62 protein-coding genes and 1 riboswitch (2 of these 63 cut by a window edge) are annotated in these 56,604 nt (G+C 48.1%); of the genes, 49 read left to right on the top strand and 13 right to left on the bottom strand.

Annotation, left to right across the window (positions count from 1 at the left end; all coding sequences use genetic code 11):
- From NSS94_RS23300 to NSS94_RS23250, 11 genes are all read left to right on the top strand, one after another.
- Window positions 1-1,438, top strand: partial view of a spore germination protein gene (locus NSS94_RS23300; RefSeq protein ID WP_029518609.1) — the 3' portion only. It extends 197 nt beyond the left edge of the window; only the last 1,438 of its 1,635 coding nucleotides appear in the window; its start codon lies beyond the left edge, outside the window; its stop codon occupies window positions 1,436-1,438.
- Window positions 1,439-1,481: 43 nt separating this feature from the next.
- A complete protein-coding gene (locus NSS94_RS23295) occupies window positions 1,482-2,657 on the top strand; it encodes a Ger(x)C family spore germination protein (protein ID WP_245248899.1) in 1,176 nt (391 codons plus the stop codon).
- 26 nt (window positions 2,658-2,683) lie between these two features.
- The gene (locus NSS94_RS23290; RefSeq protein ID WP_340957227.1) at window positions 2,684-3,796 is read left to right on the top strand and encodes a GerAB/ArcD/ProY family transporter; all 1,113 of its coding nucleotides are present in this window, start codon (window positions 2,684-2,686) and stop codon (window positions 3,794-3,796) included.
- Window positions 3,793-4,002: a hypothetical protein gene (locus tag NSS94_RS23285; RefSeq protein ID WP_340933538.1), complete on the top strand. Its 210-nt coding sequence runs from the start codon at window positions 3,793-3,795 to the stop codon at window positions 4,000-4,002. Before NSS94_RS23290 ends, NSS94_RS23285 begins: the two co-directional genes overlap by 4 nt.
- A gap of 468 nt (window positions 4,003-4,470) precedes the next feature.
- Complete coding sequence (locus NSS94_RS23280) at window positions 4,471-4,866, top strand: Fur family transcriptional regulator (protein WP_023990809.1); 396 nt, start codon at window positions 4,471-4,473, stop codon at window positions 4,864-4,866.
- The gene (locus NSS94_RS23275; protein ID WP_341040229.1) at window positions 4,842-5,681 is read left to right on the top strand and encodes a response regulator transcription factor; all 840 of its coding nucleotides are present in this window, start codon (window positions 4,842-4,844) and stop codon (window positions 5,679-5,681) included. The genes NSS94_RS23280 and NSS94_RS23275 overlap by 25 nt, the downstream gene beginning before the upstream one ends.
- 10 nt (window positions 5,682-5,691) lie before the next feature.
- Window positions 5,692-5,817: a hypothetical protein gene (locus tag NSS94_RS23270; protein WP_275041150.1), complete on the top strand. Its 126-nt coding sequence runs from the start codon at window positions 5,692-5,694 to the stop codon at window positions 5,815-5,817.
- A 10-nt stretch (window positions 5,818-5,827) separates the two neighbouring features.
- Window positions 5,828-6,241 (top strand): BlaI/MecI/CopY family transcriptional regulator, encoded by a 414-nt coding sequence (locus NSS94_RS23265; RefSeq protein WP_013312429.1) that lies wholly within the window; start codon window positions 5,828-5,830, stop codon window positions 6,239-6,241.
- Between the two features lie 2 nt (window positions 6,242-6,243).
- Window positions 6,244-7,104, top strand: coding sequence for a M56 family metallopeptidase (locus NSS94_RS23260; protein WP_029518605.1), 861 nt, complete (start codon window positions 6,244-6,246; stop codon window positions 7,102-7,104).
- Between the two features lie 118 nt (window positions 7,105-7,222).
- The gene (locus tag NSS94_RS23255; protein WP_341040227.1) at window positions 7,223-7,630 is read left to right on the top strand and encodes a DoxX family protein; all 408 of its coding nucleotides are present in this window, start codon (window positions 7,223-7,225) and stop codon (window positions 7,628-7,630) included.
- Window positions 7,631-7,783: 153 nt separating this feature from the next.
- Window positions 7,784-9,772, top strand: coding sequence for a methyl-accepting chemotaxis protein (locus NSS94_RS23250; RefSeq protein WP_341040226.1), 1,989 nt, complete (start codon window positions 7,784-7,786; stop codon window positions 9,770-9,772).
- Window positions 9,773-9,868: 96 nt separating this feature from the next.
- Here the strand turns inward: NSS94_RS23250 and NSS94_RS23245 are convergent, their stop codons facing one another.
- Window positions 9,869-10,846: a DMT family transporter gene (locus NSS94_RS23245; protein WP_318627967.1), complete on the bottom strand. Its 978-nt coding sequence runs from the start codon at window positions 10,844-10,846 to the stop codon at window positions 9,869-9,871.
- Window positions 10,847-11,028: 182 nt separating this feature from the next.
- On the opposite strand from NSS94_RS23245, the gene NSS94_RS23240 reads away from it, so the two are divergent.
- The 19 genes from NSS94_RS23240 (at window position 11,029) to NSS94_RS23150 (ending at window position 30,818) form a co-directional block, all read left to right on the top strand.
- Window positions 11,029-11,886, top strand: coding sequence for a LysR family transcriptional regulator (locus NSS94_RS23240; RefSeq protein ID WP_039271679.1), 858 nt, complete (start codon window positions 11,029-11,031; stop codon window positions 11,884-11,886).
- Between the two features lie 69 nt (window positions 11,887-11,955).
- The gene (locus NSS94_RS23235) at window positions 11,956-12,669 is read left to right on the top strand and encodes a pirin family protein (RefSeq protein ID WP_069012100.1); all 714 of its coding nucleotides are present in this window, start codon (window positions 11,956-11,958) and stop codon (window positions 12,667-12,669) included.
- A gap of 14 nt (window positions 12,670-12,683) precedes the next feature.
- Window positions 12,684-13,022, top strand: coding sequence for a hypothetical protein (locus NSS94_RS23230; RefSeq protein ID WP_069012102.1), 339 nt, complete (start codon window positions 12,684-12,686; stop codon window positions 13,020-13,022).
- A gap of 180 nt (window positions 13,023-13,202) precedes the next feature.
- Window positions 13,203-14,828 carry a spore germination protein gene (locus tag NSS94_RS23225; protein WP_069012104.1) on the top strand — a complete coding sequence of 542 codons (1,626 nt, stop codon included), beginning with the start codon at window positions 13,203-13,205 and terminating at the stop codon, window positions 14,826-14,828.
- Window positions 14,828-16,045, top strand: a complete 1,218-nt coding sequence (locus NSS94_RS23220) for a Ger(x)C family spore germination protein (RefSeq protein WP_341040225.1) — start codon at window positions 14,828-14,830, stop codon at window positions 16,043-16,045. Before NSS94_RS23225 ends, NSS94_RS23220 begins: the two co-directional genes overlap by 1 nt.
- On the top strand, window positions 16,038-16,262 hold the full coding sequence (locus NSS94_RS23215) for a hypothetical protein (protein ID WP_341040223.1): 225 nt from the start codon (window positions 16,038-16,040) through the stop codon (window positions 16,260-16,262). The genes NSS94_RS23220 and NSS94_RS23215 overlap by 8 nt, the downstream gene beginning before the upstream one ends.
- A 42-nt stretch (window positions 16,263-16,304) precedes the next feature.
- A complete protein-coding gene (locus NSS94_RS23210) occupies window positions 16,305-17,459 on the top strand; it encodes a GerAB/ArcD/ProY family transporter (RefSeq protein WP_069012109.1) in 1,155 nt (384 codons plus the stop codon).
- A gap of 101 nt (window positions 17,460-17,560) precedes the next feature.
- A complete protein-coding gene (locus tag NSS94_RS23205; protein WP_029518594.1) occupies window positions 17,561-18,412 on the top strand; it encodes a uroporphyrinogen-III synthase in 852 nt (283 codons plus the stop codon).
- A 203-nt stretch (window positions 18,413-18,615) separates the two neighbouring features.
- Window positions 18,616-19,170, top strand: a complete 555-nt coding sequence (locus tag NSS94_RS23200) for an LOG family protein (protein ID WP_341040222.1) — start codon at window positions 18,616-18,618, stop codon at window positions 19,168-19,170.
- A gap of 57 nt (window positions 19,171-19,227) precedes the next feature.
- A riboswitch (cobalamin riboswitch) is annotated at window positions 19,228-19,413 on the top strand.
- Window positions 19,414-19,724: 311 nt separating this feature from the next.
- Complete coding sequence (cobJ, locus tag NSS94_RS23195; protein ID WP_341040220.1) at window positions 19,725-21,521, top strand: precorrin-3B C(17)-methyltransferase; 1,797 nt, start codon at window positions 19,725-19,727, stop codon at window positions 21,519-21,521.
- Between the two features lie 92 nt (window positions 21,522-21,613).
- Window positions 21,614-22,690 (top strand): sirohydrochlorin chelatase, encoded by a 1,077-nt coding sequence (locus tag NSS94_RS23190; protein WP_318627986.1) that lies wholly within the window; start codon window positions 21,614-21,616, stop codon window positions 22,688-22,690.
- Window positions 22,687-23,466: a precorrin-6A reductase gene (gene cobK / locus NSS94_RS23185; RefSeq protein WP_069012858.1), complete on the top strand. Its 780-nt coding sequence runs from the start codon at window positions 22,687-22,689 to the stop codon at window positions 23,464-23,466. Before NSS94_RS23190 ends, cobK begins: the two co-directional genes overlap by 4 nt.
- A 168-nt stretch (window positions 23,467-23,634) precedes the next feature.
- Complete coding sequence (locus tag NSS94_RS23180; protein ID WP_069012857.1) at window positions 23,635-24,279, top strand: precorrin-8X methylmutase; 645 nt, start codon at window positions 23,635-23,637, stop codon at window positions 24,277-24,279.
- A 74-nt stretch (window positions 24,280-24,353) separates the two neighbouring features.
- Entirely contained in the window at window positions 24,354-25,499 is a 1,146-nt protein-coding gene (locus NSS94_RS23175; protein ID WP_322251544.1) for a cobalt-precorrin-5B (C(1))-methyltransferase, read from the top strand.
- Complete coding sequence (cbiE, locus tag NSS94_RS23170) at window positions 25,492-26,748, top strand: precorrin-6y C5,15-methyltransferase (decarboxylating) subunit CbiE (RefSeq protein ID WP_341040219.1); 1,257 nt, start codon at window positions 25,492-25,494, stop codon at window positions 26,746-26,748. Before NSS94_RS23175 ends, cbiE begins: the two co-directional genes overlap by 8 nt.
- Before the next feature lie 31 nt (window positions 26,749-26,779).
- Window positions 26,780-27,496: a precorrin-2 C(20)-methyltransferase gene (gene cobI / locus NSS94_RS23165; protein WP_340933514.1), complete on the top strand. Its 717-nt coding sequence runs from the start codon at window positions 26,780-26,782 to the stop codon at window positions 27,494-27,496.
- Window positions 27,493-28,287 carry a precorrin-4 C(11)-methyltransferase gene (gene cobM, locus NSS94_RS23160; RefSeq protein WP_160788663.1) on the top strand — a complete coding sequence of 265 codons (795 nt, stop codon included), beginning with the start codon at window positions 27,493-27,495 and terminating at the stop codon, window positions 28,285-28,287. The genes cobI and cobM overlap by 4 nt, the downstream gene beginning before the upstream one ends.
- A complete protein-coding gene (locus tag NSS94_RS23155; protein ID WP_341040217.1) occupies window positions 28,280-29,368 on the top strand; it encodes a cobalt-precorrin 5A hydrolase in 1,089 nt (362 codons plus the stop codon). The genes cobM and NSS94_RS23155 overlap by 8 nt, the downstream gene beginning before the upstream one ends.
- Window positions 29,361-30,818, top strand: a complete 1,458-nt coding sequence (locus tag NSS94_RS23150) for a cobyrinate a,c-diamide synthase (protein WP_341040215.1) — start codon at window positions 29,361-29,363, stop codon at window positions 30,816-30,818. Before NSS94_RS23155 ends, NSS94_RS23150 begins: the two co-directional genes overlap by 8 nt.
- A gap of 135 nt (window positions 30,819-30,953) precedes the next feature.
- Here NSS94_RS23150 and NSS94_RS23145 read toward each other — a convergent pair whose 3' ends face one another.
- Window positions 30,954-31,403, bottom strand: a complete 450-nt coding sequence (locus NSS94_RS23145; protein WP_025721620.1) for an AbrB/MazE/SpoVT family DNA-binding domain-containing protein — start codon at window positions 31,401-31,403, stop codon at window positions 30,954-30,956.
- A gap of 439 nt (window positions 31,404-31,842) precedes the next feature.
- On the opposite strand from NSS94_RS23145, the gene NSS94_RS23140 reads away from it, so the two are divergent.
- The 11 genes from NSS94_RS23140 (at window position 31,843) to NSS94_RS23090 (ending at window position 40,987) form a co-directional block, all read left to right on the top strand.
- Window positions 31,843-32,481 (top strand): ThuA domain-containing protein, encoded by a 639-nt coding sequence (locus tag NSS94_RS23140; RefSeq protein WP_165146049.1) that lies wholly within the window; start codon window positions 31,843-31,845, stop codon window positions 32,479-32,481.
- A 103-nt stretch (window positions 32,482-32,584) separates the two neighbouring features.
- Window positions 32,585-32,944 carry a phasin family protein gene (locus NSS94_RS23135; protein WP_013312404.1) on the top strand — a complete coding sequence of 120 codons (360 nt, stop codon included), beginning with the start codon at window positions 32,585-32,587 and terminating at the stop codon, window positions 32,942-32,944.
- Between the two features lies 1 nt (window position 32,945).
- Window positions 32,946-34,616: an ABC1 kinase family protein gene (locus NSS94_RS23130; RefSeq protein ID WP_069010059.1), complete on the top strand. Its 1,671-nt coding sequence runs from the start codon at window positions 32,946-32,948 to the stop codon at window positions 34,614-34,616.
- A gap of 22 nt (window positions 34,617-34,638) precedes the next feature.
- Window positions 34,639-35,211 (top strand): hypothetical protein, encoded by a 573-nt coding sequence (locus NSS94_RS23125; protein ID WP_029518579.1) that lies wholly within the window; start codon window positions 34,639-34,641, stop codon window positions 35,209-35,211.
- 64 nt (window positions 35,212-35,275) lie between these two features.
- Window positions 35,276-35,515 (top strand): hypothetical protein, encoded by a 240-nt coding sequence (locus NSS94_RS23120; RefSeq protein WP_016822811.1) that lies wholly within the window; start codon window positions 35,276-35,278, stop codon window positions 35,513-35,515.
- A complete protein-coding gene (locus NSS94_RS23115; protein WP_340957183.1) occupies window positions 35,516-35,920 on the top strand; it encodes a PIN domain-containing protein in 405 nt (134 codons plus the stop codon).
- 288 nt (window positions 35,921-36,208) lie between these two features.
- A complete protein-coding gene (locus NSS94_RS23110; protein WP_341040214.1) occupies window positions 36,209-37,657 on the top strand; it encodes a SulP family inorganic anion transporter in 1,449 nt (482 codons plus the stop codon).
- 219 nt (window positions 37,658-37,876) lie between these two features.
- A complete protein-coding gene (locus NSS94_RS23105; RefSeq protein ID WP_341040213.1) occupies window positions 37,877-38,542 on the top strand; it encodes an amino acid ABC transporter permease in 666 nt (221 codons plus the stop codon).
- Window positions 38,523-39,200 carry an amino acid ABC transporter permease gene (locus NSS94_RS23100; RefSeq protein WP_029518575.1) on the top strand — a complete coding sequence of 226 codons (678 nt, stop codon included), beginning with the start codon at window positions 38,523-38,525 and terminating at the stop codon, window positions 39,198-39,200. The genes NSS94_RS23105 and NSS94_RS23100 overlap by 20 nt, the downstream gene beginning before the upstream one ends.
- 18 nt (window positions 39,201-39,218) lie before the next feature.
- Entirely contained in the window at window positions 39,219-39,974 is a 756-nt protein-coding gene (locus NSS94_RS23095) for an amino acid ABC transporter ATP-binding protein (protein ID WP_029518574.1), read from the top strand.
- Between the two features lie 137 nt (window positions 39,975-40,111).
- A complete protein-coding gene (locus tag NSS94_RS23090) occupies window positions 40,112-40,987 on the top strand; it encodes a cysteine ABC transporter substrate-binding protein (protein ID WP_341040212.1) in 876 nt (291 codons plus the stop codon).
- A gap of 94 nt (window positions 40,988-41,081) precedes the next feature.
- Here the strand turns inward: NSS94_RS23090 and NSS94_RS23085 are convergent, their stop codons facing one another.
- A complete protein-coding gene (locus tag NSS94_RS23085) occupies window positions 41,082-41,303 on the bottom strand; it encodes a hypothetical protein (RefSeq protein ID WP_341040431.1) in 222 nt (73 codons plus the stop codon).
- Window positions 41,304-41,554: 251 nt separating this feature from the next.
- Window positions 41,555-41,797 (bottom strand): helix-turn-helix domain-containing protein, encoded by a 243-nt coding sequence (locus NSS94_RS23080; RefSeq protein WP_341040210.1) that lies wholly within the window; start codon window positions 41,795-41,797, stop codon window positions 41,555-41,557.
- A 166-nt stretch (window positions 41,798-41,963) separates the two neighbouring features.
- Here NSS94_RS23080 and NSS94_RS23075 point away from each other — a divergent pair, with 166 nt between their 5' ends.
- The gene (locus NSS94_RS23075) at window positions 41,964-42,323 is read left to right on the top strand and encodes a hypothetical protein (protein WP_318627954.1); all 360 of its coding nucleotides are present in this window, start codon (window positions 41,964-41,966) and stop codon (window positions 42,321-42,323) included.
- Between the two features lie 434 nt (window positions 42,324-42,757).
- On the opposite strand, the gene NSS94_RS23070 is transcribed toward NSS94_RS23075, so the two are convergent.
- Window positions 42,758-43,720 (bottom strand): helix-turn-helix transcriptional regulator, encoded by a 963-nt coding sequence (locus tag NSS94_RS23070; RefSeq protein WP_340933505.1) that lies wholly within the window; start codon window positions 43,718-43,720, stop codon window positions 42,758-42,760.
- Window positions 43,721-43,990: 270 nt separating this feature from the next.
- On the opposite strand from NSS94_RS23070, the gene modA reads away from it, so the two are divergent.
- On the top strand, window positions 43,991-44,851 hold the full coding sequence (gene modA / locus NSS94_RS23065; protein ID WP_069010053.1) for a molybdate ABC transporter substrate-binding protein: 861 nt from the start codon (window positions 43,991-43,993) through the stop codon (window positions 44,849-44,851).
- Between the two features lie 3 nt (window positions 44,852-44,854).
- A complete protein-coding gene (gene modB / locus NSS94_RS23060; protein WP_341040208.1) occupies window positions 44,855-45,520 on the top strand; it encodes a molybdate ABC transporter permease subunit in 666 nt (221 codons plus the stop codon).
- A gap of 296 nt (window positions 45,521-45,816) precedes the next feature.
- Here the strand turns inward: modB and NSS94_RS23055 are convergent, their stop codons facing one another.
- Window positions 45,817-47,052 carry a PHB depolymerase family esterase gene (locus NSS94_RS23055; protein WP_341040207.1) on the bottom strand — a complete coding sequence of 412 codons (1,236 nt, stop codon included), beginning with the start codon at window positions 47,050-47,052 and terminating at the stop codon, window positions 45,817-45,819.
- A gap of 317 nt (window positions 47,053-47,369) precedes the next feature.
- Between NSS94_RS23055 and NSS94_RS23050 the strand changes: the two genes are divergently transcribed.
- Complete coding sequence (locus NSS94_RS23050) at window positions 47,370-48,854, top strand: phytoene desaturase family protein (RefSeq protein WP_069010051.1); 1,485 nt, start codon at window positions 47,370-47,372, stop codon at window positions 48,852-48,854.
- Window positions 48,855-48,879: 25 nt separating this feature from the next.
- Window positions 48,880-49,494, top strand: coding sequence for a TetR/AcrR family transcriptional regulator (locus NSS94_RS23045; protein WP_029518565.1), 615 nt, complete (start codon window positions 48,880-48,882; stop codon window positions 49,492-49,494).
- A 68-nt stretch (window positions 49,495-49,562) separates the two neighbouring features.
- Here the strand turns inward: NSS94_RS23045 and NSS94_RS23040 are convergent, their stop codons facing one another.
- Together NSS94_RS23040 and NSS94_RS23035 are read right to left on the bottom strand one after the other, a co-directional pair.
- Complete coding sequence (locus tag NSS94_RS23040) at window positions 49,563-50,984, bottom strand: SMI1/KNR4 family protein (protein ID WP_341040203.1); 1,422 nt, start codon at window positions 50,982-50,984, stop codon at window positions 49,563-49,565.
- A 17-nt stretch (window positions 50,985-51,001) separates the two neighbouring features.
- On the bottom strand, window positions 51,002-51,778 hold the full coding sequence (locus tag NSS94_RS23035) for an SMI1/KNR4 family protein (RefSeq protein WP_341040200.1): 777 nt from the start codon (window positions 51,776-51,778) through the stop codon (window positions 51,002-51,004).
- Between the two features lie 157 nt (window positions 51,779-51,935).
- On the opposite strand from NSS94_RS23035, the gene NSS94_RS23030 reads away from it, so the two are divergent.
- Window positions 51,936-53,570, top strand: coding sequence for a DUF6138 family protein (locus NSS94_RS23030; protein ID WP_341040199.1), 1,635 nt, complete (start codon window positions 51,936-51,938; stop codon window positions 53,568-53,570).
- On the opposite strand, the gene NSS94_RS23025 is transcribed toward NSS94_RS23030, so the two are convergent.
- Window positions 53,560-53,919 carry a DUF7716 domain-containing protein gene (locus NSS94_RS23025; protein WP_176715670.1) on the bottom strand — a complete coding sequence of 120 codons (360 nt, stop codon included), beginning with the start codon at window positions 53,917-53,919 and terminating at the stop codon, window positions 53,560-53,562. The genes NSS94_RS23030 and NSS94_RS23025 overlap by 11 nt on opposite strands.
- On the bottom strand, window positions 53,900-54,559 hold the full coding sequence (locus NSS94_RS23020) for a hypothetical protein (protein WP_341040198.1): 660 nt from the start codon (window positions 54,557-54,559) through the stop codon (window positions 53,900-53,902). The genes NSS94_RS23025 and NSS94_RS23020 overlap by 20 nt, the downstream gene beginning before the upstream one ends.
- Window positions 54,560-54,668: 109 nt before the next feature.
- On the opposite strand from NSS94_RS23020, the gene NSS94_RS26290 reads away from it, so the two are divergent.
- A complete protein-coding gene (locus NSS94_RS26290) occupies window positions 54,669-54,770 on the top strand; it encodes a putative holin-like toxin (protein WP_219728090.1) in 102 nt (33 codons plus the stop codon).
- Window positions 54,771-54,983: 213 nt separating this feature from the next.
- Window positions 54,984-55,526, top strand: a complete 543-nt coding sequence (locus NSS94_RS23015; RefSeq protein WP_341040197.1) for a hypothetical protein — start codon at window positions 54,984-54,986, stop codon at window positions 55,524-55,526.
- A gap of 61 nt (window positions 55,527-55,587) precedes the next feature.
- On the opposite strand, the gene NSS94_RS23010 is transcribed toward NSS94_RS23015, so the two are convergent.
- The 3 genes in view from NSS94_RS23010 to NSS94_RS23000 are tightly spaced (at most 2 nt apart) and all read right to left on the bottom strand, a layout consistent with a single transcriptional unit that may run on beyond the window.
- Window positions 55,588-56,031, bottom strand: coding sequence for an immunity 26/phosphotriesterase HocA family protein (locus NSS94_RS23010; RefSeq protein ID WP_341040196.1), 444 nt, complete (start codon window positions 56,029-56,031; stop codon window positions 55,588-55,590).
- Window positions 56,032-56,033: 2 nt separating this feature from the next.
- Window positions 56,034-56,594 (bottom strand): hypothetical protein, encoded by a 561-nt coding sequence (locus tag NSS94_RS23005; protein ID WP_341040195.1) that lies wholly within the window; start codon window positions 56,592-56,594, stop codon window positions 56,034-56,036.
- Window positions 56,578-56,604, bottom strand: the final stretch of a protein-coding gene (locus tag NSS94_RS23000; RefSeq protein WP_341040194.1) for an SMI1/KNR4 family protein. It continues 501 nt past the right edge of the window; the window shows 27 of its 528 coding nt (coding positions 502-528); its start codon lies off the right edge, out of view; it ends in the stop codon at window positions 56,578-56,580. The genes NSS94_RS23005 and NSS94_RS23000 overlap by 17 nt, the downstream gene beginning before the upstream one ends.

The following is a 56,604-nucleotide window of genomic DNA, read 5'->3' as shown; positions in this document are numbered from 1 at the left end:
TGTGTTTCTAGATAGTATGGCTAAAACGGATACGGTGAATGAACTCATCATGAGATCCATGCTTAGCCGCCCATCTGCTGAAGTGGCTGCTGAGGCGGAGAATGCAGAAGCGCTGTACGTAAGAATACAGAGTCATGCGCTTGCACTGGGAGAAGTGAAGGACTGCGATGATTGGAGTTCCATGATGGAACAACTGTTAATGGGGGACACGATCATCTTATTGGAAGGCTGCGAAAAAGCGATTGCGTGCGGCACGCGTGGGGGAGAGACACGCGCAGTCAGCGAGCCAACAACACAGACAGTCGTCAGAGGACCGAAAGAGGGATTTGTAGAATCCCTATTCACGAATATTTCTCTGGTCCGGCGACGGATTAAAAGCTCCGATCTTACACTGGAGATGTTCCAAGTGGGAAGCACGTCTCTCACGAATGTGGCCATGCTGTACATGAAGAACATTGCAAATCCAGGCGTCGTAGATGAGGTTCGTAAACGGATAGAAAACATCAATATTGACGCTATATTTGAGTCCGGCATGGTTGAGGAGATGATACAAGAAAATCATTTCACACCATTCCCAACGATTTTTAACACGGAAAGACCCGACACCATCAGCAGCAATATTATGGAGGGCCGAGTGGCGCTCATCGTAGACGGGACTCCGTTTGTACTGGTGATGCCTACAGTATTTGCCCAATTTTTTCAGAGTTCTTCGGATTATGAAGAGCGTTACGATATGGCGACTGTTGTTCGGCTCATTAGATATATCAGCTTCATTATTCTTATTCTAGGGCCTTCTCTCTACATTGCCTTAACAACATACCATTATGAAATGATACCGACTCCACTACTGATCAGCATATTGGCTCAGCGGGAATCCGTTCCTTTTCCGGCATTTCTAGAGGCGTTTATTTTGGAGATTACCTTTGAGATTTTGCGTGAGGCGGGTATTCGAATGCCGCGTGCGGGTGGTCAAACGGTTTCCGTTATAGGAGCGCTTGTGTTGGGTCAAGCGGCCGTGGAAGCCGGAGTCGTCACCCCGCTGCTCACAATTGTAGTAGCCCTGACGGGAATAGCCAGTTTCGCAATCCCAGCCTATAACATGGCAGTGGCCGGGAGATTGTGCCGGTTTATTTTCATGATACTGTCAGCGTTTATGGGGCTATACGGCATTACATTGGGGTTGATTGCGCTGATTGCTCATATGAACAGTCTGAGTTCTTTCGGGGTGCCCTACATGGCGCCTTTCAGCCCTTTTGTGCTGGAGAGTCAAAAGGATGCCGTATTGCGACTCCCGTTCTGGATGATGAGGAAGCGTCCTAAAAGCATTACATCTAAGAACCAGAAAAGAATGAAGGATGGAAGCGGGATTTCCTCTTCTGATAAAACCACACCGATGCAGGAGGGGGGCAATCAGGGTGTATCAGCGGAAGAGGAATGAACAAAGTGCAGTAACTTTTAAGAGGAGAATAGGGGGGCTGTGTTTGGTTTTACTACTGTTCGCTCCCTTGTTATCCGGTTGCTGGGATTCTGTGGAGTTAAACCAGAGAGCAGTAGTAGCTGGGATAGGAATTGATTTGGTTGGGGAGTCGGATTATGAGGTTTCCCTACAGGTGATCGTAGCAGATGAAATCGCCGGAGCCAAAGCGAGAGGAGATACTCCAGTCGTTTTGTATCGGGAAAAGGGAAAAAATCTGTTTCAAGCGCTCCGCAGAGCCTCACAAAGGGTTCCGCGGATCATTTCTTTGGCGCATACCAAACTGATCGTTATTGGTGAAAAGCTGGCACGGGCTGGAATCGGCGATATGATGGATTCTCTGGAAAGGTCTACAGAAATCCGGCTGCCGGTGAAAATGCTGGTGGCACGCGGTAATACTGGGAAGGATGTACTGGCAATCATGACCGCAATCGGTCGTATTCCCGCCAATGATATTTCAGGAAAGCTGGAAACATCGGAGCGTTTGTATGCCGGGGATTACGCGGTGACTATCGACGATGTGATTCGCAGCATGTCTCATAAGGGTGGCGGTCCTGTGCTGACGGGCATAGGGGTCAATGGGAATTTAGAGCAGGCCTCAAGCAAGAACAATGTGGACAATATTTTACCGAAAGCTATTGTTCATATTAAGGGAATGGGGGTGTTCAAAAAGGATCGGCTTGTCCGCTGGTTGGATGATGATCAGGCCATTGGACTGTCTATGATCAACAACAAGGTGAAAGGTGCCCAAACAACACTGAGCTGCGGTAAGGATAGGGAAACCATTGGCATCGAAACCTTGTTCTCTTCAACCAATATACACACACGGATGGAGCAAGGGGAGCCTGTTTTTGTGATTAACCTAAAACAGACCGGGGCGGTACAGGAAGCCGAGTGCTCGATTAACTTACAAAGTCCGGAGGCGATGAAAAGACTGCAGGAGAAATGGACAGAGGAGACGAAAAAAGTGATCACTTCAACAGTCAGAGAGGTTCAGCGTACCCGTAGCGATGTAATAGGCTTTGGCCTTGCGCTGGAGAGGAGCTATCCCAAACAATGGAAAAGACTCTCTTCCGAATGGAGCCGTAATTTTGCGGAAAGCACCGTCCGTATTCAAGTGACTTCTGTACTGAAACACACTCAGTCGCGGACTAACCCATACTCCAAGGGGGAATCAGACTAGTGAAAATAGAGCAAGGAGGGAAGGCCATGAAAAAAAAGACACGGATAGGTGCAAAAGAGATGATCTCTCTTATGGTGTTGTTTGAGATGGGCACATCCATGATGTCTATTCCCGGAAGGAATGCGGGCAAGGATGCGTGGATCGCCATCCTCATTTCCACGGTTTTGGGGGCAATGCTTTTTGTATGCTATGGCAGCCTTCACCGACGTTTTCCCGACTTGCTCATGACACAGTACTGCAGAGCCCTTTTGGGCAAGAAAGCAGGGAGTGCGCTTGCTTTTATATATATCGTGTTTTTTCTTTACGGCGGAGCACGGGATCTTCGGGATACGGGGATCCTGATTGCCGACCGGACACTTCAGCATACGCCGTTGACAGTCATTTGTGCCTTAATGATTGGACTTGTCATGTATGTGGTGTATTTGGGAATCGAGGTTGCAGGCCGGACGGCCATCATCATGTTGATTTTGCTGCTACTGCTGGGCCTGGCTACGAATATATTAGTTTTGTTGGCAGGCATTGTAGATGTGGGCAATATACTGCCCATAGCCGAGCATGGCTGGCAGCCGATATGGCAAGTTGTTTATTCGCAAGCTGTGATGCTACCGTACGGCGAGATGGTTACGTTTGCGATGATTCTCCCCACATTAAAAAAAGGCTATCGTGCCAATGGGGTAGGGGTCTCTGCTATATTGCTGGGGGGGCTGCTCCTGTCTATGGTTACACTGTCCAATGTGCTTGCACTGGGAGAGGATGTGTTCAAACGGGCGACTTACCCGCTACTCTCGATGATCAGCAAGGTCGAAATATCTGATTTTATCGACAGAGTCGATGTCATCGGCGTTATGAGCGTTATTATCTTTGATTTTTTTAAAATTTTCATCTTCTATTATGCCGCGGTTAAAGCCGCAGAGGATGTATTGAGAGTGTCTTACCATAAACTGATCCTGCCATTTGGGATTATCATGTTAGTCTCTTGTGTATTGATGGCACTGAGCTATCAAGATCACCTTCAAACAGGCGAGTTAGTGCTGAAATGGCTGTTTCCGATATTTGCCGTGTTTTTTCCTATCTTGCTGCTAATCGTGTCATGGCTGAGAAAGACCCGGAATAAAAAAGGAGAGGAAAATGTCTCATGAGTCATCGTCTTGCCGACAAAACATACATCAGTACGGGTCAAATGCTCATTCTGATGTTCCATTTTATTCTGGGAAATGCGGTCATTATTAATATGGATAATGAATATGAACGGAATACACGGATTGCCACTTTGAATTTGGATGACTGTCCCTCATCTGTATTCATTCATTATTTGTTTACGTTTTTCCTTGTTTGTTCTTTCTGATGACTCTCTTGCGGAGAGGCAGAGGAGGAAGTAGGAACTTTGAGGAAACGTGACCATTGTGAGAACAGGAAGCGAAATGCGTTTCCTCTTGGCTTTTTGCCCACATTTATAAAGAACACTATAAGCATTCCTGCCAGGACGACATATTCTGATGGTCGCATAGTGAAAAAAGCCAATGAAATAGGCTCCCAAGGATGATGAACACCAGAAAGCCATTTTATCGATATACTTGTTCCGAGCATTAGCAGCATAAAGAGCGTGAATATCCACACTATCTTCATAAAATATCCCTCCGATTATAAATAAGCTAAGCATGTACTCCTGTATACATTGTGTTGCAAAGCCGTTCAATTTATCCGATACCATTGACTTGAAATAAATTAAGATTTATACTTATTCTAAATTGATCTTTAATATGATTGTAAGTTTGTAATTAATATAATCTGCGTTGGTTAAGGGAGATGCGGTATGAGAACTTTAAATTTAACTTCGCAGCGCCAAGCGGTATATGATGTGGTTCGTGAAGCTCACGATCATCCTACTGCGGCCGATGTTATGAATCGGTTGATGGAGCGCGGATATAATCTGGCCTATGGAACGGTATATAATTCACTGCGTTATTTGACGGATAAGGAATTAATCCGTGAATTGAAGCTGGGGGAAGCTGCGAGTCGCTATGACGGGCGGATGGACGATCATCAGCATATTATTTGTCAGGTATGCGGCCGAGTAGATGAAGTGATGAGTGAAGTCCCACATGATTGGATTGACACGGTTGCGCATGAAACGGGGTATAATATTGCCCATGCCCATGTCGTATTCGGAGGAGTGTGTAAGGAATGTCAAAGCAAGCGAATCAGATAACAAATCGTTTCAAAGTGGCTGACATGCCTAGACGGGTGAAGGGCAGTTGGACATCGATGTTAGCTGCTCCCTCTGCACCTACGGTGCAGACCGTTCCTTCCAATGAGCCTTTGTATTGTCCAACTACACGTCGTATCATTCTGATCAGTTCGGTACCGGGTGTAGTTCACGGGTTGGTGCGTACGCTGTCAGATGCGTGTTTTGATGTGATGGTTTTCCATCGCTGGGAACCTGAAGTGCAGCGTCATCTGGGAAGCGATCTCTTGATTTACGATTTGACCGCTACCGAACCACAGAGTGAATTACTGGATATTCGCAATCGTCTTGAGGTAGAACACATGAAAGACACACCAGTTATGTACGTGGTTCAGGATCGGGTGTCTGTACATGCTCATGAGCTGCTTCCTTCAGAAGAGGTGCTGGTGTGGCCGCTGGCTTCCAATCATATGGTGCATGACATTGAACGGATGATTGTACGCCATCCTGCAACTTCCCGTCAGGCAGCGCAAGCCAGCCGTCGTACGGTGTTCAAGGACATCTGGATTGACCGAGATAAAATGCTGGTATATAAAGAAGAGAGTCAATTGAATCTGACTAAAACAGAATACGATTTGCTGCTGAAGCTGATTGATGCTCAAGGCAAAGTGATCTCCCGCGAGCAAATGATGCACGATATCTGGGAGACGGATTTTGTAGGCGGCAGCAACGTTGTAGATGTGCATGTCAAAAGTTTGCGCAAGAAGCTGGATGATCGGCCAGCAGAACCTGAATATATTGCAACCGTAAGAGGTGTAGGATACAGATTGGCAGATTGAGCTGAAAGTTATGAATACCGATGAATTTCCGCCGGATGGAGACATTCGGCGGTTTGTATATGATTCCATGAAGAAACTGACATTAGGTGTGACGGTTGACTTTGTCAGGAGATATACACTACAATCGGTAGTGTGAGGTGCTTCTTATGAAACGACTGAATTTTAAAGCTGGCGAAACCGGGCTTAACCGATTTTTCGGACCTCTGGAAGCCAAAATTATGGATATTTTATGGTCCACTTCGGATCGGAGTATCAAAGAAGTGCAGACCGCGTTGGAGGGGGATCGGGACTTTAACTTCAATACGGTAATGACCGTGATGAACCGTTTAGTGGAAAAGGGAATACTGAGTAAGAGTATACGTGGGAGAACGTCTTTATATCGTCCAGTTTTAAGCAGGGAAGAATTCATGGATGAGCAATCCAAGGGACTGAGTCACGAATTGGTGGACGAATTTGGTCCGCTTGCTGTCAATCATATGATTGATGCTCTGGAGGTGGCCGATCCGAAGTTGATCGAACGTCTGGAACAAAAAATTAAACAATGGAAAAAGGATATGTAGCGATGTGGAAAACACGTTCTAAATTACTGTTTACAGCAGGCGCCTTGATTTCGGGTTTCGCCCTTATACAGATGGGTATGTACGCCGGGCAGCATGTTTTCGGCTGGAAATTGAATTATAACGTGTTTCAAATTTGCAGAAGTTTGTTACAGCATTACGGAATCGGCTACATGGTGGATGCGCTCAGCGGGCTGGTTTTCGTTACCTTCGCTATCGCCGGAGGAGAAGCAGTCAGACAGTGTATGGCTACCAGGGCAGCTTTTCGCAGACTGCACCGAATGCGTGACCTGCCGCTGACCGAAGCACTGGGTGAGCGATATGGTGAACTCGGGACCGATCGGATATGGGTCATTGATTATGCCAAGCCAGCCGCCTTCACCATGGGATTATGGAAGCCACGTATTGTATTGTCCTCTGCACTATTGTCTGTACTGGACAAACACGAAGAAGAAGCTGTCATATACCATGAAGCCTATCATATGAAACATTATGATCCGTTGAAGACCTGGTTGCTGCAAGTATGTGCTAAACAGCTGTTTTACTTGCCGGTGCTACGTCACATTACCCATCATTATAAGACGGCCCGTGAAATTTTGGCTGATAACGAAGCGATTCATCGAGCGGGTTCACCAGTTGGGATTGGGAGCGCATTGCTCAAGCTTCTGAGTATGACGCCTGCCAATACTCGCCTGGTAAACTCCGCCGCTTGTTCCTCGTTTGCAGAAACGTCCATTAACTATCGTATCTCACGTATTTTAGACCCTCAGCAAGAACCTGTCATTCAAATGCCTTGGCGTTCGATTATGTTTTCCAGCTATGTGCTAGTGATGTTGACACTTATGTTTGCACTGGCGCTAATCTAAGTTTGGCAAGATGTTTCCTACAGGTGGCGCTTTTTGCGCTACCGATTCTCAATGTGTAATACACTACAGTGTGTAGTTTATTGCAGAATTTTTATACAATTTAAAAGGAGATGAGCAAATGAATCAAACGCTTATGAATATTGGATTATTGTTGGTACGGATTTTTACAGGGGTTATTTTTATCGTTCACGGTGCACAAAAGTTTCAGGGACTAGACGGAACCTCCGGCTTCTTCCAAAGTATCGGACTCCCTGGCTGGATGGCTCCTGTGGTCGCTGCGGTTGAACTGGTTGGGGGTATTGCACTGGTTCTGGGAATCGGAACACGACTGGCTGGAGCGGCATTGACCATCGTTATGATCGGTGTATTGCTCACTGCTAAAAAAGGACAGCCTTTTGGCTCGATTGAATTTGATCTGCTGATTCTGTTCACCAGCCTTCAGCAAGCGCTTGTCGGTGGACGCTTTCTGGCAGTGGATCAGTTATTTGGCCGTAAAAAGGTTGAAAACAGTAACGTACAGGTCTAAATATTCATATAACCGCGCCCTTAGTCTTATAGGGCGCGTTTTTGTTTTTCCCCTTTGTGAAATTTCATTGTAAATCATTTGCTACTTTCAACCGATATAACTAACACGGAATGTAATTCAAATATATCGTTTTATGAGCAAAGGGGAAAAAACATGGGAACAACGCGAAAGAGAAAAACGATATGGACACTCAGGAACAAGCTAAGTTTAGGCTTTTTACTTGTTTTGCTGATTCCGAGCTTAAGTATTTCCATTGCGACCTATAAATCATCATATAATGCTATGGAAAAACAGCTCCACGGCAGTGCGAATCAGGGGGTAGTGACAGCTAACTCAATTATTGAATACGCAATCGCCAGTAAAATTAAAGATGCGAGTTATTTAGCGGAGCGTCTGGACGGCTCGATGATAGATGGTCGAAACAGCCCTTTGATTCAGCCGAAGCTGATCCAATACAAGGGTTTGCACGAAGATGCCACGGATATTTTTGTTGGTACACCGGAGGGGCTGATGATTCGGGGGGTGCCCAAGGAGGATGAAGGGACTTTTGATCCTCGCACACGCCCATGGTACATCGAAGCGATGAAGCAGCCCGGTAAGGTTGCAATTACGCCTGTTATCATCAATTCATCAGGTATTCCTGTTGTCGTAGTGTCTCAAACACTTTCCGACAAGTCCGGGGTTATCGGGATTTCTCTAAATCTGGAAAGTGTACGTAAACTGGCCTCCATCAAAGTGGGCCAGGAGGGGTATATCATTATTTTGGATCATACGAAGAAATTTGTAGTCCATCCTACGGCTAAACCGGGCTCATCTCCACAGGAGAAAGTGCTTGATACGTTGTATACTGCGCCGAGCGGGAACTTTAAATATATGCATGAAGGTCACGAAAAATATTTGACCTATGTAACGAATACGGATACTGGTTGGAAAATTGCAGGTACCTTCTATCAATCCGAGATTAGCGATGCCACGGCTGCCATGCGTTATGTAACCATTTTTGTGCTGGCTGGCTCATTGGTGATTGCGCTACTCGCGATTTTCCTGATCACCCGTTCTGTTCTGGTACCAATTCGTAAGCTGCAAAAATCAGCAGAACGAATCAGTGAAGGAGATTTGACGGGCGATTTGGAAACCGGAAAAACGGATGAGGTAGGCGAATTGTCATCTCACTTCCAAACCATGGTCGACAGTTTGCGCACGATGATCCGAAGCGTTCACGAAACGACAGATCGGGTAAGTTCTTCAGCGGAGGAACTGGCTGCGGGTGCAGATCAGACAACCCAAGCGATTGAGCATGTCACCATTGCTATCCAGGAAGTGGCTGTGGGCAGCGAACGTCAGGTGCAGAGCGTTAAGCACGGCTCTGTAAATATGGAGGAGCTTGCTCAGCAAGCAGCGAACGTATCCGAGCGTATGGTGGGCGTATCTGAACATGTGAAGATGAACGCCGAATCGGCTCAGGAGGGTAGCAAGGCTGCTACGCAGGCTGTACAGAAGATGCATGACATCGATGAGACCGTTAACGATCTCGGACAGGCCATGGACTCCCTCAATGAGCGCTCCGGTGAAATCGTGAATATTATCAGCGTTATATCCGGTATCGCCAAACAGACCAATCTGTTAGCTCTGAATGCGTCCATTGAGGCCGCACGCGCTGGGGATCATGGTAAGGGATTTGCCGTGGTCGCTACGGAGGTGCGTAAGCTAGCTGAGGAATCTGCCAAATCGGCTACCTTGATCTCGGAGCGCATTGAAGCGATGCAGGTGGATATGAATCATGCTCTGGGCGCTATGCATCAAGCGCGGACACGGGTAACGGAAGGCATTGATTCGGTAACCACGTCTGAGCAATCCTTTGCGGAAATCAGCCAAGCCGTGGAACGAGCTATGGAGCATATCAATGACATTACCGGGGTGACTCAGGAAATGGCACGGGGGACGGTAGGTGTCGTAGATATTATGAGCGATATTGCCCACATTTCGGACGAGGCAGCGAGCAACACCGAGTCGATCTCAGCGGCAGCTGAGCAACAGCTCGCTTCTATCGAGGAAATTGCTTCATCTACGGCGGATCTGAGCCAAATGGCAGAGGAATTGCGCGAACTGGTTGGACGTTTCCAGGTTGAAGGAAAGTCATAAAAATAATAAAAAGCGCCTGGATACAGGAGATTGTACTCTGTATCCAGGCGCTTTTTTAATGTTTTTAGCATAATTTTTGGTTTGCAGAGTTAGAAGTTAACGTTGGAAGGACTTGCGGCGGTCCAGACGGAAACGGACATCCCGTGAGTCGGAAGGACGCAGCGAACTTCTCTGAAACATATTGTTCAGAATCAGTGCGAATATGACTAACACTGTCCCATATAGTTCAAAACGGCTAATGGCATAACCTTGGAAGTACATGAGTACCAGCGTGGTAATCGGTACAAAGTTAATAAATAGAATTCCGTTCAGTGGAGATAGCTTTCGGATTCCGGCATTCCAGCTAAGCAGGGCCGCTAACCCTGGAAGCAGGATCATAAAGCTCATTTCGTATTTAACTGACCACACAGCCTGCCAGTCCGGCACCACAATCCAGTTGAATGCAGAGGCAAATGTGACGACTACGAAGGAGACGAGAGTTCCGAGCAGGCAGGTTAGGGTTGAATACCGAAGAGTAGACCATCCTGCAAAATGGCTGCCTCCCATGGAATATACGACCCATCCGACGACGCCTACGAAAATAAGCAGCAGCGGTAGCAAATGTTGTCCGGCAAGTGTGAAAAAGGTCCATTTTCCGTTCGTGATCACCAGTAAAGCCCCGGCCAGCGCAATCACCATGCTGATTAGTGTATATCTCGGAGGCATTTTACGGGTCATGACCCACACCATCGCAATAGAAATCATCGGCATTAGCACTTCCATTATAGAGGCAACCAGAGTGCCTGCTGCCCCCATCGCGTGCTGTCCCTGGAAAACGGCCATATTATAAATGGTGAATCCCATGGTCCCGAAGAATAACAACGTCTTGCCCTTGCCCTCAAAGCGAAATGCAGTCCTTCCCTCTTTGAGCCACAATAGTACGACTAAAATGAGTGTAACCGATAAATAGCGCAAAAATGAAAAGTACAGTGGATTGATGTGTTGTAATGCAATGTGCGAAACCGGAAACATCGCCCCCCAGGACATACTGGCGATTAGGCATAATAAAGATCCGGTCATGATTTGTCTGTTCATGGTGTGCAAAAGCTCCTCCTTGCCGGTCTCAGCGGACATATCTTATGGACAACATCATAAAGGATGGGAAGCTGTTGGTAAAATGATTGAAAATAAACATTATGATCATTTAAAATGATAATAAGTGACAAGGCGCGTCAATTTTGATGGCCCCTTACCCTTCACAATAAGGAGGAGCAGTAGTGGATCTGAACGATTTAAACATTTTCCAGACGGTGGCTGCGCATGGCAGTGTCAGCAAGGCCGCAGCCGAGCTTAGTTATGTCCAGTCCAATGTAACGGCCAGAATCAAGCTGCTCGAAAAGGAACTGCAAACACCTTTATTTAATAGACATAAGCGGGGAATGATCCTCAATGCCGAGGGCAAGCGTCTGCTGCAATATACGAAAAGCATTTTATCGCAATTTGAGGAAATGAAACATGCGTTTCAGAATACCTCTGCACCTTCGGGGGTACTGGAGATTGGCATTGTGGAGACTGTCATTGCCCTCCCGGCCATTTTACATGCTTACTATAGCAAGTACCCGGATGTCGAGTTGTCCCTCAAGGCTGGGGTTACAGAGTCTCTGGTGCAGGAGGTTGCAGAAATGCGGCTGGATGGAGCCTTTGTGACCGGGCCGGTCAAGCATCCGCTCATTGAACAGTTTGATGTATTTCAGGAAAAGCTGGTCCTTGTATCCCAAGGAGATGATTTTTCCGTTGAGGATCTCACGACTCGTCCGCTTCTCTTATATAAAAAAGGCTGCGGCTACCGGGGACGGCTGGAAACCTGGCTCAAAATGGAAGGAATTATTCCCAAACAGATTATGGAGTTTGGGACATTTGAGACGATTATCGGCAGTGTGGCGGCTGGTATTGGAATGACCGTATTTCCCGAATCTTCGATCAGCGGGCTGGTGTCTCAAGGCCTTGTGTGCGGTCATGCAATGCCTGAGCCGTACAATGAAGTAACAACGGTGTTTATCCGACGTAAGGAAGCCTTTGTTACCAGTACCTTGCAGTCTTTTATAGATGAGATTATCACTCAGACAGAGGCGTAGCTTTATCGCTTGGGCTCGGGTACAATGAGAGGGATTTGATCTCATTTTTCTTCCTGAAGGAGGGCTATTATGTTTACAATATATCCGGCGGCTTCCCGATTCAGCTTCGATAAGGGCTGGCTGCGGGGGAGTCACAGCTTTTCATTCGCGGAGTATCAGGATGAGAACAATACAGCGTTTGGTCCTATGCGTGTCTGTAATGACGATGTCATCACACCGGGACGGGGCTTTGGGGCGCATCCGCACAGTGATATGGAGATTGTTTCGATTGTGCTGTATGGGGAACTGCGTCATGAAGACAACCGTGGACATGTAGCAGTGACCCGTTTTGGAGGCATTCAGCGAATGTCAGCGGGCCACGGCATCATTCATACGGAGCACAACGCATCACAAACGGAGGATGTCAGTCTGCTGCAATTGTGGTTTAGCCCGCATACGAGAGGACTGAAACCGTCATATGAGGCCACAGCGTTCAATCCTGAGCGTCTGCACGGTCAGCTTCTGCCTGTCGTTGCCGGAAAACGTGTACCGGGCACAGAGGGTGAAATTGCTGCAATCAACCAGGATTTAACGATTTATTTAAGCAAGCTTCAGCCTGGAGAGCAAGTAGAATTCACACAGGCCGAGGGGCGACGCGTGTTCCTGTTCGTCATTGAAGGCTCACTGCGTGTGAACGGTGAACATATTCTGCAAGGGCGCGATTCAGCTCGTATTGAGCAGGAGCCAAAGCTAGCACTGGAAGCAGAGGAGTCTGCTTTTTATATGTTGATTGATTTGCCCTAAAAGGAGGTGCGCACATGGCGCAGCAGGAAACATGGCTGATCAAGCATGCCGTCACGGGACGTAGCTTTGCTGACAGCCGCAAGCAGGTTTTCGATTGCCGTTTGGAATCGGTGGACGGCGTGTTTCGCTTCACGCTTCAAGGGCTGCCGCGTGGGACGGCGGAGGCGATTGTGCGTTATAGCGGGGAGTTGAACGTATTTCGTTTTGTAACGCCGGTAGATGATGGACCCGTGGTGAAGCATTGGTATTACGTCACTCCGGAAAGCGTGGAATATCATGATCAGACAGATGAGCTTACGTTCAAAGCTGGTTCTGAGATTGAATACCATCCCGAGGAGTATTGGGGAGATTAATCATTCCTTTATCATAAATCTTCAGATATATAATGGATTTTTCGAAGGCCCTGCATCATTGCAGGGTCTTTTTGTTATCCGTTCAACATGTTGAGTTCATTGGATACATAATCCTTTGCAGGCTGGTACATCCTATAGGTCATATTATCTGTTCGGCTCATTCGTAAAGGGGGAATAACGATGAAGAAAGGGCGCTTTCCCAAGTTGCCGAAGCTACCGTGGAGCCGGAGAGCGATTCCAGCCGCAGACCGCAAGACACGAAATTCCAATGTGCCTAAAGGACTGCCTGAGTCTTCGTGGCTGGAACAGCCGCTGCGTAGCAATGTGGAAGACAATTTGATTGCTTTGCGTGACATTTTCAAGGATTGCTCTGATATCGTCTACCGAGAGCTCATGATTTCCCCTGAACGCAAAGGGTTGTTGGCTTATTTTGAAGGTACGGTAAAATCAGAGGATTTGCAGGATCATATCCTGCGGCCTGTCATTCTGGGCATGATGCTCAAGGACCCTGAAGTGAACGGCAAATTGGAGCCGCTGGATGAAACTCGTATCTCGATGTCCCAGACCAAAACGATGGACGAATGGAAGATGGTAGCGGCAGCGATACTGGACGGCAATGCCGCCTTGTTCGTAGATGGTACGCCTCGTGCTTATATTTTTAGCGCCAAGGGTGGTGTCCGCCGTGGCGTAGAGGAACCCCAGACGGAAGCGGTTATTCGTGGGCCGCGTGAGGGCTTCACTGAGACCCTTCGCGTCAATACGGCACTGTTGCGTTTCAAGTTGAAGACCTCCAAGCTCAAGATGTACAGCATGACCATCGGAACAGAAACTCAAACGAGCGTCGTCCTTACCTATATTGAAGGGATCATAGATCCCAAACTGGTGGAGGATGTAAAAAAAAGGCTCAGCGATATTAATATTGATGGTGTTCTGGAGACTGGATATATTGAGGAACTGATTGAGGACCATCCCTTTTCTCCGTTTCCGCAAATGGAATATACTGAACGCCCGGATACCGTCACTGCCCAATTACTGGAAGGACGTTTTGCCATTTTTGTGGACGGAACGCCTTTTGCCCTGATTGGGCCGGTCACGATGTGGCAGATGATGCAAGCAAGCGAGGACTATTACGAACGTTTTTTCATCAGTAATATGGTGCGCTGGATTCGTTTTCTTTTTCTCATCATGGCTCTCTTTCTGCCAGCAATATATGTAGCGGTTACGACCTATCACCATGATATGCTGCCGACGACACTCATATTAAGTATTGCAGCGGCTCGTGAATCTATCCCTTTTCCAGCACTGGTGGAAGCGTTAATGATGGAAATTTCTTTTGAGGCATTACGTGAAGCAGGGATTCGTCTCCCCAAAACGGTCGGTCAGGCCGTTAGTATTCTTGGTGCGCTCGTAATTGGGCAGGCCGCAGTACAGGCAGGGATTGTATCGGCACCCATAGTCATTGTTGTGTCGCTCACAGGTATTGCTTCGTTTACCATTCCACGCTTTAACTTTGCCATCACAGTTCGCCTGCTACGATTTCCAATCATGCTGATGGCGGGTTTATTCGGATTGTTTGGGATCATTATTGCGACAACGCTGATTGCTACGCATCTAACCAAGCTAACATCGTTTGGTGTCCCTTACATGAGCGGATATAGCCCGTACAACCATACGGATCAAAAGGATATCGTCGTCCGTGCACCTTGGTGGAAAATGACTAAACGTCCTTCCTGGATTGGTAAAGACAACAACAAACGAGCGAAGGAAAAGATGAATGGAACGCCTACCACCGAGGAGGGATGGTGATGAAGCCCAAATCGAATACACAAAAAATACGTAAAGCGGCTGTGCTCTGTTGTCTGCTGCTTTGTTCTGTTCTTTTGGGAGGATGCTGGGATCGCCGTGAAGTGAACGATGTGGCCTTTGTGATGGGTACCGGGCTAGACAAGGAAGGCGATCAATACCGGGTAACGATGCAAATTGCTTTGCCTGGACAACTAGGATCTTCGGGCAGCACAGGAGGAGGGGGAGGTACAAGCGGTACGAAGTCCTACTATCTGGAGTCCAAAACAGGTCCAAGCTTTCGAGGAGCAAGTACCGAGGAACAGCGCGGGGTTTCGCGAACACTTAATTACTCCCATCGGCGGGTACTGCTGTTCGGCGAGACGCTGGCACGGGAAGGGATTAGCAAAATGATGGATGTCATTGCACGTATTCCGCAGAACCGTCTGTCTTCCCTGGTTGTTATCACGAAGGGGTCAGCGATGGAAGTGCTTCAGGCAGATGCTCCGATTGAGCAATATCCAGCGGAAATGGTGCGTGAGCTTAACTTTTCCTATATGAAAAAACCTCGTTCCGTTAAACTGCTGATGAATTCCGTCCTGCTGGAAGGCATTGACCCGGTGGTGCCAGTAATGTCTCTGGTGAAGAATGGGCCCGCTAGTCTTAAAGACAAGAAGACGAATATTCAGATCGATGGATTGGCAGTCTTTCGACAAGACAGGTTAACAGGGATTATTGATAACCATCTCAGTCGGTTTCTGCTGTTGGGTATGGAGCAAGCCAAGGAGACAGAGATATTTATCCCCCCTCCCAAGGGTAAAGGTTACATATCTGTGCATCTCATCGAAAATAGAGTCCATATCGAGCCCTTTATTCAGGGGAATGAGATTCGAATGACCGTTCATATGAACTGCAATGGGAATGTGAAGGAAAATGAGACGAATTTCGATATTTCCAACGAGGAAAATTTGAAGTGGCTGGAGCAGCAGACAGCCGAGGAAATCAAGAGGGAGCTGGGAGAGGCTGTCCACGTGATTCAGCAAAAGTATCGTTCAGACGTACTTGGTTTGGGCCGGGCTATTATTACGAGTCACCCGGATGAATGGAAACGGATTAAACCTCAATGGGAGCAACTATATCCCAAGGTGGAGATCACCATAAATCCGGTCGTGCATATTGAGAATATTGGTGCGGTCACCAAACCATTCGGGGTCAAAAAGGAGCAAATCCAGAATGAATAAAGTATTTCTGTTACCTTTGGTGCTGGCTATGCTCTTCATGTATCTGATTGACCGTAAAAATATTAACAATGCACCAGCCATCAATCGTTGGGTCTCTCGAGTATTGTATGTTATTAGCATTAGTATCTGGATTTACGGAACATCAACGAAGAGCACCGTTTATGTGGCTACATGGCTGACCCGTTTTATTGACATGTGGCTCCCCCCTACGTTGTAAATCGTGTATTGGATGCCTGCGGATAAAAGGAGGATGACCTGTATGAAACAGTTCACAACCAGACAAATCGTACTGCTGGGTGTATTGATGGAGGTCGGTATTACCCTTATACATGCTCCGGCGCAGGCAGCGGATCACGCGAATCAGCATGCCTACTGGACCTGTATAATTGCGGCTATCGTGCTATGCTTGCCGATCTGGGCGATGTTGAAACTCAAGCGTCGTTTTCCTGACCAGGATCTAATGCAGGCGATGGTGAGCTCTCATCCTGTGCTGGGACGTATGCTGCTTGCAGTCTACCTTATTTTATTCCTGATCATTTTTGCACGGGATTTGAGAATTATCACAGATTTAGTGGAGGTTGTGCTTTTGCCGCTGACTCCGATTGTGGTCACTTCTCTTATTGTGCTGTTAACTCTGGTATTTATGGCCAAAGGCGGAATAAGCACCATCGTGAATATGGCCGAGATTTTTTTGCCGATGTTGATTTTGACGCTGTTGACCATGCCACTTTTTTTTGGGCGTAATATGGATTTTTCGATGCTGAGACCCTACTTACATCCAGAAGTAGAGGGAGTGATCAAGGGCAGCTGGCGCATGCTGGGATATATGGCCGATATCCTGATGGTTCCCTTTGTGATTTCTGGAAAGAGTTATAATGGACGTAGTGCGTGGTATGGGCATTTGCTCGGAACCGCTTTTCTGATCATGCTGGTGTTGCAGTCGGAGTTGGTTATTGGTGTTCCTATCTTGTCACGGCTGTTCTATCCATCGTATGAACTGGTGCGTCAATTGCAGCTAACGGACTTTCTGGATCGGTTCGACTTGTTCGTGGCAGCACTGACCGTACCCACCTTTCTTACGAAGATCGGAATTGATCTGTACGTTACCAGTTTGGCGGTAAAGCGTATGTTCTCCCATGCCTGGGGGAGTCTGATGGTTTGGCCCGTAGGTTTGTTAGGTTATGTCTGTTCGTTTATGCTGTTCTCCAACATCGTGCAAGTTTTTGATTTCAGCCGGGAGTGGACCGCGGTGATGATCATTTTTTTTGTACTTATGCCCTTGGTACTATGGATGTTGCTCCGACCCAAATCTAAAGGGAAAGGCGGAGATGATAAGGCATCTAACGGAGAGCGGGATAGCAGTAGTCAGCTAGAAAGCCGGCAGGGAGACAGAACAGGACACACCCACTTATAAGATTCCTGTATTCATCGAAAAAGTAATTCTTATTTGTCTTTTACCCCTCTGATTGTATACTTGGTAGAAAGAAATACGACTTCTACTAGGGAGGAAACAGAATGGCACAACGCATGGCAGGTAAGAGAGTCGCTCTTGCTGGTCCCCGTAAAGCAGACGAAATGGCGCTGCTAGTTGTGAAGATGGGAGGGGAGCCAGTACATCGTCCGGCCCAGGGCACTGTTTTTCTAGATGATATCGAGCTGCGCAACGCTGTTGTATCGTGGGTAAAGAACCCTCCGGACTGGTACATCTTCACGACAGGCATGGGGCTGGATGCCCTGTTCGATATGGCAGAGGATATGGGCGTGGCTGAGCAGATTATAGAGTTGCTGCAATCCTCCAACATTGCAGCGCGGGGCTACAAGACGGTCAATGGACTCAAAAAGCGTGGCTTTACGCCAGCAGTACGAGACGAGGACGGAAGTTTGATCGGATTGACAGGAGCTTTCGCCCCATACGATCTGAAGGGGAAGGAAGTGCTGTTGCAACTGCATGGCGATCCAGCCCCACGGTTGGTAAAATGGCTGGACGAGCAGGGGGCAGTGACCCGCCAGGTACTTCCTTATAAGCATATCCCACCTGAGGAAGCAAAATTGCAGGCGTTACTGGAGGATGTTATCCATCGTAATGTTGATGCCGTTACATTCACGAGTGGTCCGCAAATTCGATTTTTGGCCCAATATGCCAGAGAGCAAAATCGAATCGAGGATTTACTGGAAGCTTTTCGTGAGGATGTGATTGCTGTATCCGTAGGGAAGGTGACTGCACAGTCCATTGTGGAAGAAGGGATTGATCGAGTCGTGTTTCCAACCGAAGAGCGCATGGGCGCGATGATGGTGGAGCTGGGCAAATATTTTGAACATAACGATTCGGTGCATGGCTGTGGTCTGAAGATCGTGAATGGTCATTGAAATGAGATCAAAATTATAAATGCAGTATGCTAAAAAAATGAACTTATATTTCGGGATACAGAGTAAAATAAAGATAAGGGCCTCCGAGGTCTTTATCTTTTTTTGTTGGACATGCATCGACAAAGATTTTTGTTATAGCGAAAATGTTTATCTAATATAATGAATAAGTTTCGATGCTACTTAGGACAGGAGCTGAGACGTTAATGAATTCTATTTGCGTATTTGCCGGGTCCAGACCTGGACATTTATCGGTATATGTTGAGGCAGCAGGCAAACTGGGAGAAGCCATGGCTCGCCATCATATCCGTCTGATCTATGGCGGCTCTAGCAGGGGGCTAATGGGAGAGGTGGCGGATGGAATGCTGGCGGGTAACGGTCAGGTCACTGGTATTATGCCCACCCTATTATTTGATGCAGAGATCATTCATCGGGGAGTTACCGAATTTATTGAGGTAGCAAGCATGCATGAGCGTAAAGCGGCAATGAGCGAGATGGCCGATGCGTTTATCGCCCTTCCGGGTGGCTTGGGAACCTTCGAGGAGCTGTTCGAGGTATTGTGCTGGGCGCAAATTGGCATTCATCGCAAGCCCATTGGGCTGCTGAATGTGAATGGATATTTTGACCCGTTAGTAGAAATGGTGCGTCATAGCGTGCAAGAAGGGTTTACCGGGGCTGAGCACCCAGCGTTATTAAGTATCTCTGCGGACCCGGACGAATTGCTACATATGTTAAAAAATAAAGCAGAGAACTTGAAATAAAGCGTTTTTCGTGCTTGCACAACTGATTGAGGCAAGGTTATGATAAGACCCATAATCAAATAGCGGACAGACAAGGTGCCTTTGCGGTTGAGCAAAGGGTAACAGGGAATCGGGTGCAAATCCCGAGCGGTCCCGCCACTGTAAGGAAGAGGATTTTTTTTAATGGTCACTCGTGAAAAACGGGGAAGACGAAAGAATCTGTTGATGCCAAGCCAGGAGACCTACCTTGATCTGTATGCACCGTTAACCTTCGCGGAGAGGATGGGTGTACGAAATCAGGAAATCAGGCACACGTTGCTTTTTCCATGTTGGCTAGAGGTTTGCGTGGATATGAACGTGCAGCAGCGTTTGAAGCGTAAACAGACAGATGGAAAACAACGGCAGGCTGGAGGAAGACAAATCGTGTCTTCTTACGCTGTTTGTTCGTCTGATGAGAGATACGTACATAGAAGCCCCATCCGGGTAGGATGGGGCTTTTTTGAGTTACAGGATGTCCAAAAATCATTGGAATAGATAGCATAGCTGCCCTGAAAAGGATGAATAGGAGGAGCCCGATGAGCCCATTAGGAAAATTGTTGGTGATTGGATTTGGACCAGGAGATATGGAACATATCACAAAACGGGCGCTGGATGCGCTGGCCGAAAGTGAGGTCATTATCGGCTACAATACCTATGTTGATTTGATCCGTCCGTTGTTGAACGGACAGGAGATTGTACGTACAGGGATGACAGAGGAAGTGAGCCGTGCGCAGGAGGCGGTTCGCCAAGCAGAGATGGGCAAGAAGGTAGCCGTCATTTCCAGTGGAGATGCAGGAGTCTATGGCATGGCAGGGCTGGTGTACGAAGTGCTGATGCAAAAAGGCTGGCGACGCGAGGACGGGGTTGAGGTAGAAGTCGTACCGGGGATCTCGGCAATTCAGTCCTGTGCTTCGTTGCTGGGGGCGCCGGTTATGCATGATGCTTGCACGATCAGTCTGAGTGATCATCTGACCCCGTGGGAAACGATTGTGAAGCGTGTAGAAGCTGCGGCTTCAGCTGATTTTGTGATTGCATTATACAACCCGCGCAGTGGTCGGCGTACGCGCCAGATTGTGGAGACGCAGTCCATTTTGCTGCGTTACCGCGATCCGCAAACTCCGGTCGGGTTGGTGAAAAGTGCTTATCGTGAGCGTCAGCAAGTTATTGTAACGACGCTGGAAGATATGCTGAACCATGACATCGGGATGCTGACGACTGTAATCATCGGCAATTCCTCGACGACGGTGTATGACGGTTTGATCGTGACTCCGCGCGGATATCAGCGCAAATACACGTTGGATGCGACCGAGCAGGCGCTCAAGCCGCATCAGCGTCTCCGCACGGAAGCGGAGCCGTGGTCGCTGGGAGCGCAAGAGGGTACACCGCAGGCAGGAGCAGCCCCGACTACGCCCGCTGGACCCTCCGCGAGCGGCGCTGCGGTTGCGACGCAGGCACGCCCGCAAGCGATGGCTGCCGTGCAGGCAACAACTGCTGTGCAAACCGGCACGGCCCCGGCATCGCTGGCGGCAGAGGCGCTAAGCCGCCTCGCTGTCGGCGGCAAGCTGCCTGGCGAAGCCAACGCTCGCTGGAGCGGGCAAGCGCCTACCGCCAAGAGCACCGCCGGAACGTCGGCGGTGGCCGGAGCAGGGGCCGCGGCCGGGATGGCGACAGGCGGCTTTGGCAAGCCTGCGCTGTTTGAGGTGGGTGTTTCCCCGGGTGTGGGAAACAAGAAGTTCACCGCTCGCCAGATGGCGCTGCTCGCCGAGGTAGCGGGTGATGACGGCGAGCTGGAATACACGCCGGATCATCAGATCGTGCTGCGCGTGCCGTGTGCAGACCCCGAGGAACTGGTCGGGCGGCTGCGGGATGAACGATTCATTGTCATGCCGATTGGCGATGTGTTTAAGGTGAAGGCGTGCGACTTCTGCAATATGGAGAAGGATGACTCGGTGCCTGTGGCTGAGCATTTACAGGTTGTACTTGGCGGATTACAGGCACCCAAGGAAACGAGCATTGCTTTGAACGGATGCGGTATGGCCTGCTATGGAGCCGTACTAGAGGATATCGGAATCGTCTATCGCAAGGGTGGGTACGATCTCTTCCTCGGTGGCAAAAAATTCGGCCGCAATGCTCATGCCGCTCAGCCTGTAGCGGAAGGAATTTCGGGTGATCAGATTACTGACATCGTGGAGAACGTCATCGCTGAATATAAGGAAAAAGGGCATCCGAATGAGCGCTTTCATAAATTTTTTAAGCGTGTAGGTGTCGTTGCGGGGTTCCGGCATGAAGATGCACCAGTAACGGTAGAAGTGAATGCGGTTTGTGGTGATTAATGGACTGAAGGCCTGATGAACGGGATACAAGCATATATATAAAATAGGGCGTCATGCAGGCTATCCCTATTCAAGAGGAGGAAACAACAGCAGTGGATGCAATATTGTTGGTTGGACATGGAAGTCGGGACCCGGAGGGGAACCAGGAACTGCTGGAATTTGCACAGGCAGTGGCAGATCGGGTACCGGATATGTGCGTGGAAACCTGTTTCTTGGAGCTGGCACGTCCCAGCATTGCTGATGGGATGCAAACTTGTGTGGAGAAAGGGGCGACGCGTGTCGTTCTTATTCCGATTATTTTGTTCGCAGCGGTACATGCCAAAATTGATATTCCGATGGCTATTGACCGGGCAAAGGCGAAATATCCGCAGGTGGAATTTGTATACGGACGTCCGATTGGTGTTCACGAGAAAATCGTCAGCATTCTGCTAAGCCGCTTGAAAGAGGCCCAGCCGGTTGCAGTTCCAGCGGGGATGATTAGCGCTGTCGAGGCATCTGTCGAGGTACCTGACGAGGAAACGGCGGTACTTGTATTAGGACGCGGAAGTAGCGATCCAGATGCGAACAGTGACTTTTTCAAAATCACCCGTATGCTGTGGGAGAAGCTTTCTTATACATGGGTAGAGAGCAGCTTTATCGGTGTGACGCAGCCTTCCTTTCCCGATGGATTGGAGCGTTGTGTACGATTGGGGGCCAAAAAGATTATCGTGCTTCCCTATTTTCTGTTCACGGGTGTGCTGATTAAACGCATCGGAGAAATGACCCAGGAATTTGCCGAGGCTCACCCTGCATTACAAGTGGAGATGGGCGGATATTTTGGTTTCCATCCCCAATTGGTTGAACTGGTGCTGGAGCGAGCTAAGGAAGGTTTGTTCGGCAAGGTTACGGCCAATTGTGATAACTGCCAGTTCCGTCTGGAGGCGCAGGAGCACCACCATCATCACCACGATCATGACCACGATCATGACCATGACCACGATCATCATCATGAACATGAACATCACCACCATCATGCACATGAGCACGACCATCATGATCACCATACACACAGCCACGATCACACTCATGAGCATGTCCATGCTCACAGCCATGATGACCATGATCACCATCACGAGCATTCACATACGCCATCTGTAGTGAATGGAAGCGGGCAGGTGAAGGGCTCATGATATTCATGCTATGCGGAACGAGCGATGCTCGGGAATTGGCGCTGCAAATCCGTGACAATGGCTTCAACGTATTGACCTCAGTCGTAACCGAAAGCGCGGCAGCCAGCTTGTCTGAAGCGGGACTAGACGTACGTACAGGCCGAATGACAGCCGATGAAATGGCTGCAATGATTCGGGAGCTTGGAATACAGGCGGTTGTTGATGCCAGTCATCCTTTTGCAGAAGAAGCACATGCGAATGCGATGACAGCCGCTCGCGAGTCCGGGGTTCCTTATATTCGCTATGAGCGGACAGGACTTGTATATGACAATCATCCGTTGCTCCACATCGTGTCTTCCTATGAAGAAGCCGCATTAGAAGCGAAGCAACTCAAAGGTTCTGTAATGCTTACGACGGGCAGTAAGACGCTCGGCACGTTCACCAAGCATTTACTCGGAGACCCGGAGATTCGTCTGGTTATACGCATGCTGCCGCGCCTGGACAATATGGAGAAATGCGGCGAACTGGGCATGGAGCAAAAAAATATTATTGCCATGCAGGGACCCTTTTCCCGCGAGATGAACGAAGCATTGTACAAGCACTATGGCACGACCGTGATGGTCACCAAGGAAAGCGGAAGCACGGGAGCAGTGGATGAAAAGGTTCAATCTGCATTGGAGCTGGGGATTCACGTACTTTTGATTTCCAGGCCGGAAGTGGAATTTGGCACAGTATTTGATCATTTCGACGGAGTCATCAACGCACTGCGTACAGCAAAAGAGAAAACTTCAATTTGAGTTGAGCCTTACCCCTGCGAGTCCAGTTCATCAGGAACGACTTCTGGCATGTATTTAAAATATAGTCATCTTAAAACAGGTGTTTTTTAGAGGTATCCATGATTTAGTAGCAATGAATTGTCATTTTCCTAAACTATTTTCTAATTTTCCATAAGGGAGTGGTCTACCATGGATTTCAAAACAGAATTTAAACCGCTAACGGTACAGCCGCAGGAGATTGAAGGCAAAAGCTTCGAGATGATCACAGAAGAATTGGGAGAGCATCCTTTTACAGCAGAGCAATATCCCGTTGTACAGCGTGTCATTCATGCATCTGCTGATTTTGAGCTGGGCCGCAGCATGGTGTTTCATCCAAAAGCGATTGAAGCCGGGATTGCAGCTATTCGCGCAGGCCAGCAGGTAGTGGCAGATGTGCAGATGATTCAAGCGGGGCTGAGTAAGGATCGTATCCGTCAATTTGGCGGGGATGTGCATGTGTACATATCTGACCCTGACGTCATGGAAGAAGCGAAAAGGCTGAATACGACACGCGCCATTATTTCGATGCGCAAAGCGATTCAGGCGAGCGAAGGTGGTATCTATGCGATTGGTAATGCGCCGACAGCGTTGCTGGAGCTGATTCGTCTGGTGAAAGAAGGAGCGGCCAAGCCCGGACTGGTGATTGGCATGCCCGTAGGCTTCGTATCGGCGGCAGAATCCAAGGACGAGCTGCGCAAGCTGGATATTCCGTTCATTACGAATATTGGACGCAAGGGCGGCAGTACAATTGTCGTAGCAGCATTGAATGCGATCTCCTTAATGGCTGTCCGCTAGATGCGGTTGTCCGTTTGCTGTATCATGAAATGAATTGGAACATGATCAGCAGAAGAGGTTAAGGAGGAATTGGCATGGAAAAGGAAGCAGCGTCCGCCGACAAGCCCAAACGGATGAAAAGCGGTGAAGCTCCCGCACCGGACAAGCCAATGCGGTCAGGCTTTACGACAGGAGCTTGTGCGGCTGCAGTAGCCAAAGGAGCGGTACAACTGCTCATCACGGGCATTCCGCCGAAGGAAGCAGTGATATCGCTGCCCGCGGGCTTCGATCAGGCGTTTGAGCTGATTGAGCCTGTGTTGGACGCGGACGAAGCTTCCTGCACGACGATCAAGGACGGTGGCGATGACCCAGATGCCACGCATCAGGCGAGAATTATCGCGTCCGTTAGCTGGCGCGAGGAGCCGGGCATTGAACTGGACGGTGGCATCGGCGTGGGGCGGGTAACGAAGCCCGGTCTGCCTGTGCCTGTTGGAGAAGCAGCGATTAATCCGGTGCCGCGCCGGATGATTACGGAGGCTGTGACAGGTGTGCTTGAGGAGCACGGATCGGCCAAAGGTGTCCGTGTCGTCATCAGCGTACCGGACGGTGAAGAAATTGCCAAGAAAACGCTGAACGGGCGGCTTGGCATTCTTGGCGGTATTTCCATACTAGGCACGCGTGGTGTGGTCGTTCCGTTTTCCACGTCAGCTTATAAAGCCAGTGTCGTGCAGGCCATATCAGTTGCGCAAGCGATGAACTGCCAGGAGATAGTCCTGACCACAGGCGGCAGCAGTGAAAAATACGCCATGCAAATGTATGATCAGCTGACGGAAGAGGCCTTTATTCAGATGGGGGACTTTGTTGGCTTTGCTATAAAGCATGGGAAACGGCTGGGAATGAAAAAGATTATTCTCGTCGGTATGCCCGGTAAGCTGTCCAAGGTCGCTCAAGGTATCATGATGGTTCACTCCAAGAGCGCTCCGGTGGATTTTGGCTTTTTGGCTGAGGTCGCGCGTGAAGCGGGTGTGGACGAGTCGCTTGCAGCGGCAGTGGCTGAGGCAAATACAGCTACGCAGGTGGCGGATATGATGACCGAAGCGAATGCGCTGAGCTTTTTTGAAAAGCTGTGTACCTATGGATGTCAGCATTGTCTGGAGCATGCAGGTGGTGAAATCGTTGTGGAAATGGTACTGATAACGCTGAAAGGGAACGTGCTGGGGAGGGCGAGAGTCGGTGAGTAAAGTGATCCGTGTCATTGGTATCGGTGAAAATGGAGCGGCAGGTCTGTCGCAGGAAACATTGGAGCACATTGAGCGTGCGGACCTGCTGGTTGGTGGAGAACGCCAGCTAGGATTTTTCAAGGCAGCTGCAGGGGAAAAACGAACATTAAAGAGCGGCTTATCCGCCGTGGTGGAAGAATTGGGACGGTTGCGTGAGCACAAGGATATTGTCGTGCTTGCGTCCGGCGATCCGCTTTTTTTTGGAATTGCAGGTTATTTGTCTGCCAAGCTGGGGGCGGAACATCTGGATATTATGCCGCATCTTAGCTCGGTTCAGCTGGCGTTTGCGCGTCTCGGTGAAAGCTGGCAGGATGCGGTGCTGGAAAGCGTACACGGTCGCCCGATGACCGGACTGGCGCAGCGGATTGACGGACAGAACAAGGTCGCGCTGTTGACGGACGACCGGAATCATCCCGGTGCAGTCGCTGCCTATCTGCTGCATTATGGCATGACGGAATATGATGCTTTTGTCGGCGAGCATTTGGGCGGACCGGATGAGGTGTATCAGCATTATACGCTGGAAGAGATGGCGCAGAGAACGTTCCAACCATTGAATGTGGTTATTTTGCGCCGCCGTAAGGGGGAAAACGTGCCTGCAATTCGGCGGGGATTTGGCTTCGAGGATGCGGAATTTCACCAGCGCAAGCCGGAAAAAGGGCTGATCACGAAGCGTGAAGTACGCGTATTCAGCTTGTCCGAGCTGCGATTGACCGAACGAAGCATCGTATGGGACATCGGCGCAGGCTCCGGCTCTGTAGCGGTAGAATGTGCGCGACTGGCTAAGCATGGGCAAGTATTTGCCATTGAGAAGAACGAAGGCGACCTGGCTAATGTCGAAGCGAACAAGATCAAATTCCGCACCGATTTCCCGGTTATTCATGCCAAAGCGCCAGCCGGATTGGACGAGCTGCCAGACCCGGATGCGGTGTTTATCGGTGGGAGCGGGGGAGAATTGTCCGAGCTGATTCGTCTGTGCGCTTCCCGTCTGCGTAAGGATGGACGAATTGTAGTGAATGCTGCAACGATTGAGACGCTACATGACGGTATGAAGGCGATGCAAACAGCAGGACTCGATACCTCGGTGACGTTACTGCAAACAGCGCGCAGCAAGCCGATTTTGAATATGACGCGTTTTGACGGACTCAATCCGATATATGTCATTACAGGACAGCCGTCGGTGGACGTGGCTGATGAAGTAGCAGGGGAGTAAGCTGGTAATTCAAGAGGGGGAGAGAGACAGCATGAATACGGCGGCAACAGGAACACTTTACGGCGTAGGCGTGGGGCCGGGTGATCCCGAGCTGATTACAGTCAAGGCGTATCGCATGATTCAGGAATGTGCAGTTGTGGCTTATCCGAAGAAACGCCGGGGGGGCAAATCGTATGCTCACGAGATCGTGGAGTTGTACGTCAACCCGGAGGAAAAGGAGATGCTGGGACTCATTTTTCCAATGACCAAGGACCCGGTTGTACTGGAGCGGGAGTGGAACAAAACGGTGGTTGCATGCTGGGAGGCACTGAGTCAAGGCAAGGATGTAGCCTTTGTCACAGAGGGAGACCCTAATCTGTACAGTACCTTTATTCACTTGGCACGACTCATGAAGGATCTCCATCCAGAGGTGCCAATTGTATCTATTCCGGGCATTTCGTCTGTGTTGGGCGCAGCGGCAGCGCTGGAATTGCCTTTGGCAGACGGAGATCAGCAGGTCGGTATTATACCGGCTACGGATGATCGGGAAGCGATGAAGCGGGCAATTGAGAATCACGATACGGTTGTATTTATCAAGGTTGCCAAGGTACTGGATTTGATTTTGGATGTGCTGGATGAGCTCAATCTTGGGGACTGTGCATCGGTCATTACCAAGGTCACTTCTCCTTATGAAATGGTATGGCGCAACGCACGTGAGCTGCGCGGACAGGAGCTTGAATATTTGAGTTTAATGGTGGTGAGCAAATGACGTTGGAGCCCAAAGTATATATCGTAGGAGCAGGTCCAGGAGACCCGGAGCTGATTACGGTCAAAGGCTCCCGGATTCTACGCACGGCCGATGTGGTATTGTACACGGATTCACTCGTGAACGACGAGTTGATTGCCACGGCCAAACCAGAGGCGCAGGTATTGCAAAGCTCAGGCATGGATCTGGAGCGGCAGGTTGAGATTATGAGCGAGGCTGTGCAGGCTGGACGTAGTGTAGCTCGCGTACATACAGGCGATCCGGCAGTGTATGGAGCCATTTTGGAACAGATGGTGTTGCTGAAGCAGCGCGGAGTAGCCTACGAAATCGTACCGGGCGTCAGCTCGGTCTTTGCTTCTGCGGCCGTGCTGGGTGCAGAGCTAACGGTGCCTGACCTGACACAGACCGTCATTCTGACGCGTGCCGAAGGCCGTACACCTGTACCGGATCGGGAAAAGCTTCGTGACCTGGCATCCCATCACTGTACAGTGGCCTTATTCCTCAGCGCAACACTGGCGAAGAAGGTGGTTGTTGAGTTTCTGGCGGCAGGCTGGAGCGAGGACACGCCTGTAGCGGTTGTACAGCGCGCGACTTGGCCGGATCAAAAGATCGTACGCACGACGCTTGCTCAATTACCCGCCGATTTGCGTGCAGCAGGCATAACGATGCATGCTATGATCTTGGCGGGCTGGGCGCTCGACCCAGAGCTGGTGGACAAGGACGCGCATCGTTCCAAGCTGTATGATAAGTCGTTCACCCACGGCTACCGGAAGGGAGTGAAGCCCGGTGAGTAATCCATTTGCCGCTGTGGCGATCACGAAGCATGGAGTGGAAATGGTCCGCAATCTGGGAGCCAACTTTCCGGGCACGGATGTGTATTACATGTCCAAGTTTGAACGTGGCGACGAGCAGGAGCGTGGCATTCAGTTGTTCGAAGGCTCGGTCAAGCTGATTTTGCCGGATTTATTTAAACAATATAACGGTATTATTTTATTTATATCTCTCGGTGCAGTGGTTCGTATGATTGCACCAATTTTGGTGGATAAAAAGGTAGACCCGGCGGTAGTCGTCATTGATGATCGCGGGGAGCATGTCATTAGCGTGCTGTCCGGTCATTTGGGCGGCGCCAATGAATTGACCCGCCATGTAGCCGCTGTGCTGGGCGCACGTGCGGTAATCACAACTGCATCGGACGTGCAGGGCACAATTCCGGTGGACATGTTGGGTCGGGAACTGGGTTGGGTGGTCGATAGCTTCGACAAGGCCACTCCCGTGAGCGCTGCTGTTGTAAACGAGGAGCCTGTTGCGCTCATACAAGAGACAGGCGAACGGAACTGGTGGCGTTATGACAAGCCTGTACCTGGACATATCAAGGTATATGCTTCGACGGCAGAAGCATTACAAGAACCGTTTAACGCCGCGTTGGTCGTGAGCGACCGTTTATTGGAGCCGGGGGAAGAGGAGCAGCTTCTTTCTAATGGCGTGCTGTACCGTCCGAAAAGCTTGGTGCTCGGCATCGGCTGCAACCGTGGGACTGCATTAGAGGAGCTGGAGGCGGGTGTGCTGAACACCTTGCAAGAGCTGCGTTTGTCCGTGAAAAGCGTACGGAATATTGCCACCATTGATTTGAAGAAGGACGAAGAGGGCTTACTTGCCCTTTGCGCCAAATACGGTTGGGAACTGGTGACGTATACTCCGTCAGAGCTGAATACGGTGCAGCTTCCCAATCCATCGGAAACCGTCTTCAAATACACTGGCGCATATGGGGTCAGTGAACCATCAGCCTTGTTGTCTTCTGGTGCAGACCATTGGCTATTGGAGAAGAAAAAAAGCGGCAATATGACGCTGTCTGTAGCGCGGGTTTCCTATGACTGACATCATGAAGCAGGCTGTACAGTCTGATACGTCTGCCGCTACGCGCAGAAGCCGTATTGTTGTTGCCGGAACAGGCAGCGGGGCAGGCAAAACGACTGTTACCCTCGGGCTGATGAAGGCGTTCGCCGACAGCGGCCTGCGAGTGCAGGGTTTTAAATGCGGGCCGGATTATATCGATCCGACCTATCATACTGCCGCGACTGGGACTTCTTCCCGTAATCTGGATTCATGGATGACCTCACCAGATACGGTGCGTGAAATCTTTATCCGTGCTTCCGCAGGCGCGGATATTTCCGTGATTGAAGGCGTCATGGGGCTGTATGACGGCAAGGACCCGCTCAGCAACACCGGCTCGACCGCTGAGATCGCCATGCTGACGGACAGCCCTGTATTGCTGGTGGTCGACGTGCGCAGTATGGCACGAAGCGCCGCCGCTATTGTGCTTGGCTTTCAGCGCTTGGAGCCCAAGCTACGCATTGTGGGCGTAATTGTGAATCGCTGCGGTAGCCAAGGGCACTATGGCATCGTCAAAAAGGCGATCGAGCAGGAGTGCGGCATCCCTGTGCTCGGCTGGTTAAAGCGTGATGACGGGCTGGATATTCCCGAGCGTCATCTGGGTTTAGTACCCGCTGTGGAACGCGGCGAGCTGGAGCCGCTTTTCCAACGGGCGGCAGAGCTGATCCGCGCGGGTACGGATCTGGATGCACTGCGGGCATTGGCAGATTCGGCTCCGCCGCCCAGCCCGCCCGAGCACCCATTATTTTCCCTGAATCGGCTTCCATCAGCAGGGCATGAAGCTGATACCGGGGAACGTCCCGTCATTGCCGTCGCCAGAGATGCTGCGTTCAATTTTTACTACCCGGAAAATATGGATTTGCTGCGTCAGGCGGGAGCAGAGATTGTCTATTTCAGTCCGCTGGCGGGAGAACGCGTACCTGAGCAGGCAAGCGGCCTATACCTGGGCGGCGGTTTCCCTGAAGAGTTTGCCGCAGATATCGCTGCAAATACGGGTTTTTTGGAAGATATCCGCAACGCGGTGAGCCGGGATATGCCAGTATTCGCCGAATGCGGCGGTTATATGGTACTGGCACGGACTCTTACGGATCGTATGGGGAATGCCCATCACATGGCCGGAGTTATTCCGTCGGACGTCCGCATGCAGGAGAAACGGGCCGCACTGGGATACCGTGAAGCAACCGCTTTGCAGGATTGCTTACTGCTGAAGGCTGGAGAGACAATTCGGGGACATGAATTTCATTATTCTGTCATGCACTATGACGAATCATCCGCCCCCTACTCTTACGCCTATCAAACCAAGGGAATGCGTGGTCTCCAGAGCGAGGGCTATACGAAAGGGAATCTTTTGGCAGCCTACACGCATGTTCATCTCGCTTCTCTTCCCAAAGCGGCAGCACGCTGGGTGGAACAATGCCGGGCTTACAGTCCATAGTTTTGCAAACGAGTCCACCATTTCATATAAACAAAAAGAAGCCGATTCCCTGAAAGGGGCCGGCTTTTCTAAATTTCAATAGATTTAAACCTTACATGGTATGGAAGCGTATACATTACTTTTTTGGTGGTTCACTTACATGAGCTTTTTCAGCTGGGAAATCCTTCCCTGACTCACGCCAAGCATGGATGCGAGTTGTTTTTGTGAAGATGCTGGATGTTCTTCCATAAGCTCTCTCATTTTCTCCAAAATAACGTCTGTGCGCTGATAAATTTTTTTCATATGCATGTTTTGCTTAAGTGGGGGTGAATGGGTTTCAGTCGCTGTGACCGGAACTAAATCTTCCGTTTTCATCGAGGCCGCACATTCATCGCAGATAAACTGATCTTTAAAATAGGTGTTAGTATCAACCGCACCGCAAAATATACAGTTGGTTGATTTGTACTTACGGAGCATGAGTGTCTGGTCTTCAATAAAAAACTCTAATGGATCGCCGATGTCAATCTCCATCGTCATGCGCAACTCTTTAGGAAGCACAATTCGCCCCAAGCTGTCCAAGGGCCGGGTCATTCCAGTCCTTTTCATTCATGCAACCTCCCCGGTTTTTTAAGATTTATAGAATGTATAAGGTTTGAGGCAATTCTTATCAATTCTATAACCGCAAGCATAAATTTCTTACAAAAAGCGGCCCTTTATTGTTAATCAAGCATGGACGCACTTTTTTTCTTACGAGTATACCATAAAGAGGCCGAATCGCCATCGTTCAGATTTATAAATTTTGAATAAGTTTTAATAAGTTTATTCCGAGCGAACATATATGCTATAATCTTCTGCTAAAGGATTTAATAGGCCGTCTGTAGAATTATTTATATATGCCGTAGCTCGGACAATGATGGCGGTGTTATGGGAAATGAATGAGGGCCAAACAGAATTTTCTGAGCGTTTTGACCCCACAAACAAGAATGAATGACACGGACCCCGCCTTTAAAGTCCTTATATACAAGTCAGGCAAGGAGGATTTATCATGGAAAAAAGAAAAGCATTGTTGTTAGGAGATTATTCGTATCCGGAGTTTCACCCGCTGCAAGGGGTGGACGAAGAGATTAGCCATATTTTACAAGATTGGATGACGGTACAATGCAGTGAAAATCGTAAAATGCTGCTCAAGGAAAATCTAGCCTCATTCGATCTATGCATCTCGTATTGTGATAGCCGTAAGGAGGTTCTGTCTCCTCAACAAACAGCAGGACTGCTGTCCTATGTTAGCGGCGGAGGTGGACTGCTTGTGCTGCATAATGGAATCACATTGCAAGGACGTTATGAAATAGCACAGCTCATGGGAGCACGCTTCCTGCGGCATCCGGCAGCGGAGCAGCTTTCCTTCAAGGTAACAGAGCCGGATCATCCGATTATGGAAGGAATCGAACCGTTCGAGATGCAAGAGGAGCCATATCGTTTTGATTTTGATCCATTCACTGAAAAAACACTACTGATGGAATACGAGTATGAAGGTCAGTGGTGGCCGGCTGCATGGTCACTGTCCTATGGCTTGGGTCGGGTCGTCTACCTGATGCCTGGACATAATCAGCCAAGTTTCCAGCACGAGGGATACCGTAAGCTGCTGCTTCAGGCTGCTAAGTGGGCTGGACGCTTTCCGGGTTAAACATAGATCATTCCATTCATTGAGGAAGGGGAGCTGCGAGCTTTATGCGGCTCCCCTTTTCAGGTTATACTAGTAGGTAATCACAGGTAGGGGAGGATATATTATGAGCGATTTGTTCAAAAAAGCCATCTCATTGGGGTGGGGCCTCACCGTTGTCAGCAAAGAAAAGGTGGAGAAAGCCGTCGAGGATCTTGTAAACCGCGGAGAACTTGCGCCTTCGGAATCCAAAGCACTGGTCGATCGTCTGATCGAACGAGGGGCAGAGGAACAGGGACAATTCAAAACAGTGATCCGCGAACAGGTTAGCCGCATTTTGCAGGAGCTGGAAGTACCTACCGAAAATGATGTCACAAGTTTGGAGCAGCGTGTGGCATTGTTGGAAAAACAGGTAGCGGAGCTGGAAAAAGAAAAGGCGGCGCTTACGGGTTCGAGCGACGCTGAAGAAGCGAACCGGCTGGATTAAAATGGCGGTTCGTATGAAGCACGCCGGTCGTTACCGGGAAATTGCCATGGCGCTGGCGCGTCATGGCTTTGGCTATATGGTGGAAGAAATGGGACTGTTCCAGCTACTGTCACTGCCTCGCAAGTGGCTGACGAGAGAAACTCCCGAGTCCAAAACGTTAGGTGAACGGATTCGACTTGTGCTGGAGGATCTGGGGCCTGCATTCATCAAGCTTGGACAGTTGGCAAGCACACGTGCTGACCTGCTGCCGGAGCCTATTATCCGTGAGCTGGTTAAGCTTCAGGATCAGGTACCGCCGTTTTCATCTGAAACGGCGCGTGGCATTCTGGAGCAGGAGCTGGACACGTCATTAGAGGACATACTGGTTCGTTTTGACGATGTTCCGCTGGCCGCTGCTTCGATCGGGCAAGTGCATTTGGGCAAGCTGCACAGCGGCGAAATGGTCGCCATTAAAATCCAGCGTCCTGGCGTCAATCGCATCATTCGGCGAGATTTGGACATTTTGCGGGAACTGACCGCAATGGCAGCCAAGCGCTGGGAATGGGTAGAGCGGTATCAGCTTCGCCAGATGGTAGAGGAGCTGGGGAGATCGCTCATTCAGGAGTTGGATTACAACCACGAAGCCCGTAATACAGAGAAGATTGCGCTCCAATTTGAGCAGGACCCACATATCTATATTCCGAAAATATACTGGGATCATACCTCTTCCCGTATACTGACCATGGAGTTTCTAGACGGAACTCACTTGGGTAGTCGTGAAGAGCTATTACGCCGTGGATATAACTTGAAAGAACTGGCGCAGCGGCTGGTGAACAGCATGTTGCATCAAATTTTTATAGAGGGATTTTTTCATGCCGATCCCCATCCGGGGAATTTACTCGTTCTGAAAAATGGTAGTCTCGCTTATTTGGACTTTGGCATGACGGGAAGGCTGAGCGAAGAGATGAAGAATCATCTCGCTTCCCTCATTATTGCCCTGATGCGCAAAAATACCGATGCCATGGTTCGGTCTATCGCACGTTTGGGGCTGGTCGAACCGGATACCAACCTGAATGCGCTACGTGCCGATCTGGACAAGATACGCGAAGATTACTCAGACGTTCCTTTTTCACAGGTCAGTATTGGTGATGCTTTGAACGACCTGTTTGGCGCAGCGCAGCGCCATCGGATTGGTTTGCCGTCGGACGTCCTGTTGCTAGGCAAGGCGTTGCTGACACTGGAGGGGGTCGTGGAGCATCTGGACCCTGATCTCAGTATTATCGCTTTGGCTGAGCCCTTTGGTAACAGGCTGCTGAAGGAACGCTTCAGCGGTCGTCGTATCCGAGGCAAGCTGCTCGGCGGTGCGACTGAGCTGGTGGAAGCGCTGATGGAACTGCCAGGACAGGCGAGGCATTTAGCCTCGATTATCGGCAAGGGCAAGCTTAAGCTGGAGGTTACTGTGCCGGAGCTGGAAATGCTTCTGCGCAGGCTGGATCAGATCAGCAACCGCCTGTCATTCAGTATCGTGCTGTTAGCGTTCAGCATTATTATGGTCGGACTGATTATCGGTTCATCGCTGAATCATCAGGCGACCATGCTGTGGAATGTACCTGCTATTGAAATCGGCTTTGTTGTCGCTCTCTTAATGGTTGCCTTTTTACTGTATTCCATTTTTAAATCGGGAAGGTTTTAGATACCGACCAGAAAGGAGAGTTATGGATACTCATAAGATGAACACTGCCCTAATGGATGGTCTCCAAATTGCAGAGGTGCCTTGGCACCGCCTGACTACTCCTTATGGTAGAGGCACGGAGTTGCCACAATTGATATCCAATGGGGAGTACGCAGCCATTGCTGATCTGATAGAGCATCAAGGCACACTGTGGCAGGTTACGCCGTGGGTGTTACTCTTCTTATTGCGTAATTTGCATACGAGAAATTCGGATGATATCACGCCGAGTGAGTTGGAACTGTACCATGCGGTTGTTGGAGCATTGGACATGGAAAATGCACAAGAGGATTCACAGAAGTCTGTTGAATCCCTAACCATGCTGCTGGACGAAAAATATCTATGGTCAGCAGACAGCGATCCAGAAGAAGATGAACTGGAATGGGAAGAGGAAGAAGCACGTGGTTATGATCCGGTAGCTTTTTGGAGTTATTATGACTATAGCTATCGATTATTGAAGCAAGCACTGCCTGACTTTGAGAGTTTACTCCAGCACCATGCAGACTCTGAGATTGCTGAAGCCCTATCGGAGCTTGTACAGGAATTGCGAAAATTTTAAGTATAAGAAAACGAATTAAACAAGCTATGAACGGAAACTAATCTTTTGCTAAGGAGTGATTTTAGTGGCAAAAAAATTAACGGATATACATCGAATACGTCTCCTAAGTCTCCTTCGTGATATTGGGTTTGAACCATCAAAAGTTACTATAGAAAATAAACAGGGGGAAACTGAGGTTATTGATTTAGAGTCCCCGTTACCAAAAGGGTTGCAAGCTGTTTTAAATTCTCGAGGCAGTCTAAGCAAGGAGCAATTACTTGAGATCGAAGAGAGTGTTAAACAATCCAGAGAGGATTGGGATTAGATGGGGTATCTATTTGATACGAATGCAGCTATTGCCCTTCATAGACTTGACTCATCTTTGGATAGAGTAATACGACAAGCTGAGAAAGATAAAGAGAATATCTTCTTTTCTGTTATAACTCAGTCCGAGTTTATAGCCGGGTTGCCTACTAATACTGACTTAGATTCGATACCTTTTCTTGGCGGGGAATTTATTGCAGTTAATTCAGAGATCGCAGTTAAAGCGGGGCGTATCAGAAGAGAACAAAAAGATAAGTTTGCAAGAAAGCTCAAGACCCCAGATGCATTGATTCTTGCGACAGCTATTATAAACCAATTGGTACTGGTTACGGCGGATCAAGATTTACAGTTCGCGAAGTCTGAGTATGAAGTTAAGGTGATCAACTTTAGCAGGTTAGAATCTTAGAAATTGCGAAAATTTTAAATATAAGAAAACGAATAAGATGAAGATAATGAACGATATTCCAAGGGAATAGATGATTTCTTTCTGTAAACAGCCTTTTAACTCATTCGTCTCTGCGAACCCCTTACGTTATAATGATGGACTGAATGTAACGGACCGGGTCGTTTGAGAGAGACGAACTGAATGATAGGAGAGCCTTGGCGATTGGCAGCTGGACGGATGCCCGAAACCACACGGGTTGCGAGTCAACACGCTACTCTCTGTAAATATAGGAGGCTGGAACGAGACAGTATGAATCTTAGACAACAATGGTTCGGTAATATCCGGGCCGATATACTTGCGGGCATGACTGTGGCGCTAGCACTAATTCCCGAGGCGATTGCCTTCTCGATCATTGCGGGGGTCAATCCCATGGTCGGACTGTACGCCTCCATCTCGATGGCCATTGTCATCTCTTTTGCAGGTGGACGTCCGGCGATGATCTCGGCAGCAACCGGGGCCGTGGCTGTACTGGTCGTTGGTCTGGTGAAGGATCATGGCGTGGAATATCTGTTTGCAGCTACCATTTTGGCAGGAATTATTCAAGTGCTGCTGGGTGTTTTGAAAATAGGTCGCTTTATAAGCTTTATTTCACAGCCAGTCATGACCGGGTTTGTGAATGCGCTGGCGATCCTCGTCTTTATGGCTCAGCTTACTCATTTTCATGGAGCCAATTGGATCATGTACGCGATGGTAGCGGGGACGCTGCTCATTGTGTATATTTTACCGAGATTTGTGAAAAGCATCCCCGCTCCATTGACGGCAATCATCATCATGACGATCATTACGTATGTATTTGGATTGAATGTGAAAACGGTAGGAGATATCGGGACGCTGACCAGTTCGCTGCCTTCATTCCACTTGCCGCAAATTGAGTGGTCGTGGCATACTTTGCGGATCTTGCTGCCGTATTCCTTTACGATGGCACTGGTTGGACTGCTGGAATCGCTGCTGACAGCCAGTATTTTGGATGAAATGACCGAAACGAAAAGCAATAAAAACCGGGAAGCCCGCGGGCAAGGGATTGCCAACTTTGTAAATGGCTTTTTTGGGGGTATGGGTGGTTGTGCCATGATCGGACAATCCGTCATTAATGTAAGCTCAGGCGGAAGAGGACGTCTGTCCACTTTCACGGCTGGAGTGTTCTTGGCTTTTCTGCTGCTTGTGCTTGGCGGTGTTGTAAAGGAAGTGCCCATGGGCGCATTGGTGGGTGTCATGTTCATGGTGTGTATCGGAACCGTGGATTGGAAATCGCTGCGAAACATTGCCAAGGTTCCAAAAGCAGATACGTTAATTATGGTGGTCACGGTGATCATCGTGGTGGCTACGCATGATTTGTCCAAGGGCGTAATCGTGGGCGTACTGCTAAGTGCTCTGCATTTTGGCTGGAAAATGGCTAAAATCCGCATCAGTACGACTGAGGATCATGAAGAAAAGGTGTACCATGTTAGGGGGCCGATGTTTTTCGCCTCAACGTCTCATTTCGTTGATCATTTTGAACCTACGGATGATCCGGACCGCGTTGTAGTGGACTTTAGCCATTCACATGTGTGGGATCACTCGGCGGTTACTGCCATTGGCAAGGTGCTGCAAAAATACAGAAACGCAGGTAAATCTATTACCTTACAAGGGTTAAATGAGGAAAGTCGTTTAATTGTAGAGAAGCTCGGCGGTCCTGTAGTTACAGAGCCACTCGTGTGATGAATCGTATAGCATAAATCAAAGCTTGAAATGAAATTTATTCATTTCAAGCTTTTTTATTTATTTCTGAAATAAAACAACATTTTTCTTTCCTAAACCATAGATAAATATGACAAATTTTCATCAAAGTATTGACGTAATAATTAGGCAGGAATACAATCATTGTTATTAAGCAGAGCAAATACATAGGAATAATCGAAAATTGAAAGGTATGCACATATGAACTTAGACTGGGACTTTATTGTAGAGAGCTTGCCGTTATATGGAGAAGCCATGTGGCTGACGTTGAAGATCGCCTTTTTTGCTATTCTGTTTTCACTAGTCGTCGGTTTGCTATGCAGCATAGTACTGTATTACAAGGTGAGGGGAATTAGCGGCATCATTGTTGCCTATATTGAGCTTTCCCGAAATACGCCGCTGCTTGTACAGCTATATTTTCTGTATTACGGGTTTACCAAAATAGGTCTGCATATGAGCGAAATGACGTGTGCCATTGTGGGCATGACCTTTTTGGGCGGGGGTTATATGGCTGAGGCATTCCGTGGTGGAATCGAAGCCGTAAGTAAAACGCAAACGGAATCCGGGCTGAGTCTCGGACTGTCCAAGATACAACTGGCGAGATATGTTATTTTGCCACAGGCTTTTGCCATCAGTGTTCCGTCTCTGGGAGCGAATGCGATTTTTCTGCTCAAGGAGACCTCCATTGTTGGCGCCATTGCTTTATTAGATCTGATGAATGTGGCAAAAGACCTGATCGGCATGTACTACAAAACGACAGAATCGCTAATTCTGCTGGTATTGGCATATCTCGTCCTGCTTTTACCTTTGTCGATACTGCTGACGTGGGTGGAAAGGAAGGTGCGATATGCTGAATTCGGGGATTAATGTGCTCTTTGAAGGTTCCAATTTCGAGCGTCTATTAGGGGGATTACTCGTTACGCTGGAGATTGCGTTACTTTCCATTATTATCGGTACTCTATTAGGTATTTTGATGGGGTTGCTGCGCACCTTACAATCAAGACCGATTCGGTTTGTGCTGAGATTATATTTGGAGACATTCCGCATTATTCCGATTCTGGTGTGGTTGTATGTCGTATATTTTGGATTTACGCCTTTGTTGAATGTGAATATCAGCGGAGAATTGACAGCAATTATCGTATTCAGCCTGTGGGGAGCAGCCGAGATTGGTGACCTTGTTCGGGGTGCATTGGAATCACTGCCCAAGCATCAGGTGGAATCCGGGCAGGCACTGGGACTGACATATGGGCAGTTATACCGCCATGTACTCATTCCCCAGGCGGTGCGCCGAATGCTTCCCGGTTCTATTAATTTGGCGACACGGATGATCAAAACCACTTCATTAGTAGTGCTGATCGGTGTAGTAGAAGTGGTCAAGGTCGGACAGCAGATTATTGAGCTTGGTGTAATCAAAGCGCCCTCGGCATCCTTTTGGGTGTATGGCTTTATTTTCATATTATATTTTCTCGTATGCTATCCGTTATCCAGACTTTCCAAAAGATTTGAACGCAGATGGCAAAATTAGCAGGATGGGGTGGGTGTCATGGGAGAGGCTGTGGAGGTTTTACTCGAAATTCGAGGGCTGCACAAAAGCTTCGAAGACCGAAAAGTATTACAACAGATTAATCTGGACGTAACGAAAGGGGAAGTCGTGGTCGTTCTCGGTCCTTCGGGATGTGGAAAAAGCACACTCCTCCGATGTCTCAATGGTCTGGAACCAGTTCAGAGCGGAGATATCCGTTATAGAGGGCAAGACCTGACGGACAAGAAAGTGAATTGGCGTGAGGTGCGTCAGCATATCGGAATGGTGTTCCAGAACTACGAGCTGTTTCCGCATATGACGGTCTTAGAAAATATATTGCTCGGCCCGCTTAAAGTTCAGCGGAGAAATAAGCAGGAGGCACTTGAGCAAGCGGAGCAGCTATTGGAGCGAGTGGGTCTGCTGGATCGCAAAGATGCGTATCCGAGACAATTATCAGGTGGGCAAAAGCAACGGATTGCGATTGTGCGCGCCCTGTGTATGAATCCGGAAATTATGCTCTTTGATGAAGTCACCGCATCCTTGGACCCGGAAATGGTCAGAGAGGTGCTGGATGTCATGCGAGAGCTGGCCCAACAGGGCATGACCATGATTATCGTGACGCATGAAATGGGATTTGCCAAGTCGGTAGGAGATCGTATCGTTTTTATGGATCAAGGACAGATATGCGAAATGACTACGCCGCAGCAATTTTTTACCCAACCGGAAACAGAGCGTGCCCAGCACTTTCTGGATATATTTCAGTACGAAACGATATGAGCATTTTGCATCAATTCCATGAGCGACTTCCAATCACAATATAGAGATCGACATGTTTCTATTGGTCTCTATATTGCACCCAGAAGCGAAAGAAACCGAATGATGCAAAATGCTGACAAACAGGGGGAGGAATACAGATGAGAAAAGGAATGAAGTTCACGACGTTATTACTGGCTTTGAGCTTGCTGCTTGTTGGTTTGGTGGGATGTGCAGGGGCTGGTAATACCAACGGTAGTTCAGGCTCGGCTAAATTTGCTTCGATTGAGGATATTAAAAAGAATGGCAAGATTCGAATCGGTGTATTTGCAGATAAGCCGCCTTTTGGCTACGTGGATTCGGAAGGGAAAAATCAAGGCTTTGACGTCTATATTGCGAAGCGGTTTGCCAAAGATCTCTTGGGTGACGAGTCCAAGGTGGAATTTGTTCTGGTGGATGCTGCCAGCCGGGTTGCCTATTTGGAATCCAACAAGGTAGATATCATCATGGCTAACTTTACGGTGACCGATGAGCGTAAAGAAAAAGTTGATTTTGCCAATCCGTATATGAAATTATCCTTTGGCATTGTGTCACCTGATAGTGCTCCAATCACCACGATTGACCAATTGAAGGGTTCGGATCAAAAGCTGATTGTCGCAAAAGGAACGACGGCTGAAACCTATTTTACGAAAAATTATCCTGACATCAAGCTGCTCAAATTCGATCAATACACAGAGATTTTCTCAGCCCTCAAAGACAAACGCGGCGTTGCCATTGCCAACGATAATACAGAGCTGATCGCCTGGGCAAAGGCCAACCCCGGCTTTACCGTAACCATCCCGGCCTTTGGTGGTCAAGATACGATTGCACCCGCAGTAGCAAAGGGAAATAAGGAGTTGTTAGACTGGATCAACAATGAGTTGGCAACGTTGGGTAAGGAAAATTTTGTCCATCAAGCCTACAAGGACACACTGACCTCCGTTTATGGAGATGGCTTTACAGATCAACTGGTCGTAGAAGGCGGCAAAGTGGATTAATCATAGTATAAGTTGTTGTTTTAGCATAAAGAAGCGTTGGGACAACAAGCCCAACGCTTCTTTAATATGGGGAAAAAGGGGCTTTAGCAACCTCTTAAATTGTCATGGAAATGCCCACTGGGCTAGTAGTAATCCTCATTCTCATGTTACAGTCCCACTGTCTCTCAATTCCATCTTCAGGAATGTATTCTATAATATCAGCAAGAGTAATAGTCCTTGTAAATCTTCGTTGGCGGGCAAATCTATTCAAAGCATCAAGGATATGGACTAGTGTTTCCAGTTCAAGTCTTTTGGTTTTGCCATTTACCATATCTATTACGGTAGCCGGACGTATTTTTACTTCTACGGCTAGTTTATTTCGGGAAATATCAAGTTCTTTCTAAAATATCGCCAAGTTTAAAATGATATCTCTTATGAATATTCATGATGGAAAATACTTCTTTATCAGTATAGATTCTAGTCACACGTACTCTGAAATAATGATAACAATTATGCTAAATAACAAGGAAAAAAATATCCCTGCCAGGGGCAGAGATATAAGATGCAGCGGACTATTTTGTGAATGTATCAGTGTTTCTCTGATTCATTATCAGGTATATATTCGAGAACATCATGTAGGGTTAATGGACGACCAGAGAGCCGAATCAGTGTTTCCATCACGGTATTAAATGTTTTAAATTCGATTCGCTTGGATGTATTGTTACACATCTCATAGATGGTATTAGGTCTGATTTTTGCCTCACGAGCGAGAGCATTTTTAGTAATCCCGATTTCTCGAAGTAATTCTTCAAGTTTAAAAACAATTCCCATACATACACCTCATTATAGAAATTTAAATAGAAATAGCATTAACTATTGAAGTTTATCTTCAAAGGATATAAAATAACTACAAAGGTTAATCTTGAAAAGTTATAAAATTTACAAATCTAATCTTTAGTAAAGACCGATTTAATAGATGTGAAGGGAGCTAATCTAAATGAACAAAGGTAATTTTGAAAAAGTAAGTGTCATTCTTGGTCCCTGTGATCTTCCGCATATGTATGAGCTTTTTGAGGGCTATCTAATCAAGGACCGTTACGTCATGATGATCGACAATAGCGTGCTTACTCTTCGACATGTAAAAAAGGAAAGACATCATTCGCATCTATATTTTGATGGCGATACAGGCGGCATCACTCTTGCCAGATATGTACAACGTGAGGACATAGATGTGATTACCGAGTTAGTCGAACGGTTGCGCAACATGGATGCATTAAGTTTTCTTACAGACGAGTTGTTATGTAACACATGTCGAGAAGATATAGACTTTGATTTAGTTCGGAATAAAGGACTATGAAAAAATGGCGAACATAAATTCAGCTTCGAATTTTTGTTCTCGTCTTATTTATATAATGTAACACAGAAGCGTAAAAGGGTGAAACGAACACTGCCGTAATAAAGGTACATATTTCCCCAAATGCTTTTGCATCCTAGTAGATTTAATTATATGCAATAAATATAGCGCCAGGCGGGTTTCGAACCGTTCTGACGCTTTTATTTTTAGAACTGTATGAGCCAAACTCATATATTCTTTTTATATCATGTGCAATTTGCTATTGAAGTAGTTGGACGAGATTTTCCCTGCGCTTGGCAAGCCTGCTCCCGAGGCTTACTCCTGCTAAGCTACATTGATTTTCATTATAGTCGTTCAGCATTAACAGCGACATTTAGTTCCATAATAGACTCCAACGCTCAGGAAGACTGTTCCTGAACGTTGTTTTGTACTTAGGACTATGTCTCTAGCAAGGTCTTTCCTGTCTCAGAAAGGTCATATCCCTGAATGGCTCCCAGTTCCCGCCGGAAGCTGTCCGAATGAAGAATCTGCAATATAAGATCAATCCATTCCTGTCGCTCTGGTGTGCGCAGCATGACGATATCGTACTGCTCCTGAATGAGTGGAATAAACTGCACGGACCCCACAATACTGGCGGCCTTCTCGATTCCGATACCAACATCGGCTTCGCCGGAGGCGACCTTGCCTGCCACAGCCATATGATGCGTCGATTCGTCTTCATATCCGAGCAAGGCAGTGCGGTCTATGTGATGAAGACGAAGCTGCTCGTCGAGCAGGATGCGCGCGCCGGAGCCCTTCTCGCGATTCGCCAAACGCAGCCCCGGAAGCGCCAAGTCCTTCCAGCCCTGCAAACCATAAGGATTCCCTGTCTGGACATACAGCCCTGCTTGCCGGGATAACAGACGGATGACGAGATACGAGAAGCCGTTCAGAATTTTGCGAATATAAGGCAAATTATACTCACCGCTGTCGCCGTCCCACAGATGCGTACTGACGATGTCTGCTTTGCCCTGGTACATAGAGATGAGACTGTCCAGACTACCCCCATATGAGCGGAGCGGGCGAATGGACGTCTGTTGGCTCTCAAGATGCTTGACGAGAATGTCGAGGCTGATATCCTGGCCAGTAATGACTGCTGTACTGGAATTCTGCGTCGAACCGCCGGATAGCGAATGCGGCGGGATCATCATGGATATGGGTGTGGGTGATGGGTCGTGCTTCAGCAGTTGGCTTTTGGAGCGCTGCTTGTAAGCTTCGAGATCACTGGCATCCACCCGCATTTGCTTACCTACCCGGTACGAGGGGATCTCTCCTTTTTTGATCAGATCATAGACGGTCAGCTTGGATATCTTCAGTAGCTTGGCTATTTCCTCAGTCGTATAGGATACAGGAGAATTCATAGTAGACCTCCATTAATAACAGTATGATTGAAATGTATCAATTTCTGTGATGTATCATGCACAGTGTCTCATATATTGTACACCAAATCATCTGGCATAACAGAGGCTGGCGAAAAAGTCAGGAACATCAAGCTTCTAAACAGGCATAAGTGATACTTGCCAACTGCTCTTTGGTGGTTTACAAGGATTACCTTCATAGCTATAATGAGATATGAATTTATACTAGTTATATCTAATTATAACTAAACATGATTGAACGGGGGATGGAATTTGAGAAGAATCAAGTCTACGATTGGAAGTCTAGTAGCTATATGGGCACTAGTGGTGTTAGTTGCTTGTGGTTCCCAGAGTGCTGCGCCCGCAGCTTCTGTAGAGCCGGCGGCAACAGCAGCACAAACAACAACGGAGAATACAGCAGGCACGAAGGCACCGGACCAGCAACAGGTGGAGTTGACGATCTCTGCAGCGGCAAGCCTGACGGACGCCCTGAATGAGATTAAGACCGGATATGAGCGGGAGCACCCGAATGTGAAGCTGAACTTTAACTTCGGCGCCTCCGGTGCACTTCAGCGTCAGATTGAGCAAGGAGCGCCCGCAGACGTCTTTATCTCTGCCTCTACCTCCAGCATGAAGGCGCTTGAGGGAAAAGCCCTTGTCAAGAAGAGCAGCACGTTGCTCGCGAATGATCTGGTATTAGTCGTTCCTGCTAAGGATGGAGTGGCGCTCAAGAAACTGGATGACCTGAAGGGACAAGACATCAAGACAGTCGCGATTGGCATTCCTGACAGTGTGCCTGCGGGGAAATATGCACAGGAAGCGTTAACGAATCAAAAGCTGTGGAGTGAATTGGAGCCGAAGCTGGTACAAGCCAAGGATGTGCGACAGGTGCTGCAGTACGTAGCAACAGGTAACGCGGATGCGGGCTTCGTATACAAGACGGATGCACTTTCCACGAAGGATACACGCATTGCGTTAACAGTGGACTCCAAGCTTCATTCTCCGATTACCTATCCGCTCGGTTTGGTAGCTGCCACAAGTCATGAGGAGGATGCACGTCAATTCTACGATTATTTGCAAACCGAGCCTGCGCTCCAGGTGATGGAAAAGTACGGCTTCCGTAAGGCGGAATAGTTGTTGACTGCTGTGAATTGGGCGGAATTTTGGCCTCCGGTACAGCTATCCCTGCAGGTCGCTTCTCTGTCCTGTGTGATCGTGCTGGTCCTAGGAGTACTGGCGGCCCGCTGGATGAGGCGAAGCCGCATACGTGGCAAGCTGGTGCTGGAGACCATTTTCATGCTTCCATTGGTGCTGCCTCCGACGGTAGTCGGGTTCCTGCTCCTGGTCATTCTGGGACGTCGAAGCTGGTTAGGACAATGGATCGAATGGCTGTTCCACGCGTCAGTCATCTTCTCCTGGTGGGCGGCGGTGCTGGCGTCTATCGTGGTGGCATTCCCGCTCGTCTATCAGACAATGAAGACGGCATTCGATGCGGTGGACCGTTCACTGGAGGACTCGGCCAGATCGGCAGGGGCTGGCGAATGGCAGATGTTTCGCTACATTACGCTGCCGCTGTCCTATCCTTCACTGCTGACTGCCGCGATACTGGGCTTCGCACGGTCGCTTGGCGAGTTTGGAGCGACGCTGATGATTGCCGGGAACATTCCGAATAAGACGCAGACGGTACCTACGGCGATCTATGTAGCTGTCGATGCAGGGAATCAGACGATGGCCTGGGCGTGGACGATTGCCATTGTCTTAATTTCATTTATTATGCTGCTTGTTGCGAGAAGGAAGACTTGAGCAAATGAAGCGTAATGATGTGTGTAATGCAGGCAATGAAAGCAGTAAAGTTAATATAGCCTAGAGGAAGTAAAAGAAGCAGAGGTAGTGCCTTAGACTATAAAGCTGTTTGCGCAGGACTGAATACGTATGAACCACCCCACAGGCTAGCGGAATGGATTGAAGAATCGTTGGGATCGTAATAGACTTTTTCATGGAGTCGCCCACCTTTCAGTTGGTTTGTAAGGGTACAAACCAACTAAAAGGTGGGCGACTTTACTTTTACCATTTAGTGGTTAATCAACAGGCCTGTACATTTATTTCTTTTGTGCAAACAGCCATTCAATCATATCCTGATTTTGCAGAGCCGGTACCCAGGAGAAGTGTCCTGTAGGTTTGATAATCCCTGCTTCGTATTCAGTAAAATGAATGAGGTTACCGTTTTGTGCTTTTATGGCAGCTACCATTTCTTGCGAGTTTTTAGGACTAACTGTGGTGTCGTCTGCAGCATGGAAGGCCCAAATCGGAACGTTTTTCAGTACTTCAACGTGTTTAGGATCGACAGGTGCATACATGTTAACGGCTTTTTCATAGTTGGTCAAACCGGCAATGGGTACACCTGCGGCGAACAAGTCAAGATTCTTTTCCAGCAGTCTCCACGTACCCATAGCTCCTTGAGAAATACCAACAATATAGATTCGGTCGGTGTCGATTGGGTATTTTAACGCTGTTTCACGTACCAAATCGGCTACAGCGCTGTTGCGTGGTTCATCCGCCCAAATGAATTTATGTTCCAAGTCAATCGGGCTTTGTGGTGCGATTACGAAGGATGGGTGTTTGGCTTGCTGCTCAGGAGAAGCCCAAGTAACAGCTCCGGCGTTTGCCAGCAAATTTACTCCGTTTCCGTCACCACGTTCGCCGTTTCCGTGCAGGAATACAACCAGAGGGTAGGTTTTGCCGGGCTCAACTTTAGGCTCAAACGTAAAGTAGTTCAGCTTGAAGCCTTCTTTATTTTCAAAGATGCTTTTTTGGAAATCGTCTACGATCGGTGTAATTTTATCTGTTGCTTTTACAGTCTGTGCAGAGGCTGGGATGACTGTTTTCTTTGAAGTTGCAATATCTTTCTTTTGACTAATAATATAATTCAACGTGTTGATGCGGTTAACTGCGCTTGTTGCATCGTAAGTAAGGGTACTTGCATTTTTATCTTGTGTATCCAGCTCAATCACGACATATTTACCATGAGTACTGCGGTTGGTGATGGCTCCAGTATCATTGGTATATACACCGGTCACGGTTCTATCTGTATATACATCATTGAGTACAGATTGAACCTGAAAGCTAGACGTGGATAAAGATGCCCCGTCAATATTGGTGCTGTATTTCAGTACAACAGCAGAAACGACTTCACCCAAAGGCTGTACTTGAGTAAGCAGGGTAGCCTGTGGCGCTGGGACATCTGTTGCTGCTGCGGCAGAGCTGGAGGATGGGAAAAAGATCGTTAGCAGGAACACGAAAGATAATAAAACAAGGGCAAAACGTCTTCTTTGCATGAGATTAATCTCCTTTGGTGTCATTTTTTAAAGCGCTTACTACATGTTCGGGATGGTTAACTGTATGCTGTGGAATCCATACAAATTAAAAAAAAAGGCAAACTCCGGGTACACAAGTGTACTCGGGTTTTGCCTTTTCAGTAACAATCCCACTTGAAGGATAGCACCTTCATTGGAATTTGACAAGTGAAAGCGCTACATTTTTTTGATGTTTTATTAAAAAAGTTTTACTTTGGCAACGGTAATATTATGGTATATAATCTCCTTAACTTAACACTGTTAACTTATATAACGATGTTAAAAAAGGGGATGAAATCATGAACCAATATGATGTTATTGTCATCGGTGCAGGATTGGGTGGCTTATCCTGTGCAGCAAGACTCTCTGCGCTCGGTTACCGAACAGCTGTTTTTGAGAGCCATACTCTGCCTGGCGGTTTCGCAACTGAATTTACAAGAAAGGGATATACCTTTGATGTCTCCTTGCATGGTGTCGGCGGACTCGAGGAAGGAAGCTTTGGTCAGATGCTGAAGGCCTGTAATGCGGACCAGCGAATTGTTCCTCTCCGCAAAAAGCACCCTTACTCCATTCGTTGGGAAGGCCAGAACATTGATATTCCGTCCGATGTTCAGGAGTATGTGCAGCTCCTCAAGAACATGTTTCCTACTGAGGTGAAAGCCATTGACAGTCTATTCGCGGGCATTCGCCGTTTTGAAACAGGCTTTTCTGCTTTTTCTACTCTCACTTCCTGGCGCAAGGCGGTTGGCCTGCTCAAAGCTGGGACCTTTCTCCGCTGGACGCAAATGACCACCTGGGAAGCTGTAAGCCAGTTCGGGTTATCTGACCGCTTCACGGAATTTTTCACCGCGCTGTGGGCCTATTACGGATTGCCTCCAAAGCGACTTGCGGCCCTGTATTTTTTTATTCCCTGGATCGGCTACCACATGGAGGGGACGTATTACATTGAGGGAGGCGCACAGGCTTTATCTAATGCACTGGTTGACGCTATTAAGTCAGCGGGAGGAGAAGTTCACCTGCGCAGTCAGGTATCTGAGATTATACTCGAACATGGTAAAGCTGCTGGTGTCCGTCTGAAAAAAGGGGATGTATATAAAGCCAACTGGATTGTGTCTGGTATCAGTCCCCATCATACCTATGGCCGTCTACTGGAAAACCATGATGCTGCCCGTCGTGAGCTGGAAGCTGTCAGCAGTTTGGAGACTGGCACGTCTCTCACCCAGCTATATCTGGGATTATCATGTGAACCTCATGAGCTTGGCATCACCGAAGAAGACTTAATCCTGCGTAATGAGCCGGATTCGGAGACAGATTATGAAGTAATGATGAGCGGCCAGTATACGAAAGGCAACTGGATGCTCACGAATTATAACGCCATGGACCCTAAGCTCAATGAACCGGGAAAGGGTGTCATCGCAATTACATTTTTGGACAGATTGGAGAACTGGCCTGCCGCACGTCCCGAATATAAAGCCAAAAAAGAAGCCGTGACACAGCAGATATTGGGATGCCTTGAACAGCTGTATCCGGGTTTTAGCAGCAAAGTGATGGTAGCCGAATTGGGCACACCACGCACGATGCAGCGTTATACCGCTAATCCCGACGGGGCTGTTTATGGCTACGCACAAACGGTTCGGCAGTCCGGTATAAAAAGGCTCAAGCACAAATCAGCAGTAAAGCGTCTATCATTGGTAGGGGCCTGGACACAGCCTGGGGGCGGGTTTCAAGGGGTTATGGAATCGGGTATAATGGAAGCTGATCGTATCGCCGCCAAATTGGGGTAGGCAGAAAGGGCAAGTACATCTACTCATGAAACATATCAAACGCCGAGAACGTGAAAGCAATGAGATCCGCCGGAAAATCATTGAGGCCGCCCGATCGCTTTTTCTGAATCAAGGGTATGCTGAAGTCTCCATGCGCAAAATTGCGGATCAGATCGAATATTCACCAACAACTATTTATCATTATTTTGAAAATAAGGAAGCCATTGTAATCGAACTCCTGCTAGAAGGAAATGCCCTGTTTCTGCAGGCTCTTCAGCAACGTGCGGATGAAGCACAGGCAGCGGGATTGAACGCTCTGGACACACTGAAGGCGGTGTCTGATGCGTATGTTCGTTTTGGAACGGCTAACCCGGAATATTACAACATTCTGTTTATCAGCAACCTGGAATCTGTAAGCTTGGTTAGTCTTATAGACAGTGGGAGCCTTAAAGGCTTTGAGCTTCTTGAAGCTGGGCTCAAAGCCGTTATGGAGGAGGGTTCCATCATTCAAGGAGATGAGCGCTTGTTCGCCAGCTCTGTATGGAGTATGCTGCACGGCTTGACTTCTTTGCTCCTGAATTTTGATTTTCCTATGGCACAATCAAATGATGAATTGATTTCATTTACTATAGATACTTTCCTCAAGGGGTTAAGCCGCTGATGCAGCGGCTAACTTTCTTTACCTCACATCACTGTACATGTGAATCCGCATACGACCCTTCCGAAAGATTAACGAAGTTCCAAATCTGAAAGCTGCTTAAGCACGGCTTCAATACGACGTTTATCTTTTTTGAGCATCACGAGCTGCAAAGAAGCAAGAAGCAGATCTGAGATATTGGCCCAAGCGTCTGCTTCCAGAGCGGGCAGAAGATCCCGATGAATCATAATATCTAGCCCCTCCGTTGCAATCTTCTGATGAAGCTCACTACTGGATAGCCATTCAATCACCTGCTCAGCTGTAGGACAAGAGTAGGCGAAAAGTACTGCCCAGCCATCGACCGGATGATTGACCTTATCCCGTATCCAGTTAATGACCTGCGGTGAATGAAAATGCTGTAGCTGTCCATTAGCGGTGTATCCTTCTAATTTGCCATCTGCAACCGAATGCTGTAGCAGGTGATTGCAAACACATACCAAGCCTTCCTGCCCGGGTAGGAAGCGGGCGCTCAGATAGGCGCGTGTGGACGCAAATGCACCCTTAGCATGTAGGGTATTGTTTTGCGCTAAAGATGTCCATACTTGCGCGGTTTCCGGTTCCCACAAGGAGCGGACCCAATCAGCAGCCCCAACCCCTGCGGTCTCCCCTACCCAAACGGCCCATGTAGAGAATGGAACCTGGCTATGTTGAATGTTCTGCCAGTGCTGCTCCCAGGCAAGAAAAATATCCTTTGGATCATAGGCTTGAAAAGCCTGCACCACAGCAGGATGATCTACGCCATGCATGGTGGTGTAATGGATCAGCGTCTCCAACGACTGCGCATCCTCCAGCTTCATCGTACAAAACATGTCCAACCAGCGTTGCCACAGTTGTAGTGGTGGACTGTTTAGCTGAATGCCATGCTCGTCTGACACGTTAGACCAATCCCACAGCCATAGTCCGTGCAAGGTGAGCATGGTTTCTATATAGGCGGGTAGATTTTCCGCGAGCAGAGTAAACTGATCCAACTCATGATCATAACAGAACACCGCTGGCTCTGTTGCGGATGTCGCCATATCAAGCAGTATCGGATCACCCGCACCATTATAATTAAGGATCAGATATCGTTGCTCGTCCGCTGCTGAGTCGGTATCTTCCCCATAAGATGTAAAATAGCCAATATACTCATGATTCCAGCCAAATTCTCCTGTGATATCGTCGAGGATATTCGGTTCTTGTTCAAGGCCATTACTGCTTTCATATGAACAAGCCGGTTCATCGGCTACAATACAGTGTTGAGGGAGGCACCATAGCAAATGTAAGCTGCCACACCGCTTTATCAACTCAGACAGGGAGGCAGGCAAAGGCATCTGCAGCCGTTCCTCCAGCTCAGTTAGTTCACTTGTAGAAATCCCCTTCGACCATTGGTATACCACGTCAGACATCCCACCTTGTCTCAGACGATCGGCGATCTGTCCCAGCTTTTCTAAGGTTCGTTCAAAATGTACTGTCATTCGTATTTGTCCTCCTCTTACTCTACAACCCGGCAATGCTCTTTTTGCAAGAATGCTAGAATTTCATCACGAAGTGCTATCGCTGTGGGTTCATAAATGATCGCCACTTCGCGTCCATATGCATAGTTAAAACGCACATATCCGCCTAGAGTCTGAAGAAAAGCCATGCAGATATGCTCGTTTTCAATCCATAGATTTGAGTCAAAATGCTGTTTAAAACGCTGAGCCAATACCTGTATAGATGCTGGAGCTATTTGCAAGGCTTGATCGTTCGGATGGGCTGAACCGCAAGCTTCCGCCGTCTCGGGTGGATTAAATAGTAGAAATGTTGCTGCTCTATCCAGACTGACAGGTTCGAAATAACGGGGGAATGGCTCTATTCTTCCGAATTCATCCTGTAGTATATGCTCCAGTGTATCTGTAAATGGAACCTGAACATCTAATGGCTTCTTAGTAATGACTTCCGAATGTCGCGGTAGCCAAAGCAAACCTTCGACCTGAGGGTGCACCGCTAGGAAATCCCCATCTATGGAGCTACCGATGACCACGCACTCGCCTAGCTGTTGCACGGTGATCGGACAGTTATCATCATGCCTCCACAGTTCGTAATCCGCATAGGATTGTAATAGTTGAGCATCAGGCGGTTCAATCACCAGCAGTCCGCAAAAGGTACCAGGCCCATAGCGGGTGAGGAATGCTACATAGGGAGGTGGTAAAGTTAATCCATAGGTATGTTCGAAAGTTGTCAGTTCTTCGGCAGCCACCGTCGTATGTTGTGTGGAAACCCAATACATATGAATACACCTGCTTTCCGGCACTCTATCTATAGGGGTAGAGTCCAAAAGTAAATGAGAGATATGCTATAATCAGGAAATAAAATAGTTATAGATTAGTCTATCTTAATTCCGTAGGAACTACAATTTGTGAGGGGACGAAGGAGGAACACATCTTATGACATCAGGGGTACAAGCCTACATCGATCCAATTTTTGAGGAGATTGACCAGACATACGCTTCTGAGCAAAAGCGCATCGCCGAATTCCAAATCAAAAGCGTCCTTCACGAAGGGATTCATGAATACTTAAAAGTTACTTGTAAGAAGGATGGGCTGTGGGTGGATACCCACGAACCGTTTGATTGGGATCGTCGTAGACCGGATACGGAAATTTCTGGGTTTACAGATGGGGTAACATTGCAGCAGGTGCAGGACGAATGGATGCCTATGTTCAAGGAAAAGATAGAGGCGCTATTTAATTCGGAAGAATTCAGCTCCATGTTCTTTCGTTATCGACTGGATTTTCATCTGGAAGTGGTCTTGGAGAATAAGGCCAATCATTTTACATTCTCACTCCTAAATGAAGATAAACGGCAGCAACTGTTAGCCACTATCCAACAGTTTGTAGAGCAGAAGCTCAACCCCTCCAGTAAAGCTATCCCGAAGGAAGAGGACGATTTCTTCTTAGTGAGACACTTGCTTGATCCTCATTTGTACCCTGTAAACGCCCAGCGGATGAATGAGTTGCTGAATCGAATGGATGCCAAAGTGAAGGTCAGCCACAAGCGTGAGGAAGCATGGAGGTATCAGCTCAGCAGTGGCTTAAAGCATTGGGCTGAGGATGAATTTCTGCTGAAGTATGCGGATCGGGAAAAAAGCTATGGACTGGATTATAAAGTGAAGCCCGATATTCTCCCTTCGGAAATTCCCGCGCCAGCCATGGAGATGTTCCTGCTTACCGCGATGCGGGTGGGCTCGACCGATGCCGATGCACGGCAGAAGTATTTGGAGATTGCTGCACAGTTGGGTTCGGATCAGGCAGCCCAGTGGCTTAAGAACGGATCAGGAAGCATCCCAGCGTTATATACAAGTGAGCGAGTCATCTGCCAAGCCAATGATATTTTGCAAACGCTGGAGGTTCAGATTCGTTCAGAGGAAGAAGAGAGCTATAGAGAAGCACTCGTATATTTATGCGATATTTTAAGAAAGGGCTTTACCAAGGAATATCGGATGAAGTTCAAAAGCAAGGTGAAAAACTACCTGCCTGTACCCAAGTTGGCTAAATCTACGTTGCATCGTTTCTTCGCCAATGCACTTGAATATCCTGCGCTGCATCCGTTGCTGGCTGAATATGCTGAGGTCGTGATGGAAGAGTTCAAGTGGTATAACGATGTAGAGCCCGGTGAAAAGTCGGCAATGCCGGGAACCTATGCGGTGATGGGACTGGGCCTAAAAGGAAAGAACTATTTCCCATTAGTGAATCGTTATATGAAGCTGGTGGACAGTGAACATCAGTCCGTACAGGACGGTTACGCCGCTGTATTTGCTGACGCACACGGACTGACACCGGACACGATACCCGTTTGGACGAGGGTTCTACTGGCAGGCAACGAGTCTGCCAAACCACTGAAGTCATCCGGAATTGAAACCGTAGAGCAGGCACAGATACTGGTGGAGGAGCTTAAGAAGCTGGAGAACTACGAACAAGAGGTGCTTGTTTATCGTATATGGGGTGGCGCGAAGAAACTAAAAAACAGCCTGAAGCAGGCTGTCCCTGAGGTAAAAGAGCTGCTGGAAACGCTTATTCCATAAAAGCATCATATTCATGATAATATCGCAGTCCTTGCGCAATGCGTTCAATATCCGGCTCGCTTCCGCTGTGGCGTAACACTTCAATGACATCCTGTACAGTCGCCACCTCCAGCCAAGATTGCACCTGATGGTCTGGCAGAGATGCAGGTATACTTTCATCACGATGATTGGTGACGGTGAGACCGGCATCCTCCAGTTCCCACAATTCTTCCTCGGGAATGATGTAATAGGTAGAATTGAGCGGATTACTTTGAACATGTTTCAGATTGGCAAATACCCATTCATTGATTTCTGTTTGGTCAACGGCATGGACCAGTGCTTCAAGGCTGTCAAAAGTTTGTATGCTCATGTATGGAGACTCCTCTCTTAGCCGCTGGCTTATGCTGTAGCTTTTGTAATATCTTTAAGATGGACTGGCGATTCTTCGCATCCTTAATGTACCTGGGAATGGAGTGGGAAGCCGTACGCATCATACCGGATGCAGGCTTTTCTCGCAACTCGGCAGAGATATAGGAGAGCAGGTAATTCAGGTGTATCCGGTTAAGAGCCCAGACAGGTTTCCCCCGATAGTAATCTAGGAAGTACAGCTGGAGCTGGAAAATAGGGTCTTTTCCGTTTTGGATCACGTTCGTATGCCATTCGCGTGATTGCACACGATGCACCGGAACCTGATTGCGTGTCTCACAGTGCGGACAGTTTATATTTGTATTTTTATGGAGTTTCGTTTGGTCATCATGGATTTCGATATTAAAATACCGTTCGCAATGGTTGCATACGCCGCGTGCATAGAATGTATAAGATTCGGGCTGCTGATATGTGTAGTAACAATGAGAACATCGAACGACGTAATAACAGTCTTTTTTGGATATGGAAATAAAAGCTTGGCCCTGACAACGGGGGCAGTGAACAGTTACCTGTTCTCCTCTTCTAATCACGGCGCTAAAGTCATATTTGTATCCATATTCATCTTTGAAGCGTTTTTGCTCCATGTTCGTTCCTCCTTTTCGGAAAGATCGTAAAAACGCACTCTTTATATTTCATATGTTATAATATTCCTTAACAACAGAATGGCTTAGATGGGCGGTCGGCTAGTCTCCTGTGAGGGAGGTGAGGCCTGTGGAGGTTAAAGACACCTTAATGTTGATGATTCAATTCGCAACGTTGGTGATTCTGATTCTTTCCTTCCATAAAAAGAAATAGACCGCCCGTGGTAGGAACCGGTCTATTTCGAATACCGTGAACTTGCAGCCACCGCCCTTAAAAGCGGCTGTTGCCAAAGAGTGAGGATGTTGACGCATCTTCACTCTTTTTTAGAATATACATCTTATTCCCATTTTAACACTTGAAAAAGACCTTTTCAATGTGCCTAAGAGCGAAAAGGTGAATAAAGATGCGCGAAAGGAGAGGGCGAGCATGAGCATTTTTACAGGACTACAGCGTCCGCAATTCCAGGCTTACTATGATGAGGCTTTTCTAATAGAGCATCGTTTTGAAAATGGTATGGGCTTTCCGCCTTCTTATATAGATTATGTCAAAACTCTTGGTTACGGGCGACTATGCGGCTTATGGAACATTCATATTCCTCTTGGCGATCACCCGGATTCATGGCTTCATCGTTATCATGATTGGCGGGCTTGGTTTGATGATTTGCTGGAATCAGAAGAGGTTTTACAAGAAGCGGCGCTGGAGCCAGATGGTTTTCCGGAGCTTTTGGAGCATGCGGTCCCTTTCGCTTCCAGTGAAGAGGATGACTTGCTGATCTGGGATATTCAATCGCCTGATGAACGGGGGGAATTCCCAATCTATGCTTTGAATCTGCGCACATGGGGCAATTTTCGGTATGCAGCCTCGGATTTGTATAGCCTCGTCGAAGCGTTGGTGGATGAAGAGCGCGTGAAGTCGGTATTGGGGACAGAGCGTACATCATCATTCCCATATACGTTTGAACCCTTTTAACAGGTCAAATAACCACCTTGGCATTCAAACTTCAAGGTGGTTATTTGTGCTGCTATTCTTCCTAGCGGTCATCATATTGGGCTAAATATTGCTGTACCAACTCATATCCAGCCACGCCCATTACCGTATATTGATTATATTCTTCCAGTTCCAGATTGCGTATATATTCATCCCCACAGTATAGATGGCCCGCGCAATTAAAATATTTTAGCTGCTGTTGTTCCTCGGAAAGAGGGCGATGATCGATAATGGGCCATACTCCTTTCGTCAGATTTTGGGTGGCGGTGAATATAACTTCAAATCGGCCGCGATAATTTGTGAACGGAAGATATGTCGTTTCTCCCTCGTACGCTTGATTCTGGCCTATGGATAGAACCCCGAAGGAGAACGCTTTTTTGAATCTACCATACAGTGCGCAGATCACCTGACATACCGCAAATCGGCCGTCATGCAGGGGGATAACAAAAATATCGCCTTCCCGATGCTTGATTCTTTTGAACACCATCGTCAGGCCAGCTCTTCCTGAATGATCTCTGTTTTTAGGCCTTTAGCGCTGGTAATCGTAATGCTGATCGCATCATAGCCGTTCCGCTTCGCATCTTCAAAATCGCATCGTTCGCCGTTGATCAGCTCTAACTGCCCATTCTCATCTACATCGTCTGCAAACTCGTCATCCCAATCAACATTATAAAAGGTAGTTACGCTTACCTCGAAAGTATCTTCACCATCTTCGTCCAAATAGGGCAGCAGGGGAGTGCGATTGTTCTGCTGCTCCTTGGTATAAACTTCGCATAGCAGAGCATCGTAACCATGGCGGGTTCCGTCAAAAATCACGATCTGTTCACCTGTGACTGCATCTTCTGCAATAATGAGTTGGGGTGCAAATTCAGTACCAGTGATCAGCTCGTCCATAAGTTCTCCGTAATAAAAAATGTGGAATTTCGTATGTCCTGCCTGTGAACGAAGCGTACCTGTCCACTCCTGCTCGACCCATGCCTCGGGGTTTTCGGGTACAACCCAACCCTCCAAATAAGCCGGTCCCTGCTTAGCATTATGTATTTCTGTCATCAGTAGGCCT

The sequence above is a fragment of the Paenibacillus sp. FSL L8-0644 genome (genome assembly GCF_038008165.1).
Taxonomy (GTDB): Bacteria; Bacillota; Bacilli; order Paenibacillales; family Paenibacillaceae; genus Paenibacillus; species Paenibacillus polymyxa_D.
The sequence above is the reverse complement of the archived record's forward strand: the minus strand, read 5'-3'. Positions and strand labels throughout refer to the sequence as shown.

What these genes read in the sequence shown, in the direction of transcription:
- NSS94_RS23290 (WP_340957227.1), top strand. Translation starts at nt 2,684, where the DNA reads ATGAAAAAAAAGACACGGATAGGTGCAAAAGAGATGATCTCTCTTATG.
- NSS94_RS23285 (WP_340933538.1), top strand. Translation starts at nt 3,793, where the DNA reads ATGAGTCATCGTCTTGCCGACAAAACATACATCAGTACGGGTCAAATG.
- NSS94_RS23280 (WP_023990809.1), top strand. Translation starts at nt 4,471, where the DNA reads ATGAGAACTTTAAATTTAACTTCGCAGCGCCAAGCGGTATATGATGTG.
- NSS94_RS23275 (WP_341040229.1), top strand. Translation starts at nt 4,842, where the DNA reads ATGTCAAAGCAAGCGAATCAGATAACAAATCGTTTCAAAGTGGCTGAC.
- NSS94_RS23270 (WP_275041150.1), top strand. Translation starts at nt 5,692, where the DNA reads ATGAATACCGATGAATTTCCGCCGGATGGAGACATTCGGCGGTTTGTA.
- NSS94_RS23265 (WP_013312429.1), top strand. Translation starts at nt 5,828, where the DNA reads ATGAAACGACTGAATTTTAAAGCTGGCGAAACCGGGCTTAACCGATTT.
- NSS94_RS23260 (WP_029518605.1), top strand. Translation starts at nt 6,244, where the DNA reads ATGTGGAAAACACGTTCTAAATTACTGTTTACAGCAGGCGCCTTGATT.
- NSS94_RS23255 (WP_341040227.1), top strand. Translation starts at nt 7,223, where the DNA reads ATGAATCAAACGCTTATGAATATTGGATTATTGTTGGTACGGATTTTT.
- NSS94_RS23250 (WP_341040226.1), top strand. Translation starts at nt 7,784, where the DNA reads ATGGGAACAACGCGAAAGAGAAAAACGATATGGACACTCAGGAACAAG.
- NSS94_RS23245 (WP_318627967.1), bottom strand. Translation starts at nt 10,846, where the DNA reads ATGAACAGACAAATCATGACCGGATCTTTATTATGCCTAATCGCCAGT.
- NSS94_RS23235 (WP_069012100.1), top strand. Translation starts at nt 11,956, where the DNA reads ATGTTTACAATATATCCGGCGGCTTCCCGATTCAGCTTCGATAAGGGC.
- NSS94_RS23230 (WP_069012102.1), top strand. Translation starts at nt 12,684, where the DNA reads ATGGCGCAGCAGGAAACATGGCTGATCAAGCATGCCGTCACGGGACGT.
- NSS94_RS23225 (WP_069012104.1), top strand. Translation starts at nt 13,203, where the DNA reads ATGAAGAAAGGGCGCTTTCCCAAGTTGCCGAAGCTACCGTGGAGCCGG.
- NSS94_RS23220 (WP_341040225.1), top strand. Translation starts at nt 14,828, where the DNA reads ATGAAGCCCAAATCGAATACACAAAAAATACGTAAAGCGGCTGTGCTC.
- NSS94_RS23215 (WP_341040223.1), top strand. Translation starts at nt 16,038, where the DNA reads ATGAATAAAGTATTTCTGTTACCTTTGGTGCTGGCTATGCTCTTCATG.
- NSS94_RS23210 (WP_069012109.1), top strand. Translation starts at nt 16,305, where the DNA reads ATGAAACAGTTCACAACCAGACAAATCGTACTGCTGGGTGTATTGATG.
- NSS94_RS23205 (WP_029518594.1), top strand. Translation starts at nt 17,561, where the DNA reads ATGGCACAACGCATGGCAGGTAAGAGAGTCGCTCTTGCTGGTCCCCGT.
- NSS94_RS23200 (WP_341040222.1), top strand. Translation starts at nt 18,616, where the DNA reads ATGAATTCTATTTGCGTATTTGCCGGGTCCAGACCTGGACATTTATCG.
- cobJ (WP_341040220.1), top strand. Translation starts at nt 19,725, where the DNA reads ATGAGCCCATTAGGAAAATTGTTGGTGATTGGATTTGGACCAGGAGAT.
- cobK (WP_069012858.1), top strand. Translation starts at nt 22,687, where the DNA reads ATGATATTCATGCTATGCGGAACGAGCGATGCTCGGGAATTGGCGCTG.
- NSS94_RS23180 (WP_069012857.1), top strand. Translation starts at nt 23,635, where the DNA reads ATGGATTTCAAAACAGAATTTAAACCGCTAACGGTACAGCCGCAGGAG.
- NSS94_RS23175 (WP_322251544.1), top strand. Translation starts at nt 24,354, where the DNA reads ATGGAAAAGGAAGCAGCGTCCGCCGACAAGCCCAAACGGATGAAAAGC.
- cobI (WP_340933514.1), top strand. Translation starts at nt 26,780, where the DNA reads ATGAATACGGCGGCAACAGGAACACTTTACGGCGTAGGCGTGGGGCCG.
- cobM (WP_160788663.1), top strand. Translation starts at nt 27,493, where the DNA reads ATGACGTTGGAGCCCAAAGTATATATCGTAGGAGCAGGTCCAGGAGAC.
- NSS94_RS23150 (WP_341040215.1), top strand. Translation starts at nt 29,361, where the DNA reads ATGACTGACATCATGAAGCAGGCTGTACAGTCTGATACGTCTGCCGCT.
- NSS94_RS23145 (WP_025721620.1), bottom strand. Translation starts at nt 31,403, where the DNA reads ATGAAAAGGACTGGAATGACCCGGCCCTTGGACAGCTTGGGGCGAATT.
- NSS94_RS23140 (WP_165146049.1), top strand. Translation starts at nt 31,843, where the DNA reads ATGGAAAAAAGAAAAGCATTGTTGTTAGGAGATTATTCGTATCCGGAG.
- NSS94_RS23135 (WP_013312404.1), top strand. Translation starts at nt 32,585, where the DNA reads ATGAGCGATTTGTTCAAAAAAGCCATCTCATTGGGGTGGGGCCTCACC.
- NSS94_RS23130 (WP_069010059.1), top strand. Translation starts at nt 32,946, where the DNA reads ATGGCGGTTCGTATGAAGCACGCCGGTCGTTACCGGGAAATTGCCATG.
- NSS94_RS23125 (WP_029518579.1), top strand. Translation starts at nt 34,639, where the DNA reads ATGGATACTCATAAGATGAACACTGCCCTAATGGATGGTCTCCAAATT.
- NSS94_RS23115 (WP_340957183.1), top strand. Translation starts at nt 35,516, where the DNA reads ATGGGGTATCTATTTGATACGAATGCAGCTATTGCCCTTCATAGACTT.
- NSS94_RS23110 (WP_341040214.1), top strand. Translation starts at nt 36,209, where the DNA reads ATGAATCTTAGACAACAATGGTTCGGTAATATCCGGGCCGATATACTT.
- NSS94_RS23105 (WP_341040213.1), top strand. Translation starts at nt 37,877, where the DNA reads ATGAACTTAGACTGGGACTTTATTGTAGAGAGCTTGCCGTTATATGGA.
- NSS94_RS23100 (WP_029518575.1), top strand. Translation starts at nt 38,523, where the DNA reads ATGCTGAATTCGGGGATTAATGTGCTCTTTGAAGGTTCCAATTTCGAG.
- NSS94_RS23095 (WP_029518574.1), top strand. Translation starts at nt 39,219, where the DNA reads ATGGGAGAGGCTGTGGAGGTTTTACTCGAAATTCGAGGGCTGCACAAA.
- NSS94_RS23090 (WP_341040212.1), top strand. Translation starts at nt 40,112, where the DNA reads ATGAGAAAAGGAATGAAGTTCACGACGTTATTACTGGCTTTGAGCTTG.
- NSS94_RS23080 (WP_341040210.1), bottom strand. Translation starts at nt 41,797, where the DNA reads ATGGGAATTGTTTTTAAACTTGAAGAATTACTTCGAGAAATCGGGATT.
- NSS94_RS23075 (WP_318627954.1), top strand. Translation starts at nt 41,964, where the DNA reads ATGAACAAAGGTAATTTTGAAAAAGTAAGTGTCATTCTTGGTCCCTGT.
- NSS94_RS23070 (WP_340933505.1), bottom strand. Translation starts at nt 43,720, where the DNA reads ATGAATTCTCCTGTATCCTATACGACTGAGGAAATAGCCAAGCTACTG.
- NSS94_RS23055 (WP_341040207.1), bottom strand. Translation starts at nt 47,052, where the DNA reads ATGCAAAGAAGACGTTTTGCCCTTGTTTTATTATCTTTCGTGTTCCTG.
- NSS94_RS23050 (WP_069010051.1), top strand. Translation starts at nt 47,370, where the DNA reads ATGAACCAATATGATGTTATTGTCATCGGTGCAGGATTGGGTGGCTTA.
- NSS94_RS23045 (WP_029518565.1), top strand. Translation starts at nt 48,880, where the DNA reads ATGAAACATATCAAACGCCGAGAACGTGAAAGCAATGAGATCCGCCGG.
- NSS94_RS23040 (WP_341040203.1), bottom strand. Translation starts at nt 50,984, where the DNA reads ATGACAGTACATTTTGAACGAACCTTAGAAAAGCTGGGACAGATCGCC.
- NSS94_RS23035 (WP_341040200.1), bottom strand. Translation starts at nt 51,778, where the DNA reads ATGTATTGGGTTTCCACACAACATACGACGGTGGCTGCCGAAGAACTG.
- NSS94_RS23030 (WP_341040199.1), top strand. Translation starts at nt 51,936, where the DNA reads ATGACATCAGGGGTACAAGCCTACATCGATCCAATTTTTGAGGAGATT.
- NSS94_RS23025 (WP_176715670.1), bottom strand. Translation starts at nt 53,919, where the DNA reads ATGAGCATACAAACTTTTGACAGCCTTGAAGCACTGGTCCATGCCGTT.
- NSS94_RS23020 (WP_341040198.1), bottom strand. Translation starts at nt 54,559, where the DNA reads ATGGAGCAAAAACGCTTCAAAGATGAATATGGATACAAATATGACTTT.
- NSS94_RS23015 (WP_341040197.1), top strand. Translation starts at nt 54,984, where the DNA reads ATGAGCATTTTTACAGGACTACAGCGTCCGCAATTCCAGGCTTACTAT.
- NSS94_RS23010 (WP_341040196.1), bottom strand. Translation starts at nt 56,031, where the DNA reads ATGGTGTTCAAAAGAATCAAGCATCGGGAAGGCGATATTTTTGTTATC.
- NSS94_RS23005 (WP_341040195.1), bottom strand. Translation starts at nt 56,594, where the DNA reads ATGACAGAAATACATAATGCTAAGCAGGGACCGGCTTATTTGGAGGGT.